Source organism: Pseudomonas sp. PDM13, from assembly GCF_025685765.1.
Lineage (GTDB): Bacteria > Pseudomonadota > Gammaproteobacteria > Pseudomonadales > Pseudomonadaceae > Metapseudomonas > Metapseudomonas solani.
In genome coordinates, this window is record NZ_JAOTQU010000013.1 from 53445 (window position 1) to 108201 (window position 54757).

53 protein-coding genes and 2 pseudogenes (1 of these 55 running past the window's edge) are annotated in these 54757 nt (G+C 67.9%); 22 read left to right on the forward strand and 33 right to left on the reverse strand.

Translation table 11 applies throughout. The features are described from left to right. Positions 1-195: 195 nt before the first annotated feature. Both OEJ36_RS15075 and OEJ36_RS15080 read right to left on the reverse strand, forming a co-directional pair. A complete protein-coding gene (locus OEJ36_RS15075) occupies positions 196-1080 on the reverse strand; it encodes a bile acid:sodium symporter family protein (protein ID WP_263402175.1) in 885 nt (294 codons plus the stop codon). Positions 1081-1221: 141 nt separating this feature from the next. Beyond that, positions 1222-1986, reverse strand: coding sequence for an SDR family oxidoreductase (locus OEJ36_RS15080; RefSeq protein WP_021220670.1), 765 nt, complete (start codon positions 1984-1986; stop codon positions 1222-1224). A 228-nt stretch (positions 1987-2214) separates the two neighbouring features. Here OEJ36_RS15080 and OEJ36_RS15085 point away from each other — a divergent pair, with 228 nt between their 5' ends. Then, positions 2215-3219, forward strand: coding sequence for an NADP-dependent oxidoreductase (locus OEJ36_RS15085; protein WP_021220671.1), 1005 nt, complete (start codon positions 2215-2217; stop codon positions 3217-3219). Between the two features lie 129 nt (positions 3220-3348). Here the strand turns inward: OEJ36_RS15085 and pyrF are convergent, their stop codons facing one another. Both pyrF and OEJ36_RS15095 read right to left on the reverse strand, forming a co-directional pair. Then, entirely contained in the window at positions 3349-4047 is a 699-nt protein-coding gene (gene pyrF / locus OEJ36_RS15090) for an orotidine-5'-phosphate decarboxylase (protein WP_263402176.1), read from the reverse strand. A gap of 82 nt (positions 4048-4129) precedes the next feature. Further along, complete coding sequence (locus tag OEJ36_RS15095; RefSeq protein ID WP_263402177.1) at positions 4130-4870, reverse strand: ZIP family metal transporter; 741 nt, start codon at positions 4868-4870, stop codon at positions 4130-4132. A 307-nt stretch (positions 4871-5177) separates the two neighbouring features. Between OEJ36_RS15095 and OEJ36_RS15100 the strand changes: the two genes are divergently transcribed. From OEJ36_RS15100 to OEJ36_RS15110, 3 genes are all read left to right on the forward strand, one after another. Continuing rightward, positions 5178-5942 carry a response regulator gene (locus OEJ36_RS15100; RefSeq protein ID WP_374981558.1) on the forward strand — a complete coding sequence of 255 codons (765 nt, stop codon included), beginning with the start codon at positions 5178-5180 and terminating at the stop codon, positions 5940-5942. After that, a complete protein-coding gene (locus tag OEJ36_RS15105; RefSeq protein ID WP_263402260.1) occupies positions 5939-6973 on the forward strand; it encodes an ATP-binding protein in 1035 nt (344 codons plus the stop codon). Before OEJ36_RS15100 ends, OEJ36_RS15105 begins: the two co-directional genes overlap by 4 nt. A 112-nt stretch (positions 6974-7085) precedes the next feature. After that, positions 7086-7892 carry an EF-hand domain-containing protein gene (locus tag OEJ36_RS15110; RefSeq protein WP_263402179.1) on the forward strand — a complete coding sequence of 269 codons (807 nt, stop codon included), beginning with the start codon at positions 7086-7088 and terminating at the stop codon, positions 7890-7892. A 202-nt stretch (positions 7893-8094) separates the two neighbouring features. On the opposite strand, the gene OEJ36_RS15115 is transcribed toward OEJ36_RS15110, so the two are convergent. Both OEJ36_RS15115 and OEJ36_RS15120 read right to left on the reverse strand, forming a co-directional pair. After that, complete coding sequence (locus tag OEJ36_RS15115) at positions 8095-8439, reverse strand: cupin domain-containing protein (protein WP_021222797.1); 345 nt, start codon at positions 8437-8439, stop codon at positions 8095-8097. A 214-nt stretch (positions 8440-8653) separates the two neighbouring features. Then, positions 8654-9412, reverse strand: coding sequence for an SDR family NAD(P)-dependent oxidoreductase (locus OEJ36_RS15120; protein WP_263402180.1), 759 nt, complete (start codon positions 9410-9412; stop codon positions 8654-8656). Between the two features lie 114 nt (positions 9413-9526). On the opposite strand from OEJ36_RS15120, the gene OEJ36_RS15125 reads away from it, so the two are divergent. Next, on the forward strand, positions 9527-10426 hold the full coding sequence (locus OEJ36_RS15125) for a LysR family transcriptional regulator (protein WP_263402181.1): 900 nt from the start codon (positions 9527-9529) through the stop codon (positions 10424-10426). Between the two features lie 163 nt (positions 10427-10589). Then, positions 10590-10751 (forward strand): PSPA7_2676 family Cys-rich small protein, encoded by a 162-nt coding sequence (locus OEJ36_RS30460; protein WP_305888072.1) that lies wholly within the window; start codon positions 10590-10592, stop codon positions 10749-10751. Between the two features lie 129 nt (positions 10752-10880). On the opposite strand, the gene OEJ36_RS15130 is transcribed toward OEJ36_RS30460, so the two are convergent. From OEJ36_RS15130 to OEJ36_RS15175, 10 genes and pseudogenes are all read right to left on the reverse strand, one after another. Next, positions 10881-11531 carry a methionine ABC transporter permease gene (locus OEJ36_RS15130; protein ID WP_021222800.1) on the reverse strand — a complete coding sequence of 217 codons (651 nt, stop codon included), beginning with the start codon at positions 11529-11531 and terminating at the stop codon, positions 10881-10883. Then, positions 11515-12591 (reverse strand): methionine ABC transporter ATP-binding protein, encoded by a 1077-nt coding sequence (locus tag OEJ36_RS15135; protein ID WP_263402182.1) that lies wholly within the window; start codon positions 12589-12591, stop codon positions 11515-11517. Before OEJ36_RS15135 ends, OEJ36_RS15130 begins: the two co-directional genes overlap by 17 nt. 209 nt (positions 12592-12800) lie before the next feature. Next, positions 12801-13595 (reverse strand): MetQ/NlpA family ABC transporter substrate-binding protein, encoded by a 795-nt coding sequence (locus tag OEJ36_RS15140; protein WP_263402183.1) that lies wholly within the window; start codon positions 13593-13595, stop codon positions 12801-12803. A gap of 26 nt (positions 13596-13621) precedes the next feature. Next, positions 13622-15064, reverse strand: a complete 1443-nt coding sequence (locus tag OEJ36_RS15145; protein ID WP_263402184.1) for an LLM class flavin-dependent oxidoreductase — start codon at positions 15062-15064, stop codon at positions 13622-13624. After that, the gene (locus OEJ36_RS15150; RefSeq protein ID WP_263402185.1) at positions 15064-16272 is read right to left on the reverse strand and encodes an SfnB family sulfur acquisition oxidoreductase; all 1209 of its coding nucleotides are present in this window, start codon (positions 16270-16272) and stop codon (positions 15064-15066) included. Before OEJ36_RS15150 ends, OEJ36_RS15145 begins: the two co-directional genes overlap by 1 nt. A gap of 10 nt (positions 16273-16282) precedes the next feature. Further along, the gene (locus tag OEJ36_RS15155; protein WP_263402186.1) at positions 16283-17518 is read right to left on the reverse strand and encodes an SfnB family sulfur acquisition oxidoreductase; all 1236 of its coding nucleotides are present in this window, start codon (positions 17516-17518) and stop codon (positions 16283-16285) included. A gap of 73 nt (positions 17519-17591) precedes the next feature. Then, on the reverse strand, positions 17592-18362 hold the full coding sequence (locus OEJ36_RS15160) for a MetQ/NlpA family ABC transporter substrate-binding protein (RefSeq protein ID WP_263402187.1): 771 nt from the start codon (positions 18360-18362) through the stop codon (positions 17592-17594). 95 nt (positions 18363-18457) lie between these two features. Then, entirely contained in the window at positions 18458-19123 is a 666-nt protein-coding gene (locus tag OEJ36_RS15165) for a methionine ABC transporter permease (RefSeq protein ID WP_111264397.1), read from the reverse strand. Next, a pseudogene (locus OEJ36_RS15170) lies at positions 19120-20492 on the reverse strand (LLM class flavin-dependent oxidoreductase). The gene OEJ36_RS15165 and the pseudogene OEJ36_RS15170 overlap by 4 nt, the downstream one beginning before the upstream one ends. Positions 20493-20502: 10 nt before the next feature. After that, on the reverse strand, positions 20503-21726 hold the full coding sequence (locus OEJ36_RS15175) for an SfnB family sulfur acquisition oxidoreductase (protein WP_263402188.1): 1224 nt from the start codon (positions 21724-21726) through the stop codon (positions 20503-20505). 768 nt (positions 21727-22494) lie between these two features. On the opposite strand from OEJ36_RS15175, the gene OEJ36_RS15180 reads away from it, so the two are divergent. The 6 genes from OEJ36_RS15180 (at position 22495) to OEJ36_RS15205 (ending at position 27658) form a co-directional block, all read left to right on the forward strand. After that, the gene (locus tag OEJ36_RS15180; RefSeq protein WP_263402189.1) at positions 22495-23838 is read left to right on the forward strand and encodes an MFS transporter; all 1344 of its coding nucleotides are present in this window, start codon (positions 22495-22497) and stop codon (positions 23836-23838) included. Between the two features lies 1 nt (position 23839). Next, positions 23840-24607 (forward strand): ABC transporter permease, encoded by a 768-nt coding sequence (locus tag OEJ36_RS15185; RefSeq protein ID WP_263402190.1) that lies wholly within the window; start codon positions 23840-23842, stop codon positions 24605-24607. Positions 24608-24616: 9 nt separating this feature from the next. Then, positions 24617-25387, forward strand: coding sequence for an ABC transporter permease (locus OEJ36_RS15190; protein WP_263402191.1), 771 nt, complete (start codon positions 24617-24619; stop codon positions 25385-25387). A gap of 16 nt (positions 25388-25403) precedes the next feature. Then, positions 25404-26225, forward strand: coding sequence for an ABC transporter ATP-binding protein (locus tag OEJ36_RS15195; protein ID WP_263402192.1), 822 nt, complete (start codon positions 25404-25406; stop codon positions 26223-26225). Between the two features lie 10 nt (positions 26226-26235). Continuing rightward, entirely contained in the window at positions 26236-26823 is a 588-nt protein-coding gene (ssuE, locus tag OEJ36_RS15200) for an NADPH-dependent FMN reductase (protein WP_263402193.1), read from the forward strand. Between the two features lie 310 nt (positions 26824-27133). Further along, complete coding sequence (locus tag OEJ36_RS15205; protein WP_263402194.1) at positions 27134-27658, forward strand: hypothetical protein; 525 nt, start codon at positions 27134-27136, stop codon at positions 27656-27658. 273 nt (positions 27659-27931) lie between these two features. Here the strand turns inward: OEJ36_RS15205 and OEJ36_RS15210 are convergent, their stop codons facing one another. The 3 genes from OEJ36_RS15210 to OEJ36_RS15220 all read right to left on the reverse strand — a co-directional run bounded on the left by OEJ36_RS15210 (position 27932) and on the right by OEJ36_RS15220 (position 29746). Further along, the gene (locus OEJ36_RS15210) at positions 27932-28576 is read right to left on the reverse strand and encodes a helix-turn-helix domain-containing protein (RefSeq protein WP_263402195.1); all 645 of its coding nucleotides are present in this window, start codon (positions 28574-28576) and stop codon (positions 27932-27934) included. 3 nt (positions 28577-28579) lie between these two features. Beyond that, positions 28580-28741 (reverse strand): hypothetical protein, encoded by a 162-nt coding sequence (locus OEJ36_RS15215; RefSeq protein ID WP_263402196.1) that lies wholly within the window; start codon positions 28739-28741, stop codon positions 28580-28582. A gap of 123 nt (positions 28742-28864) precedes the next feature. Next, on the reverse strand, positions 28865-29746 hold the full coding sequence (locus OEJ36_RS15220) for a LysR substrate-binding domain-containing protein (RefSeq protein WP_263402197.1): 882 nt from the start codon (positions 29744-29746) through the stop codon (positions 28865-28867). An 87-nt stretch (positions 29747-29833) separates the two neighbouring features. On the opposite strand from OEJ36_RS15220, the gene OEJ36_RS15225 reads away from it, so the two are divergent. Beyond that, positions 29834-30538 carry a CTP synthase gene (locus OEJ36_RS15225; RefSeq protein WP_263402198.1) on the forward strand — a complete coding sequence of 235 codons (705 nt, stop codon included), beginning with the start codon at positions 29834-29836 and terminating at the stop codon, positions 30536-30538. Continuing rightward, positions 30535-30894 (forward strand): antibiotic biosynthesis monooxygenase family protein, encoded by a 360-nt coding sequence (locus OEJ36_RS15230; RefSeq protein ID WP_263402199.1) that lies wholly within the window; start codon positions 30535-30537, stop codon positions 30892-30894. The genes OEJ36_RS15225 and OEJ36_RS15230 overlap by 4 nt, the downstream gene beginning before the upstream one ends. On the opposite strand, the gene OEJ36_RS15235 is transcribed toward OEJ36_RS15230, so the two are convergent. The 4 genes and pseudogenes from OEJ36_RS15235 to OEJ36_RS15245 all read right to left on the reverse strand — a co-directional run bounded on the left by OEJ36_RS15235 (position 30861) and on the right by OEJ36_RS15245 (position 34327). Beyond that, positions 30861-31490 (reverse strand): tRNA-uridine aminocarboxypropyltransferase, encoded by a 630-nt coding sequence (locus OEJ36_RS15235; RefSeq protein ID WP_263402200.1) that lies wholly within the window; start codon positions 31488-31490, stop codon positions 30861-30863. The genes OEJ36_RS15230 and OEJ36_RS15235 overlap by 34 nt on opposite strands. 220 nt (positions 31491-31710) lie before the next feature. Then, a complete protein-coding gene (locus OEJ36_RS15240; RefSeq protein WP_411861015.1) occupies positions 31711-32742 on the reverse strand; it encodes a methyl-accepting chemotaxis protein in 1032 nt (343 codons plus the stop codon). A gap of 240 nt (positions 32743-32982) precedes the next feature. Further along, positions 32983-33276 (reverse strand): annotated as a pseudogene (locus OEJ36_RS30665) (PAS domain-containing protein); the annotation flags it as partial. A gap of 157 nt (positions 33277-33433) precedes the next feature. Further along, positions 33434-34327: a LysR family transcriptional regulator gene (locus tag OEJ36_RS15245; protein WP_263402202.1), complete on the reverse strand. Its 894-nt coding sequence runs from the start codon at positions 34325-34327 to the stop codon at positions 33434-33436. 288 nt (positions 34328-34615) lie between these two features. Here OEJ36_RS15245 and speB point away from each other — a divergent pair, with 288 nt between their 5' ends. From speB to OEJ36_RS15275, 6 genes are all read left to right on the forward strand, one after another. Beyond that, positions 34616-35575 carry an agmatinase gene (gene speB / locus OEJ36_RS15250; protein WP_021222817.1) on the forward strand — a complete coding sequence of 320 codons (960 nt, stop codon included), beginning with the start codon at positions 34616-34618 and terminating at the stop codon, positions 35573-35575. A 2-nt stretch (positions 35576-35577) separates the two neighbouring features. After that, positions 35578-35985, forward strand: a complete 408-nt coding sequence (locus tag OEJ36_RS15255; protein WP_111263542.1) for a YybH family protein — start codon at positions 35578-35580, stop codon at positions 35983-35985. Between the two features lie 24 nt (positions 35986-36009). Then, positions 36010-37524, forward strand: coding sequence for a purine-cytosine permease family protein (locus tag OEJ36_RS15260; protein WP_263402203.1), 1515 nt, complete (start codon positions 36010-36012; stop codon positions 37522-37524). Positions 37525-37668: 144 nt separating this feature from the next. After that, positions 37669-39048 carry a sodium:solute symporter gene (locus tag OEJ36_RS15265; RefSeq protein WP_263402204.1) on the forward strand — a complete coding sequence of 460 codons (1380 nt, stop codon included), beginning with the start codon at positions 37669-37671 and terminating at the stop codon, positions 39046-39048. 105 nt (positions 39049-39153) lie between these two features. Further along, a complete protein-coding gene (locus OEJ36_RS15270; protein ID WP_263402205.1) occupies positions 39154-40755 on the forward strand; it encodes a 5-guanidino-2-oxopentanoate decarboxylase in 1602 nt (533 codons plus the stop codon). A gap of 501 nt (positions 40756-41256) precedes the next feature. Next, positions 41257-41982 carry an MBL fold metallo-hydrolase gene (locus OEJ36_RS15275; RefSeq protein ID WP_263402206.1) on the forward strand — a complete coding sequence of 242 codons (726 nt, stop codon included), beginning with the start codon at positions 41257-41259 and terminating at the stop codon, positions 41980-41982. 28 nt (positions 41983-42010) lie between these two features. Here OEJ36_RS15275 and OEJ36_RS15280 read toward each other — a convergent pair whose 3' ends face one another. The 3 genes from OEJ36_RS15280 to OEJ36_RS15290 all read right to left on the reverse strand — a co-directional run bounded on the left by OEJ36_RS15280 (position 42011) and on the right by OEJ36_RS15290 (position 44328). After that, a complete protein-coding gene (locus OEJ36_RS15280; protein WP_021222823.1) occupies positions 42011-42145 on the reverse strand; it encodes a PA1414 family protein in 135 nt (44 codons plus the stop codon). 139 nt (positions 42146-42284) lie between these two features. After that, positions 42285-43577: a PQQ-dependent sugar dehydrogenase gene (locus OEJ36_RS15285; RefSeq protein ID WP_263402207.1), complete on the reverse strand. Its 1293-nt coding sequence runs from the start codon at positions 43575-43577 to the stop codon at positions 42285-42287. Between the two features lie 124 nt (positions 43578-43701). Further along, the gene (locus OEJ36_RS15290; RefSeq protein ID WP_263402208.1) at positions 43702-44328 is read right to left on the reverse strand and encodes a cysteine hydrolase family protein; all 627 of its coding nucleotides are present in this window, start codon (positions 44326-44328) and stop codon (positions 43702-43704) included. A 120-nt stretch (positions 44329-44448) separates the two neighbouring features. Here OEJ36_RS15290 and OEJ36_RS15295 point away from each other — a divergent pair, with 120 nt between their 5' ends. Beyond that, the gene (locus OEJ36_RS15295; RefSeq protein WP_263402209.1) at positions 44449-45405 is read left to right on the forward strand and encodes a helix-turn-helix domain-containing protein; all 957 of its coding nucleotides are present in this window, start codon (positions 44449-44451) and stop codon (positions 45403-45405) included. Positions 45406-46006: 601 nt separating this feature from the next. Here OEJ36_RS15295 and ptrR read toward each other — a convergent pair. Next, on the reverse strand, positions 46007-46879 hold the full coding sequence (gene ptrR, locus OEJ36_RS15300; protein WP_263402210.1) for a putrescine utilization regulator PtrR: 873 nt from the start codon (positions 46877-46879) through the stop codon (positions 46007-46009). Between the two features lie 102 nt (positions 46880-46981). On the opposite strand from ptrR, the gene OEJ36_RS15305 reads away from it, so the two are divergent. Then, positions 46982-48151 carry an MFS transporter gene (locus tag OEJ36_RS15305; RefSeq protein WP_263402211.1) on the forward strand — a complete coding sequence of 390 codons (1170 nt, stop codon included), beginning with the start codon at positions 46982-46984 and terminating at the stop codon, positions 48149-48151. Positions 48152-48307: 156 nt separating this feature from the next. On the opposite strand, the gene map is transcribed toward OEJ36_RS15305, so the two are convergent. The 6 genes from map to aceK form a co-directional block, all read right to left on the reverse strand. Further along, entirely contained in the window at positions 48308-49099 is a 792-nt protein-coding gene (map, locus tag OEJ36_RS15310) for a type I methionyl aminopeptidase (protein ID WP_263402212.1), read from the reverse strand. Continuing rightward, positions 49096-49317, reverse strand: coding sequence for a ParD-like family protein (locus OEJ36_RS15315; protein WP_021221539.1), 222 nt, complete (start codon positions 49315-49317; stop codon positions 49096-49098). Before OEJ36_RS15315 ends, map begins: the two co-directional genes overlap by 4 nt. A 162-nt stretch (positions 49318-49479) precedes the next feature. Continuing rightward, positions 49480-50565 (reverse strand): extracellular solute-binding protein, encoded by a 1086-nt coding sequence (locus OEJ36_RS15320; RefSeq protein ID WP_184488987.1) that lies wholly within the window; start codon positions 50563-50565, stop codon positions 49480-49482. Continuing rightward, the gene (locus OEJ36_RS15325; protein WP_263402213.1) at positions 50562-51602 is read right to left on the reverse strand and encodes a histone deacetylase family protein; all 1041 of its coding nucleotides are present in this window, start codon (positions 51600-51602) and stop codon (positions 50562-50564) included. Before OEJ36_RS15325 ends, OEJ36_RS15320 begins: the two co-directional genes overlap by 4 nt. Before the next feature lie 483 nt (positions 51603-52085). Continuing rightward, positions 52086-53105: an AraC family transcriptional regulator gene (locus OEJ36_RS15330; RefSeq protein ID WP_263402214.1), complete on the reverse strand. Its 1020-nt coding sequence runs from the start codon at positions 53103-53105 to the stop codon at positions 52086-52088. Positions 53106-53118: 13 nt separating this feature from the next. Further along, positions 53119-54757 carry the 3' portion of a bifunctional isocitrate dehydrogenase kinase/phosphatase gene (aceK, locus tag OEJ36_RS15335; RefSeq protein ID WP_263402215.1) on the reverse strand. 92 nt of this gene lie beyond the right edge of the window, so 1639 of the gene's 1731 nt are visible here — the last part of the coding sequence; its start codon lies beyond the right edge, outside the window — the gene reads right to left on this strand; the stop codon is at positions 53119-53121.

Here is a 54757-nt window from a genome sequence, read left to right on the forward strand (position 1 = left end):
CGCAGCGAGGCCCAACGGTGCGATGTCCGGCCTCGCGACGTTGGGCTTCGTACCTCAGCCCAACCTACGGTGTCTCCTGTGCCCCGGCCGGCACCGCTTGGGAATGTGGGTGGACCACGCTTCACCGGTCCACCGCAGCGGAGCCCGGACCCGCACCGTAGCCCGGGCTTCAGCCCGGGACGCTGGCACGCACCCTCAGGCCTCCGACGCCAACTCGCGCCCGTGCACACGGTTGACCCACCAGCCGAAGGCGGCGGCGGTGAAGAACATGATGATGCTGTAGATGGCCGCCGGGATGGCCATGGTCGGGTTGTTCAGCAGCATCGGGCTCAGCGCCAGGGCGATGGCCAGGGTGCCGTTGTGAATGCCGATCTCCATGCCGATGGCCACTGCCTGGCGCTGGCTGAGGCGGCACAGGCGCGGCACGAAGTAGCCCACCGCCAGGCTGATGAGGTTGAACGCCAGCGCCGCCAGGCCCACCACCGGGGCGTAGTCGACGAAGGTGCGCCAGTCCTTGGCCACCGCCAGCACGATGATCAGCAGCAGGAACAGCGCCGAGATGATCTTCACCGGTGTTTCCATGCGCGCGGCGAAGCCGGGGAAGCGGCTGCGCAGGAACATGCCGATGGCCACCGGGCCGAGGACGATGGCGAACACCTGCACCACCTTGGCGAATTGCAGCGGGATGGCCTGGTCGCCGGTCATGAAGTGGGCCAGGGACAGGTTGACGATGAAGGGCATGGTGAGGATGGCGATCACCGAATTCACCGCCGTCAGGGTGATGTTCAGCGCCACGTCGCCGTGGGCCAGGTGGCTATAGAGGTTGGCCGAGGTGCCGCCGGGGGATGCCGCCAGCAGCATCATGCCCACCGCCAGCGCCGCTTCCAGCTGGAAGCCCTTGGCGAGCAGGAAGCAGGCCAGCGGCAGCAGGAGGATCTGGCAGCCGAGGCCGATCAGTACCGGTTTGGGGAATTTCACCACCCGGGCGAAGTCCGCCAGGGTCAGGGACAGCCCGAGGCCGAGCATGATGATGCCCAGTGCCAGGGGCAGGAAGAGGGTTACCAGGGGGCTTGCGGTCATGTTGTTCTCCTTGTCGGACCTTGGCGGATTCTGCGCACGCGACGCGTGGCTGGATAGTGGCCCCGCAGGCCAGCCCCGGCCCGACCTGTAACAGAATGCAAAAAGGCGCCCGAAGGCGCCTCTGCATGACCGCATGGAGGGTCAGATGGCGGTGGCGCCACCGTCCACGGCCAGGGAATGGCCGGTGGTGAAGCCCGCAGCGTCGCTGCACAGGTAGAGCACCGCGCCGGCGATCTCCTCGACCTTGCCGATGCGACCCACCGGGTGCATGGCGGCGGCGAACTCGCCCTTCTTCGGGTCGGCCTCGTAGGCGCGACGGAACATGTCGGTGTCGATCACCGCCGGGCACACCGCGTTGACGCGGATCTTCTTCTTCGCGTACTCGACGGCCGCCGATTTGGTCAGGCCGATCACCGCGTGCTTGGAGGCGGCGTAGATGCTCATCTTCGGCGCCGCGCCGAGGCCGGCGACGGAGGCGGTGTTGACGATGGCACCGGCGCTGCCCTGGGCCAGCATCTGCGGGATCTGGTACTTCATGCACAGCCAGACGCCCTTGACGTTGACGCCCATGATGGCGTCGAACTCGGCCTCGGAGCCCTCGGCCAGCTTGCCCTTCTCGATCTCGATGCCGGCATTGTTGAAAGCGTAGTCGAGGCGGCCATAGGCGGCGACGGTGCCTTCAACCAGGGCCTTCACCTCGGCATCGACGGTGACGTTGCAGCGGATGAAGGTGGCGTCGCCACCGGCATCGCGGATCAGTTGCACAGTGCCTTCGCCACCGGCGGCGTCGACATCGGACACCACCACCTTCAGGCCCTCGGCGGCGAATGCCTGCGCGGTCGCGCGGCCGATACCATTGGCGGCGCCAGTCACCAGGGCGACCTGGCCGGAGAAAGTCATGCTCATCTATGCAACCTCGGTTGGAATGGGGGAACCGGGCTGGAGTCTAGTCACTGGAGGGGGCTCGGCGTCAGCATCATCAGGTGCGTGGTGGGTGCTGCATCCAATCTGCTGATGAAGCACCCCGGCAATGATCATTGCGATTCATGGCCGGACATTCCTTGCCGCGACTAAGCTTGCCCTCCACCGCCGTGCAGACTAAACCGGTGGTTTCCCTATTCGGAGTGCCCTGCCATGTCCCAGCTCAACCGCCAGTTCCTGCTCGCCAAGCGTCCGGTCGGCGCGGCCACCCGCGACACCTTCTCCTATGTCGAGAAGCCGGTGGCCGAGCCGGGCCCGAACCAGATTGTCGTGGAGAACCTCTACCTGTCCCTCGACCCGGCCATGCGCGGCTGGATGAACGACGCCAAGTCCTACATCCCGCCGGTGGGCCTGGGCGAAGTGATGCGCGCCCTGGGCGTGGGCAAGGTGATCGCCTCCAACCACCCGGACTTCGCGGTGGGCGACCACGTCAACGGCGCCCTGGGCGTGCAGGACTACTTCGTCGGCGAGCCCCGTGGCTTCTACAAGGTCGACCCGAGCCGCGCACCGCTGCCGCTCTACCTCTCCGCCCTGGGCATGACCGGCATGACCGCCTACTTCGCCCTGCTCGATGTCGGTGCGCCCAAGGCCGGTGACACCGTGGTGCTCTCCGGCGCCGCCGGCGCGGTCGGCAGCATCGCCGGGCAGATCGCCAAGATCAAAGGCTGCCGCGTGGTCGGCATCGCCGGTGGCGCCGACAAGTGCCGCTTCCTGATCGACGAACTCGGCTTCGACGCCGCCATCGACTACAAGAACGAAGACGTCGCCGCCGGCCTCAAGCGCGAGTGCCCGAAAGGCGTGGACGTGTACTTCGACAACGTCGGCGGTGACATCCTCGACGCCGTGCTCACTCGCCTGGCCCCGCGCGCGCGCATCGTCATCTGCGGCGCCATCAGCCAGTACAACAACAAGGAAGCGGTGAAGGGCCCGGCCAACTACCTGTCGCTGCTGGTCAACCGTGCGCGCATGGAAGGCTTCGTGGTCATGGACCACGCCGCCAACTTCGCCAGCGCTGCCCAGGAAATGGGCGGCTGGATGGCCGCCGGCAAGCTGAAGAGCAAGGAAGACATCGTCGAAGGCCTGGAAACCTTCCCGGAAACCCTCGGCAAGCTGTTCAGCGGCGAAAACTTCGGCAAGCTGGTGCTGAAGGTCAAGTAACCCTTCCGCGCCAATAAAAATGGCCCGGGCTGCAGTGCAGTCCGGGCCATTTTCATTTGGGGCTCATGTAGGTCGGGTGCAACCCGACCAACCATCGCGCGACTCCACACGGGGCGCGCCGATCGAGCCTCAGGCGAGTTCGGCGACCACGGCAGCCAGGGCCTTGGCCGGGTCGGCGGCCTGGCTGATGGGGCGGCCGATCACCAGGTAGTCGGAGCCGGCGTCCAGGGCCTGGCGCGGGGTGAGGATGCGGCGCTGGTCGTCCTGGGCGCTGCCCGCCGGGCGGATGCCGGGAGTGACCAGTTGCAGGGCCGGGTGCGCCGCCTTCAGCGCGGTCGCTTCCTGGGCCGAGCACACCAGGCCGTCCATGCCGGCCTTCTGCGCCAGGGCAGCGAGGCGCAGCACCTGCTCCTGGGGCTCGATGTCCAGGCCGATGCCGGCCAGGTCCTCGCGCTCCATGCTGGTGAGCACGGTCACGCCGATCAGCAGCGGCTTGGGCCCGTTGAACTGCTCCAGGGTCTCGCGGCAGGCCGCCATCATGCGCAGGCCGCCGGAGCAGTGCACGTTGACCATCCACACGCCCATCTCCGCCGCCGCCTTCACCGCCATCGCGGTGGTGTTGGGGATGTCGTGGAATTTCAGGTCGAGAAACACCTCGAAGCCGCGGTCACGCAGGGTGGTGACGATGTCCGATGCGCAGCTGGTGAACAGCTCCTTGCCCACTTTCACCCGGCACAGCGTGGGGTCCAGCTGGTCGGCCAGCTTCAGCGCGGCTTCGCGGGTGGGGAAATCGAGGGCGACGATGATGGGCGTCTGGCAGGCGGACATGGGCGGGCTCTCTGGCAAGTCGAAAACGGCGCGCATTGTAGCGGAAGCCCGCGCCCGCCGCTGCCCCGGTGATCGCCCGCGCTCACGCCAGGTGATCGAGGGCGAAGGCGGTCATGAAGCCGGCCAGGGTAATCAGCCCGGTCCAGGCGTGGGTGCATTCGAAGGCCTCGGGGATCAGCGTGTCCACCAGCATGCACAGCACCGCACCGGCGGAGAACGCCAGGGCGAAGCCCAGCCAGGCCGGCGGCAGGTCGCTCATCAGCCCCGGGCCGGCCATGGCCGCCAGGCCCGAGAGCAGCACGATGACACCCCACAGGCCGAACACGAACAGGCCGCTGCGCTTCTCCTCGCGCAGCCCGGCGGCGCTGGCCAGGCCCTCCGGCAGGTTGGACAGGAAGATCGCCACCAGCATCAGCAGGCTCACCTGGCCGCCATCCAGCAGGCCCAGGCCGAGCCCCAGGGACTCGGGAATGCCATCGAGGAAGGCGCCCACCGCGATCAGCAGCGCCACCATGGAGCCTGTGCCGCCGCTGCGCTGGCGATGGCGCACCTCCCAGCGGTCCAGCAGTTGGCTGGCGAGGACGAACAGCGCGCCGCCGGCGAGCATGCCCGCCAGGGTCGGCCCCATCCCGCCGAGGCGCTCGGCCTCGGGGATCTGGCCGAAGCACAGCGCGGCGATCAGCACCCCGCTGCCATAGGCCATCACCGAGGCGGTGACCGCCTTGGGCAGGGACACCCAGAAGCCGATGGCGGCACCGAGCAACAGGCTGCTGGCGGCCAGCCAGCCCCAGAAACCGGCGAGCAGGGTGGTGGAAATCTGCATGACAACTCCTGTGGGGGAAGCGCATCCGAGCGCGGCGCGACATAAGTAACCCATCCAGCCCGGGAAAGCAGCCATGGCCCTTCCCCGGGTCGCGAGCGCCCTTTCCGAGATGAACGCCGCGCCTTTGTATCGAGCCCGATACAAAGCCGACACGCTGGCGACACCGCCATGGGCGAGCCTCTCGCCGCGATGGCCGGCAGCAGGACGGCGGAGTAGCATGCGCCCGATGGATGCCGACGGCCCGCCGCTCGACGCCCCGCCGCCAGACGCGAAGCACAGTGGTCCACCGGCCCGGTGAACCCGCCAGATGGCAAGAACACCCATGCACAACCAAACCCCCGCCCCCGCCGACAACCGCCGCTGGAACACCCGCGCCCTGCTGGTGGACGACGACGTGCCGATCCGCGACCTGCTCTGCGACTACCTCGCCCGCTTCAATATCGAGGCCGTGGGCGTCGACGATGGCGAGGCGATGCGCGAGGCACTGGCCAATGCCCCCTTCGACGTGGTGGTGCTGGACCTGATGCTGCCCGGCGAAGACGGCCTCTCCCTGTGCCGCTGGCTGCGCGGCGAGTCCGATATCCCGATCCTCATGCTCACCGCCCGTTGCGAGCCCACCGACCGCATCATCGGCCTGGAACTGGGCGCCGACGACTACATGGCCAAGCCCTTCGAGCCCCGTGAGCTGGTGGCGCGCATCCAGACCATCCTGCGCCGCGTGCGCGACGACCGCGAAGGCCTGCGGGCCGACCAGCGCGCGAGCATCCGCTTCGACGCCTGGCGCCTGAACGGCGTGCTGCGCCAGCTGCAATCCCCCGAAGGCCTGGTGGTGCCGCTGTCCAACGCCGAGTTCCGCCTGCTCTGGGTGTTCCTCGAACGCCCGCGCCGGGTGCTCAGCCGCGAACAGCTGCTCGACGCCGCCCGGGGCCGCTCCATCGAAGCCTTCGACCGCAGCATCGACCTGCTCGTCTCGCGCCTGCGGCAGAAGCTCGGCGATGACCCCAAATCCCCACGCCTGATCAAGACCGTACGCGGCGAGGGCTACCTGTTCGACGCGAGGGAGATTGGCTGATGCGCCAGGCCGACACGCTGTTCGCACGCCTGTTCGGCATCTTCCTGGCCGCCATCGTCCTCGCCCACCTGCTGGCCTTCCTCTGGTTCCAGCAATACGGCAGCCCGCCGCCGCAGCCCCAGCCCGGCCCGCCCCTTGCCGCCGATGGCCCGCGCCCCGGCCAGCCGCCGCCACCGCGCCCGCTTTTCGGTGGCCCCCTGGTGCCGCTGACCTTCCAGCTGCTGACCCTGATCGTCGCCGCCTGGTACGGCGCCCGCGTGCTGTCGCGGCCCATCCAGCGCCTGGCCAGCGCCGCCGACCGCCTCAGCGAAAACCTCCAGGCCCCGCCCCTGGATGAACGCGGCCCGCGCGAGGTGCGCCAGGCTGCCCACGCCTTCAACCTGATGCAGCAGCGCATCCGCGAACAGGTGGCCCAGCGCAGCCGCATGCTCGCCGCCGTCTCCCACGACCTGCGCACCCCCATCGCCCGGGTCAAGCTGCGCGTGGAGCAGGTGCCGGATGCCCAGCTGCGCAGCCGCATGGACCAGGACCTGGGGGAAATGGTCGCCATGCTCGACGCCACCCTCAGCTACCTGCACCAGCAGCGCGCCGACGAGGCGCTGCAGCTGTTCGACCTCCAGGCCCTGGTGGAATCCATGGCCGAGGACGCCCAGGACCGTGGCGCCGATGTGCGTGCCGAAGGCCAGTGCGCGCCGCTGCGGGCCCAACCCATGGCGCTGCGCTCCTGCGTCAGCAACCTGGTGGAGAACGCCCTGCGCTACGCCGGCCATGCGCTGGTTCGCCTCGAAGACGGCCCCACCGAGGTGCGCATCCACGTCAGCGACCGTGGCCCCGGCATCGCCCTCGAGCAACGCGAAGCGGTGTTCGAGCCGTTCTTCCGCCTCGAAGGCTCGCGCAACCGCAGCTCCGGCGGCGTCGGCCTGGGCCTGACCATCGCCCGCGAGGCCGCCCGACGCCAGGGCGGCGACCTGGTGCTGGGGGACAACCCCGGCGGCGGCCTGCTGGCCACCCTCACCATCCCCCGCGCCTGACCCCGTCTCCACGCTGATACAAAGCGCATAAACCCCCGACACGCTTGCGCCTGAACCTGCGAGAACCGGAGAACCCACTCCGGCCTTGCCATCACGCACAGGAGTGACTCCCATGATCAGTGGCGTCAGTGGTTACTCGGGCTATAGCAGCTACAGCAGCTACAGCTCGGCGCTCTCCTCGAAAAGCACCGCCAGCAGCAGTAGCAGCAGTAGCAGCAGTGGCGGCTGCGCTTCGGGGCAATCGAAACTGCAGGAAAAGCTGTTCAGCCTGCTGGACAGCAACGGCGACGGCAGCGTAGCCAAGGACGAGCTGAGCACCGCGCTGGCCAACGCCAAGGAAAGCGACAGCGGCATCACCATCGATATCGATGAGCTGTTCGCCCAGCTGGATGCCAACAGCGACGGCTCCATCGACCTCGACGAGACCGCCGCCCTCACCCCGCCCCCACCGCCCCCGCACGGCGGCCCCAACCCCGAGGACCTGTTCGCCGAACTGGATGCCGACGGCAATGGCGCCATCGACCAGAGCGAGCTGACCAGCGCCCTGGGCGACGACAGCGGCATCGACAGCAGCGAGCTGTTCGCCAGCCTCGATGCCAACGGTGACGGCAGCCTCAGCATCGATGAAACCGCCGCCCTCGCCCCGCCGCCTCCCCCGCCGCCAGTCGCCGGCTTCGGTGGCGACAGCGAAGAACTGTTCAGCTCCCTGGATGCCGATGGCAACGGCAGCATCAGCCAGGACGAGCTGAGCAGCCTGTTCGGCCAGAGCGGCAGCCGAAGCGACAGCGACACCAGCAGCACCAGCGCCGGCAGCGATGACGTCTACGCGCGCCTGGCCGCCGCCCTGCTCAAGCAGTACGAAAGCAGCGCCGGCACTTACGAGGCCCGCGTCGGTAGCCAGCTCAGCATCGCCGCCTGAGCCGCCCCGCGAAAAGAAAACCGGCCGCTGCGTGAGTACACAGCGGCCGGTTTTTGTTGGGGTACGTGGCCCGTTTGGTTGAACGGAGAACTGTGGGTTGAAGCCCACCCGCCCCTTGTACGAGCCACCCCGAAGCGCTTCGCGAGCAGAGCTCGCTCCTACGGGTGCTCCGGGGAAGTACGGGGCGAGGCCGGTTTGACGATCAGGCGAAGACGAAGTACTTGCGCACCGTCTCCACCACTTCCCAGGTGCCCTTCATGCCGGGCTCGATGACGAAGACGTCGCCGCCGCGCAGGTGCACCGGCGCTTCGCCTTCCGGGGTGATGATGCAGTAGCCCTCGAGGAAGTGGCAGAACTCCCACTTCTCGTAGTTCACCTCGAATTTGCCGGGGGTGCAGATCCAGGTGCCCATGATCTTGCTGCCGTCGGCCGAGAGGTAGGCGTTGAGGTTGACCGTGTGCGGGTCGCCGCCGATGCGCTTCCACTTGGTGGCGTCGACCACGGGGACGGGGCAGGTTTCGCGCAGGACGGTGATGAAATCGGACATGTGAGCTCCATGCTTGGCGGAATCGAGCGGCCACCATAGGCAGGATGCCCGGCGCGGACTTGCCTGTGACCGCCGCCCGGGTGTCCAGAAACGCAGCCGTTGATCTTCGATCGCGAATGAATTCGCTCCCACCAAGCCTCCCTCCGGGCCTGCAGGTCGGGCCCGACGCTGCCGTGCATCGGGCCACGCGGGTTTCACCCGCCCGGCGGGGCGATCAGAGGAACATGCCGCCCGAGGCTTCGATGCGCTGGCCGGTGACCCAGCGGCCGCCGTCGGAGAGGAGCATGGCGATAGCGCCGCCGATGTCGTCCGGCAGGCCGACGCGGCCCAGGGCGGTGTTGCCGGCGATGAAGTCGTTGACCTGGCTGTTGTCGCGCACCACGCCGCCGCCGAAGTCGGTCTCGATGGCGCCGGGGGCCAGCACGTTGACGGTGATGCCGCGCGGGCCCAGCTCCTTGGCCAGGTAGCGGGTCCACACCTCGATGCCGCCCTTCATCGCCGCGTAGGCGCCGTAGCCCGGCAGGGAGAAGCGCGCCAGCCCGGTGGAGATGTTGATGATGCGGCCGCCGTCGGCCAGCACCGGCAGCAGTTTCTGGGTGAGGAAGAACGGCCCCTTGAGCTGGATGTTCACCAGGGTGTCGAACTGCTCCTCGGTGGTTTCGGCGCAGCTGGCGTGGATGCCGATGCCGGCGTTGTTCACCAGGAAGTCGAAGGTCTCGCGGCCGAACTCCTGCAGCAGGGTCTCGCTCACCTGGGCGGCGAAGGCGCCGAAGCCCGTGCTGTCGCTCACGTCCAGGCGCAGCATGCGGGCGCGGCCACCGAGGCGTTCCACTTCGCGGGCCACGGCCTGGGCTTCGTCGGCCTTGCTGTGGTAGGTGCCGATGATGTCGACGCCCTGGGCCGCCAGGTGCAGGGCGGCGTTCTTGCCGAGGCCACGGCTGGCGCCGGTGATGAGTGCGATCTTGCGGGTCATGGTGGAGCTCCTCATGGGTTGGAAGTGGAGCCAGCTTATTGTCCGGCCGGATGCTGATAAACGCCGCGAAATCGGAAATACTGATCGCCTCAACCGAACAAACGGGAACGGGCCATGAACAAGCTCGAGCTGTTGCGTACCTTCGCCCGGGTCACCGAGCTGTCCAGCTTCACCCAGGCCGGGGAAAGCCTCGGCCTGCCCCGCTCCAGCGTCTCCGAGCAGGTGCAGGCGCTGGAGCAGTTGCTGGGCGCGCGCCTGCTGCAACGCACCACACGCAAGGTGCAGGCGACCCAGGATGGCCTGGCGCTGTATGAGCGTAGCAAGGCGCTGCTGGCGCAGATGGACGAGCTGGAAGGCATGTTCCGCCAGGACGGCGAAGTGCTCGCCGGGCGCCTGCGGGTGGACATGCCCAGCCGCATCGCCCGCCAGTTGGTGATGCCGCACCTGGGGGAATTCCTCGACGCCCACCCGGGCCTGGAGCTGGAGCTGAGCGGCACCGACCGCCGCGTCGACCTGGTGCGCGAGGGCTTCGACTGCGTGCTGCGCGCCGGCAACCTGGTGGACGAGACCCTGGTGGCGCGCTCCCTCGGCGCCATGCCCATGGTCAACTGCGCGAGCCCCGAGTACCTGGCCCGCCACGGCACGCCGCACAGCCTCGACGACCTCGCCCGGCACCGCCTGGTGCACTACCTGCCGGTGCTCGGCGCGCGGCCCGACGGTTTCGAGTACCTGATGGGCGGCAAGGTCCACCAGGTGCCCATGGCCGGCAACCTCACGGTGAACAACGCCGATGCCTACGAGGGCGCCTGCCTCGGCGGCCTGGGGCTGATCCAGGCGCCGCGCATGGGCCTGCGCGAGCACCTGGCCAGCGGCGCCCTGGTGGAGCTGCTGCCCGGCTACCCGGCGCCGCCCCTGGCGCTCAACCTGCTCTACGCCCACCGCCACCTGCCCCGCCGCGTGCGGGCCTTCATCGACTGGCTGGAAGGCCTGCTGGACCGCGAGAGGAAGCGCTGATGCGCAACACCCTGAAATGGCGGATCGCCCGCCGCCGGCAATTTAGGTTGTCCGTTCTAGACCGCAGCGCGGATGCTCCCCTGGCCGACACGCACAACAACAAGGCGCATGCACTGCACCCCAACCCCTGCCTGGTTGATCGGGGCGAGCCCCGGGAGGTTACATGCGACTCCATTGCTTTCTGTTCGGATGCAGCTGGACCGAAGGACACGAAACCGACGTGGGCGCCGAGCCCATGCTCTGTCAACGCTGCACACGCTGCGGCGCCCATCGCTACGTGAAGCGCGAGGTCCCCGACACGCCCGAGGAGCCTTCGCCCACTTAACAAGGCATTGAAAAACGTAGACGAGGCAGCCGATGCAAGGCGAAAACGGCCGAAAAAGCGCAGTTTACGCGGGTAAATGAGCATTTTGAGGCCGTTTTCAACGCCGCAGCGGCAACGCAGTTAGTTTTTCTAGCGCTTGTTGAGCAGCCGCGCCAGGCGATCACCGCCAAACTGGATCAGGGTCACCAGCACCACCAGCAGGATGATCACCGTGAGCATGATCTGCGTGTCGAAGCGCTGGTAGCCGTAGCGATACGCCAGGTCGCCCAGCCCGCCCGCGCCAATGGCGCCGGCCATGGCCGAGGAGTTGATCATGGTCACCAGGGTGATGGTGAAGCCGCCGACGATGCCCGGGCGCGCCTCGGGCAGCAGCACGTTCCAGATGATGTGGCGGCGCTGGCAACCCATCGCCTGGGCCGCTTCCACCAGGCCGAAATCCACCTCGCGCAGGCTCACCTCGGCGATGCGCGCGAAGAAGGGCGTGGCGGCGATGGTCAGCGGCACCACCGCGGCCCAGACGCCGTAGCTGGTGCCGACGATCAGTCGGGTGAAGGGGATCAGCGCCACCATCAGGATCAGGAAGGGGATCGAGCGCAGCACGTTGACCACGCTGCCCAGCGAGCGGTTGAGCGCACGCGCCTCGAAGATCCCGCCCGGGCCCGTGGTGACCAGCACCAACGCCAGGGGGATGCCCACCAGGAACACGATCAGCGACGAGGCGCCGATCATCAGCAGCGTGTCGAGGATGCCCTGCAGCAGGCGGTCAAGCATGGGCGACATAGCCGAGCACCTCCGCCTTGTCCGCCAGGCCGTGGGCCTGCTCCAGCACCCAGGCACCGCCCTGCCCCACATCGCTGATGCGCACCAGCAGGTGCCCCTGGGCGCGGCCCTGGATGCGGTCGATGCCGCCGTGCAGCAGGCTCACCCGCGTGCCCAGGGCCTGGGTGATGGCCAGCAGGTCCGGCTCGCGGCCGCTGGCGCCGGTGAAGTGCAGGTCCAGCAGCAGGTCGCCGCCGGGCACCGGCTCGCTGGCCAGGCGGCCTTGCAGGTCGTCCGGCAGCTCGTGGCGCAGGGTGCCCAGCAGGGTGCGGGTGACTTCGTGCTGCGGGTCACCGAACACCCGCCACACCTCGCCCTGCTCCACCACCCGGCCGCGTTCCAGCACCACCACACGGTCGCAGATTTCGCGGATCACGCCCATCTCGTGGGTGATCAGCACGATGGTCAGGCCCAGGCGTTTGTTGATGTCGCGCAGCAGCGCCAGGATCGACTGAGTGCTCTCCGGGTCCAGCGCCGAGGTGGCCTCGTCGCAGAGCAGGATCTCCGGCTGGTGCACCAGCGCCCGGGCGATGCCGACGCGCTGCTTCTGCCCGCCGGAAAGCTGCGCCGGGTAGGCATCACGCTTTTCCGACAGGCCGACCAGGGCCAGCAGCTCGCCGACCTTGCGCTCGATATCGGCCTTGGCCACGCCCGCCACCTTCAGCGGCAGGGCGACGTTGTGCCAGACGGTCTTGGCCGACATCAGGTTGAAGTGCTGGAAGATCATGCCGACGCGCCGGCGCAGCAGCACCAGCTGCTTCTCGTCAAAGACGCCGATGTCTTCCTCGTCTATCACCACCTGGCCCACCGAGGGCTTCTCCAGGCGGTTGAGGGTGCGGATCAGCGACGACTTGCCGGCGCCGCTGCGGCCGATGATGCCGAACACCTCGCCCCGGCGGATCTCCAGGTCGATGCCCTGCAACGCCTGCACCGGCCCCTGGTTGCCCTGGTAGGCCTTGCCCAGCCCCTGCAGGCGGATGTGCGGCAGGTCCAGGCTGATAGTGCGGTTGAAACTGACCATAAGGGCCTCTCGAAAATATGTTTAAAGCCCGAAAACAGGAGCCCGCTGTAGGGGCGAATGAATTCGCCCCTACAAAAATCAACAACACCGATCCAGGGATGGTCCAGGTGGTGTCAGGCAAGGCGCGGGTTCGTGAAATTCATGAGCATGGGTGCTCCATGTGATTGGATTTCGCGGTTCCCGCAACGCCGCATGGCGCCTCCGGGGCGTCACTGCCAGCCGGGCTGGTACAAGCTTCCGTGCGCCTTATCCAAGGCGGCGCGCACCTGCGGCGAGTGCTGGTACACATCCACGAACTTGGCCAGGCGGCCGTCGTCCTGGTAATCGCCACGGGTGACGAACTGGATGATGTATTCCTTGTTCTCGATGCCGTCGAAGAGCAGCGCGCTGTTGGGGTCGAGGGTGCCGGCCAGGCGGATGTAGTGCGGGTAGCCCTGGGCCAGGTCGACGTCGTCCAGGGCGCGCACCAGTTGCACGGCTTCCAGCTCGATGATGTCGATGTGCTTGGGGTTGTCGATGATGTCGTCCAGGGTCGCCTTGTAGCCCACGCCGTCCTTGAGCTTGAGCAGGCCGGCCTTCTGCAGCAGTTGCAGGCCGCGACCGCCGTTGATGGGGTCGTTGGCGATGGCCACCTTGGCGCCTTCGGGCAGGTCGGCGATGGCCTTGTACTTGGTCGAGTAGAGGCCGACGTTGTTGATCACCCCGGGCGCGAAGGCCTTGAGGGCGAAGCCGCTTTCCTTGTTGGCGTTCTCCAGGAAGGGCGTGTGCTGGAAGTAGTTCACGTCGATGTCGCCGTGGGCCAGGGTGATGTTCGGCGTGTTCCAGTCGGTGAACTCCACCAGCTCCACCTTGAGGCCCTGCTTGGCGGCTTCTTCCACCGCCACTTCCAGGGGAGGGGCGAAGGCGGCGGTAGTGCCCACCTTCAGGGTCTGCTCGGCGGCCTGGGCGATGCCGGTGGCCAGGAGCAGGCCGAGGGTGAGGGTCTTGAGGCTGTGTCTGGGCATGGTTTCTATCCTTGGGTAATGGGGAATCACTGTGTAGGGGCGACTTCAGTCGCCAAGGAGCGCGTAGCGCTCCCGGGGGCACCGTGGGGCAGGCCTGCGGCCTGCTGGGCGAATGAATTCGCCCCAACATGGGTGCCCCGATGGTCAGCGGGCAGGTGGTTACCCGCGCCGAACAGCTTGTGGCGCAGGGTGCCTTCGGCATACGCGGTCTTGTAGGCGCCGCGGGCCTGCAGCGCGGGGATCACCAGGTCGATGAAGTCGGCGTAGCTCTCGGGGGTGACGATGCGGGTGAGGTTGAAGCCGTCGAGCCCGGTCTCGTCGATCCAGGCCAGCAGTTCGTCGGCCACCTGGGTCGGCGAGCCCACCAGGAGGATGTAGCGGCCGCCCAGGGCGTGCTGCTCCAGGAGCTGGCGGCGGGTCAGGCTGTTCTCGCGCAGCTTGTTGGTGGCCGATTCGATGGCATTGGTCTTCACCGGGCGGATGGGCTCGTCCAGGCCGTACTCGGCGAAGTCGATGCCGGTGGAACTGGCGAAGTGGGCGACGCCCGCCTCGGCGCTGGCATAGGCCAGGTACTCGGCGTGCTTGGCGCGGGCCTCGGCCTCGGTGGGCGCGACGATCACGCTGATGCCCATGAACACCTTCACCGCCTGCGGATCACGACCGGCGGCCTGGGCGGCAGCGCGCACCTTGTCCACCTGGGCGCGGGTGGCCTCGCGGTTGTTGCCGCTGATGAACACGCACTCGGCATGCTCGCCGGCGAAGCGCAGGCCGCGCGCCGAGGAGCCGGCCTGGAACAGCACCGGCGTGCGCTGCGGCGAGGGCTCGCAGAGGTGGTAGCCCTCGACGTCGTAGAACTCGCCGTGGTGGTGGACCTTGTGCACCTTCTCCGGCTGCGCATAGACGCGCCGCTGGCGGTCGCCGAGCACCGCGCCCTCCTCCCAGCTGCCCTGCCAGAGCTTGTAGAGCACCTCCAGGTACTCGTCGGCCTGGTCGTAGCGGCGGTCGTGCTCCACCTGCTGGGTCAGGCCCATGGCCCGCGCCGCGCTTTCGAGGTAGCCGGTGACGATGTTCCAGCCCACGCGGCCGTCGCTGAGGTGGTCCAGCGTGCTCATGCGCCGGGCGAACAGGTAGGGCGCGTCGTAGCTGAGGTTGGCGGTGAGGCCGAAGCCCAGGTGGCGGGTCACCCCGGCCATGGCGGAGACCAGCAGCAGCGGGTCGTTGACCGGCAGCTGGATGCTCTCCTTGAGGGTCAGGTCGACGTTGCCCTGGTAGACGTCGTAGACGCCGACGATGTCCGCCAGGAACAGCCCGTCGAACAGGCCGCGCTCCAGCAGCTGCGCCAGCTCCGTCCAGTAGGCCAGCTTGCGGTAGTCGCTGGAGCGGTCGCGCGGGTGGGTCCAGAGGCCGTGGTTGATGTGCCCCACGCAGTTCATGTTGAAGGCGTTGAGGAGGATCTGCTTGCGCGCCATCAGATCGTCCCCCGCCGCGGTGGCAGCACCTCGTTGAGGTAGTAGTTGCCCACCGCGTGGTACTTCCAGCGCACCGGGTCGTGCAGGGTGTGCACCCGGGCATTGCGCCAGTGGCGGTCGAGGTTGTGCTCGGCCAGGGTGGCGCGGGTGCCGGCCAGTTCCAGCAGCTTGCTGCCGGCGCTGAGCGACACCTCGGTGGTCAGCGCGCGGGCCTCGGCGACGGCGATGGAGGCGGCGGCGACGCTCTCCACCGTGGGCTCCGCCGTGGCGGCGTCGAGGATGCGCCCGGCGCGGTCGAGGATGGCCTCGGCGGCATGCAGGCGGATGGCCAGGCGGCCGAATTCGTGGATCGCCAGCGGGTCGTCGCTGGCCTTGTCCACCCCGGCGTCGATCCACGGCCGCGAGCGGGTGCGTACGAACGCCAGGGCGTCTTCATAGGCTTCGCGGGCGATGCCGGCGTCGATGGCGGCGTGGAGGATCTGGGCGAAGGGGCCGACCGTGGTCGGGCGCTCGAAGGCGGCCTGGAACGACACCACGTCCTCCGCCGCCACCGGCACGTCGTCGAAGATCGCGGTGCCGCTGCCGGTGGTGCGCTGGCCGAAACCGGACCAGTCGTCGACGATCTCCAGCCCCGGTGCATCGCGCTCGACGAAGGCGAAGTGCTGGTGGCCGTCCTCGCCTATGGCCAGGGTCGGCACGCGCTGGGCATAGAGCGCACCGGTGCAGTAGAACTTGCGGCCCTGGATGCGGAAATCATCGCCGTCGCCAACCAGCCTGGTGGTGCGGTCGTTGGAGGTGCGCGTGCCGATTTCCGCCAGGGCGTTGCCGAAGCGCTCGCCGGCCAGGGCGGCGGCGAACAGGCGCCGTTGCTGGGCCTCGCTGCCGTTCACCCGCAGCACTTCGAGGGCGTAGAAATGGTTCTGCGGAATCTGCCCGATGGAGCTGTCGGCGGCGCAGATGATCGCCACCACCCGGGCCAGGGTGACGCGGGACACCCCGGCGCCACCGAACTCGCGGGGCACGGTGATGCCCCACAGGCCGGAGCGGCTGAAGGTGTCGAGTTCGGCATGGGGCAGGCGCCGCTCGCGGTCGCGCTCGGCAGCGCCGCTGCGGAATACCTCGGCCAGTTGCCGGGCCACGGCCAGCGCCTCGGCGTCGTCGCGGATGATGGCCACCGCCGGGCCCTGTTGCGGTTGCAGGAGGGTCATGGGCGCTGCCTCATATCCAGGAATGACGCGCCGGGAAGGCGCCATTGAGGTGGTAGTTGCCGACGGCGTGGACCTTCCAGCGCACCGGGTCGTGCAGGGTGTGCACCCGGGCGTTGCGCCAGTGGCGGTCGAGGTTGAACTCGGCGAGGGTGGCGCGGCTGCCGGCCAGCTCGAACAGCTTCTCGCTGGCCAGCAGGCTGATCTCGGTGGTCAGCACCTTGGCCTCGGCGACGGCGATGGAGGCGCGGGCGGCGGCCGCGGCGTCGATGGGCGCGGCGGCGATCTCGTCGAGTACCTGCCCGGCGCGTTCCAGCAGCGCGTTGGCGGCGTTCAGCTCGACCTTCAGGCGGCCGATCTCGGCAATGGTGTAGAGCTCTTCGCTGGCGCGCTCGACGCCGGCGTCGACCCAGGGCCGCGAGCGCTCGCGGATGAAGGCGATGGCGTCGTCGATGGCGGCCTCGGCGATGCCGGCATCGATGGCCGCCTGGATCAGCTGCGACAGCGCGCCCTGGATGCTCGGCACCTCGGCCAGGCGGCCGTTGTGGAACACCAGGTCGTCGGCCACGGGGGCGCGGTCCAGCAGCACGGTGCCGCTGGCGGTGGTGCGCTGGCCGAAGCCGGACCAGTCGTCGACTATCGCCAGCCCCGGCACCCCGCGCTCCACCAGGGAGAGCACGCCGACACCGCTGTCGTCGATGGCCTTGACCGCCACCCAGTGGGCGAACAGCGCGCCGGTGGAATAGAACTTCTCGCCGCTCACCTCAAGGCCGGCGTCGCCCCGGGTGATGCGCGCCTTGATCTCCAGGGTGTGCTTGGTGTTGCGCTCGGGCCCGGCGTTGGCCAGGCGGCGCCCTTCGAGGATGCCGGCGAAGACCTTGCGCTTCTGTTCCTCGCTGCCGACGTACTCGATGACGCTGAGCAGGCCGAACTGATTCTGCGGGATCTGCCCCAGCGCCGGGTCGGCCGCGCAGATGATGCGGAACACCTCGGCAAGGGTGACATGGGACACCTCGGCGCCGCCATAGGCGCGCGGGATGCGGATGCCGCCCAGGCCGAGCCGGGTGAAGCGTTCCAGCTCGCGCCAGGGCAGCAGGCGTTCGCGGTCACGGTGTGCAGCCCCTTCCTTGGCCAGTTTCGCCACTTCGTGGGCGGCGAGCAGGGCCTGGGCATCGTTCTCGATCAGCGCCGCCGGGAGTAGCGGCGGCGCTTCATCACGAAGAACCTTGGGTTCGGTTTCGTTAGTCATGCATGTGGCCTTAGGTTGCGGATTGCGCCCCGCGCCGCTGGCCCCGAAGGGCCGGCTTCACGGGGCCGGTGAGTCAGAACGCCGGGGCGATCTGGCCCTTGTAGCGGGAGAGGATGAACTGGCGGACCTCCGGCGAGTTCAGCGCCTTGGCCAGCTTCTGCACGCCCGGGTCCTCGCGGTTGTCGGGACGGGCGACGAGGAATTCGGCGTAGAGGTCCTTGCCCTTCTCGACGATCAGCGCGCTGTTGGTGTCGATGCCGGCTTCCAGGGCGTAGTTGGCGAAGACGAAGGCGAGGTCCACCTGGCTCACCGAGCGGGCCAGCAGCGCGCCCTCGAGCTCGCGGATCTTCAGCTTCTTCGGGTTCTCGGCGATGTCGCGCTGGGTGGCCAGGGTGTTGCTCGGGTCCTTGAGCGTGATCAGCCCCGCCTCGTGCAGCAGCACCAGGGCGCGGCCGGTGTTGACCGGGTCGTTGGGGATGGCCACCGAGGCGCCGTCCTTCAGCTCGCCGAGCGTCTTGATCTTGGTGGAGTAGGCGCCGAAGGGTTCGATGTGGATGCCCACCACCGGCACCAGGTCGGTGTGGCGGCTCTTGTTGAATTCATCGAGGAACGGGCGGTACTGGTAGTAGTTGGCGTCGAGGTTCTTCTCCGCCAGCTGCACATTGGGCTGGATGAAGTCGGTGAACACCTTGATGTCCAGGTCGACCCCTTCCTTGGCCAGGGTGGGTTTGACGAATTCGAGGATTTCCGCGTGGGGCACGGGGGTGGCGCCCACCACCAGTTTTTCGCCCGCCTGGGCGGAGAAAGCGACGACGGCGGCCAGTACGGCGATAGCCTTTTTCATGGGTGTTGCTCCTGGGGCAATGTGGGGTTGGCCGTCGTGGGGCGGACGTGGGGCCGTGTTCGGCAGCGGTGCCCGGCTGCCGGCGGGATAGGGATTCAACGGCGGCTGTAGCGCACCACCAGGCGGTCGCCGCTCATCTGCAGGGCCTGCACCAGCACCACCAGCAGGGCCACGGTGACCACCATCACGTCGGTCTGGAAACGCTGGTAGCCGAAGCGGATGGCCAGGTCGCCGAGGCCACCGCCACCGATCACCCCGGCCATGGCGGTGTAATCCACCAGCACGATGGCGGTGACGGTGACGGCGGCGATCAGCCCGGTGCGGGCCTCGGGCAGCAGGGTGTGCCAGATGATCTGCCAGGTGCTGGCGCCCATGGACTGGGTGGCCTCCACCAGGCCGCGGTCGACTTCGCGCAGGGCGGTTTCCACCAGGCGCCCGAAGAACGGCGTGCAACCGGCCACCAGCGGCGGAATGGCCCCGGCGACGCCGAGGGAGGTGCCGGTGAGCAGCGTGGTCAGCGGGATCATCACGATCAGCAGGATGATGAAGGGCAGCGAACGCAGCATGTTCACCAGGGCCGAGGCGAGGCGGTAGAAGCCGGGCTTCTCGTGCAGCTGCTTCTTGCCGGTGAGGTACAGCAGCACGCCCAGGGGCAGGCCCAGCAGCACGGTGAAGCCGAGGGCCAGGGCGAGCATGGTCAGGGTGTCGATGCAGGCCTGGCCGATCTCCACCCAGTCGAGGTTGGCGAGCAGTTCGTTCATGCCCCGCCCCTTCTGCGCAGGCGCGCCGCCGGGTGCGGTTCGGCGAGGCGGTCACCCTGGCCGAACAGCTTGTGGCGCAGGCTGCCGGTTTCGTACTCGCGCTTGACAGGCCGCGCGCCTGCAGCTCGGGCACCAGCAGGTCGACGATGTCGACGAAGGTTTCCGGCGCCACGATGCTGGAGAGGTTGAAGCCGTCGACGTCGGTTTCCTCGACCCAGGCCTGGAGCTCGTCGGCGACCCGTTGCGGCGAGCCCACCAGCAGCGGGCCGTCGCCGCCCAGGGCGCAGTAGTCGGCGATCTCGGCGGTGGTCCAGGTGCGGCTCGGGTCGGCGGCGGTGAAGGCGTCCACCGCCGACTGGATGGCGTTGCTCTCGACCTGGCGTAGCACCTGGTCCGGCGCGTACTGGCCGAAGTCGATGCCGGTCCAGCCGGACATCAGGGTCAGCGCGCCGTCGTGGCTGGCGTACTCGCGGTATTCGCGCAGCTTGGCCTGGGCCTCGGCGTCGGTGGGCGCGACGATCACCGTGAGCTGGTTGAACACCAGCAGGTCGCTGCCCTTGCGGCCGTTGGCCTCGGCCTGGCGGCGCAGGTCGGCGACCTGGTTGCGGAGGATGTGGCGGGTGGGCGCGGCGACGAACACGCACTCGGCGTTGCCGGCGGCGAAGGCCTTGCCACGGCTGGAGGCGCCGGCCTGGTAGAGCACCGGGGTGCGCTGCGGCGAGGGTTCGCTGAGGTGGAAACCGGGCACCTCGAAGTGCTCGCCCTTGTGGGCGATGGGGTGCACCTTGGCCGGGTCGGCATAGACGCCGCGCTCGGCATCGGCGACCACCGCGTCATCTTCCCAGCTGGCTTCCCAGAGCTTGTAGCAGACCTCCAGGTACTCGGCGGCCAGGGCGTAGCGCTGCGCGTGGTCGAGCTGCTGCTTGAGGCCGATGTTGCGTGCGCCGCTCTCCAGGTAGGAGGTGACGATGTTCCAGCCGGCGCGGCCGCGGGTCAGGTGATCCAGGGTGCTCATGCGCCGGGCGAAGGGGTACGGGTGCTCGAAGGACACCGAGGCGGTGACGCCGAAACCCAGGTGCTCGGTGGCTGCGGCCATGGCCGGCACCAGTTGCAGCGGGTCGTTGGCCGGCACCTGGGCGGCGTGCGTCAGGGCGTGCTCGGGGCCACCGTGGTAGACGTCGTAGACGCCCAGCACGTCGGCGATGAACAGGCCGTCGATCTTGCCGCGCTCCAGGGTGCGCGCCAGCTCGATCCAGTAGTGGATGTCGGTGTAGCGCCGCGCCTGGTCGCGCGGGTGGCGCCAGAGCCCCGGGGACAGGTGGCCGACGGTGTTCATGGCGAAGGCGTTGAGGCGGATCTGCTTGCTCATGGCGCGCGCCTCAGGACCAGTCGTGACGCGGCGGCTTGACGCCGTTGAGCAGCCAGTTGCCGACGATGTGGTACTTCCAGCGCACTGGGTCGTGCAGGGTGTGCACCCGGGCGTTGCGCCAGTGGCGGTCGTGGTTGTGCTGCTGCAGGGTGGAACGGGTGCCACCCAGCTCGAACAGGCGGTTGGCGGCCTCGATGGCGATCTCGGTGGTCAGCACCTTGGCCTTGGCCACGGCGATGGAGGCCAGGGCGACGTTGTCTTCGTCCGGCGCCGGGCGCGCGGCGTCCATCACCTTGCCGGCGCGTTCCAGCAGGGCTTCGGCGGCCTCCAGGCGGATGCCCAGGTTGCCGATCTGGATGAGGGTGAGCGGGTCTTCGCTGGCCTTGTCCACCCCGGCGTCGATCCAGGGGCGCGCGTGCTCGCGGACGAAGCTCAGGGTGTCGCGCAGGGCGGCGCGGGCGATGCCGGCGTCGATGGCAGCGGTGGTGATCTGGGCGAAGGGCCCGGCCAGGGTCGGGCTCTCGTAGGAGCGGTAGGTGGGGAACAGGTGTTCGGCCGGCACCCGCAGGTTCTGCGCCAGCACCGTGCCGCTGGAGGTGTTGCGCTGGCCGATGCTGGACCAGTCGTCCACCACCACCAGCCCCTCGCTGCCGCGCTGGACGAAGGCCAGCTGGCCCTTTTCCTCTTCGTCCACGGCCAGCACCGCCAGCCAGTGGGCGTAGAGCGAGCCGGTGCAGTAGCCCTTGCGGCCGTTGATCACATGGGCGTCGCCGTCGCGGCGGATGCGCGTCTGGATGTCCTGCACGTTCTTGCCGCCGGTTTCCGACAGGGCATTGGCGAAGCGGTTGCCCTTCAGCACCAGGCCGAAGAACACGCGCTTCTGCTCATAGGTGCCCTGCAGGCGGATGTCTTCCAGCAGGCAGTAGTGGTTCTGCGGAATCTGCCCGAGGGAGGCGTCGGCGGCGGAGATGATGGCGATCACCTCGGCCAGGGTCGCGTAGCTCACCTCGGCGCCACCGAACACCTTGGGCACGGTGATACCCCAGAGGCCGCTGTTGGAGAACACATCCACCACCTCCGGCGGCACCTCGCGGGTGCGGTCGCGCTCGGCATCGCCCTCCAGCAGGAAGGCCGCCACGCGATGGGCGACCTCGATGGCCTCGGCATCGCTGCGGATGATGTGGGCGTCCGGAATGCCCAGGGCATAGGGGGCGGAAATGACGTCTTGGGACATGGCTCTCTGCTCGTGCTGTTGGATCGCGAACACCCGCGACCTTGCTTGCAAAGAGACAAAGCACAAGCCGTGCCTGATTTTTATTTCCTTTAAATTCAATCAGATAGAGTTTTTGTCCAACACTTCATGGCTGCTGGAGCAGGCAATCTGTTGGTCAGGTGTTGCTGGAGCAACAGTTGATGAGCGAGGGCCTCACCGTAGGATCGAGCGTTGCTTGCGAAGCTTTTGTGCGGGGGGTTGGTGGGCTGAAGCCCACCCTACATAAAAAGCCCTCCCATCCCGAGGCCTTGCGGTTGCCCCTGTAGGGTGGATGACGCTTTTTTCATCCACCAACGGAGCCCGGCATGACCCCGATTGGTGGACCGGTGAAGCGGGGTCCACCCTACACCGCCTGATGCATCGTGCCCGCACGGGCTACCCCGCCGGGTAGGGTGGATAACGCTCTTTTATCCACCAAGCGGACTCGCCCCGAGCACCAAGGCGTCGCCCATCGCTGTAGGAGCGAATTCATTCGCGATGGAGTGTCCAGCCAATCGGAGCCGAGAGCCGGCGGTAAGCCTTTCGCGAATGAATTCGCTCCCACACAGTTCCCCCCCATAAACCGCGCCGCGCACCGGAAAAAACACCCTGTCGCTGCACTGCTGCCCCAGCAACACCGCGCAAGCACCGGGCTGCTGGCCTTGCAGCACGGCATCCGCAATCGCGCCACCCATCAAAATAAATTCCTTTAAATTCAATAGGTTGAATTGAAATCAAAAAGCGGCACGCATGCTGCTATGTCACCTGGCCCATGCGGTCGATGCGCCTTGCGCTACCGACTGCCAGCTGTTCGCCCAGGATCCAACCCATGCTGCCGATACCCGTTCCACCCTCGCCCGTCACGGCGCCGTTCCCGCAATGCTGGGCGCGACCATGAGCCAGCGCCCGTCCGCCTTCCTGTTCAATTTCCTGCTGCTGGCCGCCTTCAGCGGCGCCACCATCGGCATGGCGAAGATCGTCACCACCCTCTATGCGCTGGAGCTGGGCGCCAACTCCATGCAGATCGGCGTGATCGCCGCCATGGAGTCCCTGGGGATGATCTTCGTCACCCTGCCCGCCGGCTTCGTCATCGCCCGCTTCGGCGCGCGGCGGGTGTACTTCCTCGCCAGCCTCGGGCCGATGCTGCTGAACCTGCTGATCCCGGTGTTCGCCAGTTGGTGGTGGCTGGCGCTGGCGCGGCTGCTGATCGGCCTGTGCATCCCCTTCCGCATCGTTTCGATGAACAGCGCCTTCCTCCGCCAGTTGCGCCATATCGGCCACGCCAAGGCCGGCTGGTACCGCGGCGCGCTGACCCTGGGCATGGGGCTGATCGGCCCGCTGCTGGGCAATGCCCTGAGCGGCACCGGCAGCTTCACCCTGGGCTTCGTGGTGATCGGCCTGTGCTTCGGCGCCATGGCCGCCTACAGCCTGGGCTTCTGGAACGAGGACGGCGGCGACGAGAGCGCCGCCAGCGCACCCGGTGGCGGGCTGCTGGACGAGGTGCGCGGCATGCTGGCCAACCCGGCGATCAGCGAAAGCTGCCTGATCGAGGCGGTCAGCGCCTCCACCGGTTCCCTCTACGGCACCTTCATCCTGTTGCTGGCCATGCAGGTGGCCGGGCTGACCCAAGGCCAGGCCGTGAGCCTGGTGATGATCCAGGGGCTGGCCTCGGTGCTCGCCCTGTTCGGCCTCGGCCGCCTGGTGCAGCTCGGCGGCCGCGCCTTCGCCTATGGCTCCAGCCTGCTGGCGGCGGTGGCGGCGCTGGTCCTGCTGGGGCTGGCCCACCACTACTGGCTACTGGCCCTGGGCGCGGTGCTGCTGAGCATCGCGGCGGCCCAGGTGCACCTGGTGAACATGGCACAGCTGGCCAGCCACGCCATGGACAAGAGCAAGATCTCCGGCCTGTTCAACCTCGCCACCATGCTCGGCGGCTTCGGCGGCGCCATGCTCGGCGGGCTGGTCAGCCACCTGGTGGGGCTCGGCAACCTGTTCCTCTGCTGGATTCCCCTGGTGCTGGCCACCGCCCTCGCCTGCTGGTTGCGCGCCCGGCGCCGCACGCCGGCCAACTCCCCCTCGCTGTTGAATGAGGCCTGACATGACCGCGACCCTGAAACGCCTGCCGGGTGCGCTCACCTGGCTGATCTCGCCCCTGGCGCTGCTCGCGCTCTGGGCCCTGGTGGCCAACGCCGGCCTGTTCCCGCGCCAGCTGCTGATCCCGCCGCTGCACGTGCTGCAGGCCTTCGAAGAACTGCTGCAGAGCGGCGAGCTGCAGGAGCACCTGGGCGGCAGCCTGTCGCGCCTGGGCCTGGGTTTCTGCTTCGGCGCCGTCGGCGGCCTGGCCTTCGGCGTGCTGATGGCGCTGTCGAAGCAGGTGGAGGCCTATTGCGGCCCGCTGTTCCACTGCCTGCGGCAGATCCCCAGCATCGCCCTGATCCCGATGTTCGTGCTGTTCTTCGGCATCGAGGAGACCTTCAAGATCGTCATCGTCGCCAAGGCGGCGTTCTTCCCCGTGGCCCTGGCCGCCAGCGAGGGGGTGAAGGCCATCCCACGCAGCTATTTCGAGGTGGCGGACGTGTACCGCCTGAGCTGGCCGACCCTGGTGCGCGAGGTGGCCTTCCCTGCCGCCGCGCCGCCGATCATCACCGGCCTGCGCATCAGCCTGACCCGCGCCTGGGTGGTGCTGGTGGCCGCCGAGCTGCTGGCGGCCGACAGCGGCCTGGGGCAGATGATCGAGATGGGCCGGCAGATGCTGCGCATCGACGTGGTGATGGTGGGCGTGCTGGTCACCGGGGTGATCGGCTTCAGCCTCGATTTCGTTTTCCGCCTGCTGGAACGCCGCCTGTTCCGCTGGCAGTCGCGCTAGGAGCCCGTCATGTCCCGAATCCTTTCATTGCTGCCGCGCCTGCGTGGCCTGGTGCTGCCGCTGCTGCTGGTGGCCGGCTGGGAAGCCCTGTCGCGCCAGGACGCCGCCAACGCCTACGCCTTCGTCCCGCTGAGCCGCATCGGCCAGGCGCTGGTCGAACTGCTGGGCAACGGCGAGCTGCTGGTCAACCTCTTCGCCAGCCTGGCGCGCACCAGCGGCGGGCTGCTGTTCGGCGTACTGTTCGGCCTGGGCCTGGGCGTGCTGATGGCGCTGTCGAAGGTGGCCGACCGGGTCATCGGCCCGCTGTTCCACTCCATCCGCCAGGTGCCGATGCTGGGCTGGATTCCGCTGATCGCCATGTGGTTCGGCAACGGCGAATTCTCCAAGGTGTTGATCGTCTCCCTGGCCGCCTTCTACCCGATGGTGCTGAACACCTATGAAGGCTTCACCCAGGTGGAGAAGCGCTACCGCGAGGTGGGCCGGGTCTTCGAGCTGGGCCCGTTGCAGCAGTTCCGCCATGTGCTGCTGCCGGCCGCCCTGCCGAGCATCGCCACCGGCCTGCTGCACGCCCTGGCCTTCGCCTGGGTGACGGCGGTGGGCAGCGAGCTGTTCCTCTCCTCCGGGGCCGGCCTGGGCAACCTGATGATGAGCGCCGAGGCTGGCTCGCGCATGGAAGTGATCGTCCTCGCGGTGCTCTGCATCGGCCTGCTCGGCTACCTGATGAACCTTACCTTTTCCCGCCTGGCGCGCTATCTGCTGCGCTGGCGCAACACCCGTTGAACGCAGGTTGATGACCATGACAGCAATCGCACAGCACGCCCCCACGGGGCAGCAACAGACCCTGCCCGGCGCCCTGGAGATCCGCGGCCTGAGCAAGCAGTACCGCATCGAGGGCCGCGACCTGCCGGTGCTCGAAGGCATCGACCTGAAGGTCGCCCCCGGCGAGTTCGTCAGCATCGTCGGCGCCAGCGGCTGCGGCAAATCCACCCTGCTGCGGCTGATCGTCGGCCTGGAGAACGATTACCAGGGCGAGATCCTCCTCGACGGCCAGCGCATCGCCGCCACCAGCCTGGAGCGCGGCATCGTGTTCCAGGACCACCGCCTGTTCCCCTGGATGACGGTGCGCGAGAACATCGCCCTGGCCCTGAAGAACCACCGCCTCAGCGCCGCCGAGAAGGAGCGCCTGGTGGCCGAGCACATCGCCCTGGTCAACCTGCAGGGCTTCGAGAACGCCTGGCCGCACCAGCTTTCCGGCGGCATGGCACAACGCGCGGCCATCGCCCGGGCGCTGGTGAACAAGCCGAAGATCCTGCTGCTGGACGAGCCCCTGGGCGCCCTCGACGCGCTGACCCGCGTGCACCTGCAGCGCGAGCTGCAGCGCATCTGGATCCAGCAGCGCAGCACCATGATCATGGTCACCCACGACGTGGAGGAAGCGCTTTACCTGGGCGACCGGGTGATCGTCCTCGACTCCCACCCGGGGCGCATCAAGCACGAGATCCGGGTCGACCTGCCGCACCCGCGCGACCGTGCTTCGCCGCTGCTGCAGAAGCTCAAGGAGGAGCTGCTCACCGAGCTGACCGGCCACGACACCCCCACCGCCGGCCAGGCGGCCTGAGGAGCGCAGCATGCGGATCGTCACCCTCGCCGGCAGCCCCGGCCTGCGCTCGCGCTCCGGCGTGATCCTCGCCCACGGCCAGCGCTGGCTGGTGGAGCATGGCGCCAGCGTGCGCCATTTCGGCATCCATGACTTCAAGGCCGAGGACCTGCTCCACGCGCGCTTCGACAGCCCGGACGTGCAGGCGCTGATCGAGGCGGTAGCGGCGGCAGACGCCCTGGTGATCGCCACGCCGGTGTACAAGGCGTCCTTCTCCGGCGCCCTGAAGACCCTGCTCGACCTGCTGCCGGAACGCGCCCTGTGCGACAAGCCGGTGCTGCCCATCGCCAGCGGCGGCAGCCTGGCCCATATGCTCGCGGTGGACTATGCGCTGAAGCCGGTGCTCTCCGCGCTCAAGGCGCAGCAGGTGCTGCACGGCATCTTCGCCATCGACGCCCAGGTCAGCTACGACGACCAGGGCGGCACCCTCGCCGACGACCTGCGCCAGCGCCTGGGGGACGGCCTGCAGCAGTTGCTGGAAATCCTCCAGCGTCGCCCCGCACGGCTGCAGCCGCACCAGCTGGGGGAGAGCCTGAAGGCGGCGCGCTGGGGCATCTGAAGCGCCCGGCGCCGCTTCGGCGCAAAAAAACCATGGCTGGTTAGATCGATTATTCACTTCAGTTCTTTGCATAGCACTGGAGTGAATATCCATAACGGCGATCCGGCCTTCCCCGCACCCCATCCATTCGCTGCAACAGACGGATGGACGCCCCTGCGTCGAAATTCCCTGCCATACCGTCATCGGCGCTGCCGGGACGGGCTCGATCGCTGCTCCGTGCACATCTTGTTGGCCCCGCCGCGCTGCCTAGAATCGGCCCCACGAAACCTTTCGACCCATCCGAACAATTCTGGCTTCAGGGAGTTTGAACATGATGAACGCGATGCAGATGCAGATGCCGATGAACGCCGGCATGAACATGAACGGCATGATGATGCCCATGGGCATGCCGATGATGATGGCCACCATGACGTGCAAGATGATGGACGATTGCATGGAATGCACCATGATGCCGGCCGCCGGCATGGACATGGCCATGTTCCGCAACAGCTGCGAAATGATGGCGATGATGATGGATTGCGGCATGCCGATGATGATGCACAGCGGCAACCTGTCGATGATGTGCATGTCCCCCGCCGGCATGGCGATGATGCCCATGATGGGCATGCCGCAAATGACCATGATGCCGATGATGGGCATGCCCATGCCGTCGATGAAATGCATGATGGAATGCACCATGCAGGGCAACGGCATGATGTGCAAGATGATGCCGATGCAGGGCATGAGCATGGACATGTTCAAGAACTGCTGCGCCCTGATGATGAAGATGATGGAGTGCGGCATGCCGATGATGATGAGCTGCAACGGCATGCCGATGATGTGCTGCACCTGCTGACACAGCGCCCATGAAAAAGCCCGGCCAGGGAAACCTGGGCCGGGCTTTTTTTCATCTCGCGCATGATGCCGGGGCGCTGCCATGAGCGGATCGTAGGATGGCGTAGAGCGCAGCGAAACCCATCACCGGCTTGCACCCGGCTCACAGGCTCACACACCCTGTAGGAGCGGCTTCAGCCGCGAAAGACCCGTCGCAGGCACAGGGCTGCGAATGGCCGGATATTCCATCGCGAATGAATTCGCTCCCACCAAGGCGACGCATGGCAGCGCCGATCTAATCCAGGCTTTCCGGGTAGGTCATCACCAGGTAGATCACCGCTTCGCTGTTGGCGGGGTTGCGGTAGCTGTGGGGCTGGTCGGCGTAGAAGAGGATGGAGTCGCCGGTGGAGAGCAGGTAGCGCTCGTCGTTGACGCTGACTTCCAGCACGCCCTGGGCGACCACCAGGTTTTCCTGGGTGCCGGGGGCATGGGGTTCGGCGTGCTCGGTGGTGAGGCCGGCCAGGCGCACTTCGTAGAATTCGGCCTGGCGCTTCACCTCGAAGGGAAACAGCGCGCGGCTGACGAAGCCTTCGCCGGCGCTGACCAGGCACTTGCTCTGCGCCGCCGGCAACACCGCGACGCCGGAGAAGGCGCGGTCGTCGAGGAAGGCGGCGACCGAGACCTTGAGCCCCTGGGCCACCTTGCACAGCACCTTGATGGAGGGAACGCTGCGCCCGGATTCGATCTGCGCCAGCATCGCCCGGCTCACGCCGGAGAGCCGCGCCAGGGCATCGAGGGAAAGCTGCCGCTTGCTGCGCAGGCGCAGCAGGTTATGGCCGACCCGCTGGCTAATCAGGTCGTCGTCACGGTTGCTGGCGTTGGCTTGGGCGAGTTCGAGGGCGGGGCTGTCGGTGGCGAGGAATGAGCTGGGTACGCTCATCGATCAGGCCTCCCGCGAGCGATCCAGCGAGCCGCTCTGCACGAGCTGGTAGGCCGCGTAGCCGGAACGCAGGGCGTACATGCTCCACATCAGCTCGGCCATCCGGCGCGCCTGGCGACGGGTGCGGTAGCTGGTGAGGTCGATGACGTCTGCGGTGCGGCTCATGGATGTCTCCTCGGGAGCGCTGGATTGACTCGATGGAGAGGAGACTATCACCGGGCTTTTTATACCTATAAATACTCAATTTTCATTTATTAATTACTTTCAGCGCTAAGTGACTTAGCCGCTTCAAACGCCGAGGCGGATGGCGCCGCCCAGCTCGTCGAACAGCGTCACCACCGAGCGCAGGGCGCGGCAGTCCGGGCGGGTCAGCAGCCACAGGGCGGTGTCGCAATCGGGCAGCTCGCCCTCCAGCGCCTGCAGCCCGTCGCCGATGAGGAAACGCGGCAGGGCCGCCACGCCGAGCCCGGCACGGGCCATTTCGGCGACCGAGAGCATGCTGTTGCAGCGGTAGGCCGGCACCAGCGCCGGGTAGCGCTGGCGGCGCCAGACCACGCTGGGGTGGTTGGGCAGGAATTCGTCCGGGGCGATCCAGGCCATGGCGGCCAGGTCGCTGGTGTCGCGCCCTTGCAGGTAGGCCGGGCTGGCGCACAGGCCGTAGGCGACCTGGCCCAGGCAGCGGCCGACCAGGTGCTGCGGCGGCGCGTTGGTCAGGCGCAGGGCGATGTCGGCGTCGCGGCGGCTGAGGTTGGCGAAGTCGTTGGAGGTGGCCAGCTCCAGGCGCAGCGCCGGGTAGTTGGGCATGAAGCGCGCCAGGGCCGGCAGCAGCAGGCCGTGCAACACCGAGTCGGTGCAGGTCAGGCGCACCGTGCCGTTGAGCACCTCGCGGCCTTGCTCCAGGGCCACCCTCGCCACCTCCAGGGCCTGCTCGGCCTGCTCCGCCTGCTGGGCCAGGAGCAGCGCGGTGCTGCCGGGCAGGTAGCCGGCGCGGCTCTTCTCGAACAGTTCCTCGCCCAGGGCCTTCTCCAGCTTGCGCACCGCGCGGAATACCGTGGAGACATCCACCTTGAGCAGTTCGGCGGCGCGCGCCAGGCTGCCGCCCCGGACCAGGGCGAGCACCAGGGCCAGGTCGCCGTGCTCCAGGCGATAGTGCGCAGCTGCAATGATCAATTGTGTTTTCGCCAATATTGAGTGCCGAAGCGCAACTATATAGTCCGCCTGCCACCGCGCATATCGCGCCGCAGACAAGGAACGGACATGGCCCGCCCTCGCACTTCCCGCATCCGCCTCGCCCTGATCGGCGACCAGGACCTTTCGATCACCGCCCACCAGGCCATTCCCGAAGCGCTGTCGCTGGCCGCATCGGCGCTGGATATCGGCCTGGCCCACCAGTGGCTGGCCACCGACCGCATCGACGCGGGCGCCCTCGCCCGCTTCGACGGCATCTGGTGCGTGCCGGGCAGCCCTTACCGCGACACCGAAGCAGCGCTGCGCGCCATCGGCCATGCGCGGATCAATGGCGTGCCCTTCCTCGGCACCTGCGGCGGCTTCCAGCATGCGTTGCTGGAGTACGCGCGCAACGTGCTGGGCTGGGCCGATGCCGAGCACGGCGAGAGCGCACCCGACGCCGCCCGCCAGGTGATCGCGCCGCTGGCCTGCTCGCTGGTGGAGGCCATCGATTCGGTGCGCCTGGAACCCGGCTCGCGCATCGCCCGGGCCTATGGTGCGGAGCTGGCCTTCGAGGGCTACCACTGCCGCTACGGGCTCAACCCGCAGTTCGCCACGGCGCTGCTGGGCGGACCGCTGAAAGCCAGCGCGCGGGATGCCAGCGGCGAGGTGCGTGCCGTAGAGCTGGAGGGCCATCCCTTCTTCGTCGCCACGCTGTTCCAGCCGGAACGTGCCGCCCTCGCCGGTCGCCTGCCCGCGCTGGTGGCGGCCTTCGTCGCGGCCTGCGCCCAATGAGCGGCGGCGACGGGCAGGCGTTCGCCCAGACGCCGGCGGCACCCTACTACGCGGTGATCTTCACCTCGCTGCGCACCGCCACGGACGACGGCTACGGCGACACGGCCGAGCGCATGGTGGAACTGGCGCGCGAGCAGCCGGGCTTCCTCGGCGTGGAGTCGGCGCGCGGGGCGGACGGGCTAGGCATCACGGTGTCCTACTGGGAGAGCGAGGCGGCGATCCACGCCTGGAAGCGCCAGGGCGAGCACAGCCTGGCGCGTGCCCGGGGCCGGGCGGATTGGTACAGCGCCTTCGAGGTGCGCATCGCCCGGGTGGAGCGCGCCTACGGCTTCTCCCGCACGGGGGAAGCGGCCTGAGGCTGGCCGTGGTTGCGCTGGAAGGTCTCCTCGCCCATGGCGGCGATCTGGCCTTCGATCAGTGCGTCGAAGGGCTTGAGCAAGGCATCGAAGCTGGCCGGTGCTTCCAGCAGGTCCAGCGCCTGGGCGATGGCCTCGAGGGTGGACAGCGCCCCCGGCGCCGGGGCCTTGCGCAGGCGGTAGCGGGAGACGCCGCCGGCCGGCAGCGTGACCCGGGGCAAGGCCGCCAGCGCAGGGTTGAGGTGCAACAGCTTGCGCGCCTTGCGCCAGGTGCCGTCCGGCACCACCAGCAGCACGGGGCGCCCAGCGGTGCCGTCCACTTCCGCCAGCGACACGGCCTCGTCCCCCGGGAACAGCAGCCGCGCGTCATGGCGCGGGTCGGCCAGCTCGGCCGCAAGCTCAGGGAAGTGCTCGCCCACTCGCAGCTCGGCATTCTCCAGACCCAGCGCCGCCAGCCGTGCGGTGTTCAGCGCATGCCCCACCTCGCTCGGGTGCTGCAGGACGAGCACGCGGGTACGGCTGGGCAGGCTGGGGATCAGCGGGCACAGGCAATGGCTGGCGGGGCGTTGGCAGCGGGGGCATTGAGGGCGGGACATGGGCGGGGATTTTGCCATGGAACCTGGGCGCGGCGCGGGGCATTTTCGCGAATGAATTCGCGCCCACGAGGGCGGCGGATGGGCTCGACCTTCGCGAGCAGAGCTCGCTCCTACGAGGTGACAACGCTGCGGAAGCGCCTGGGAGCGTAGCGGGAAAGTGGGGCATCCCTGCCCCTGGAGCCGCACCCTCCCGCGAGGCTCCGCCGCCCATGCTCGGTCGCTAGCGGTTGAAGCGTTCCGCCAGGCTGTGCAGGTACTCGGCCATGTGCTCGAGGTCCTGGCTGATCTGCGCGCCTTCCTGGGCCTGGCCGGCGCTGTGGTCGGAGAGCTGGGCGATGCGGGTGATCTGCCGGCTGATGTCTTCGGCCACGTGGCTTTGCTGTTCGGAGGCGGCAGCCATCTGCTGGCTCATGCCGGTGATGCGGGTCACCGCCTGGCTGATGCCGTCCAGGGCCTTGCCCACGGCTTCGACACTGCCGACGCTGTCGCGGGAAATCTCTTCGCCCCGGCTGGCGGTGGCCACCGCGCGGTCGGCGCCGGAGCGCAGGGAGGCGATGATCTGGTGGATCTGCTCGGTGGACTGGCGGGTGCGCGAGGCCAGCGAGCGCACCTCGTCGGCCACCACCGCGAAGCCCCGGCCCTGCTCACCGGCCCGGGCCGCCTCGATGGCGGCGTTGAGCGCCAGCAGGTTGGTCTGCTCGGCGATGGAGGTGATGACGTCGGCGACGCTGCCGATGGATTGGGTGGAGTTGGCCAGCTCGTTCACCGCCTGGCCGATCTCGCTCACCGCGCTGGCCATGTGCTGCATGGCGCTCAGGCTTTCCCCGGCCAGGCCGCGCCCCTGCTGCGCCAGGCGGTCGGCTTCCTCGGCCGCATGGGCGGTGTTCTGCACATTGTGCGAGACCTCCTGGATGGTCGCCGTCATCTGGTTGATGGCGGTGGCGGACTGGTCCGTCTCGCTGCGCTGCTGCTCCAGCAGCTCGGCGCTGGAGCGCGACAGCCGGGAGGAATCCGAGGCACGCAGCTTGACGTTGACGCCGGCGTCTTCCAGCCGCGTGAGCGCCGTCTGCAGGCGCGCCTCCTCGCTGATCATGGCCATGTCGAGCAGCGCCTGGGCGCCCTTGCTGCTGGAATAGGTGAGCGACACCAGCCCGCTGGTGAAGGCCTTGGGGTGCTCGGCCAGGGTGCGGCGGATGGTCTGCCGCTTGCTGTAGAGCTGGTAGGAGCCGAGGGCGAACATGGTCACCAGCATCAGCCCGATAAGCGCTGGGCCGCTGATGAGGAAGTGGCCGCAGAGGATGATCAGGGTGGCGAGGATCACCGGCCAGGAACGGACGATGTCGTAGGTCCAGGACTCGACCCAGGGCACCGGTGACTTGCCGGCCCGCAGGCGCGCATAGAGGGCGTCGGCGCGCTGCACCTGTTCGCGGGTGGGCAGCGAGCGTACGGATTCGTAGCCGGCCATCTGGCCGTTCTCGTAGATGGGCGTGACGTAGGCGCTGACCCAGTAGAAATCACCGTTCTTCGAGCGGTTCTTCACCAGGCCCATCCAGGGTTTGCCCTGCTTGAGGGTGTCCCACATGTGGCCGAAGACCACGGGCGGCATGTCGGGGTGGCGCACCAGGTTGTGGGGCTGGCCGATCAGCTCCTCGCGGGAGAAGCCGCTGATCTCGACGAAGGCGTCGTTGCAGTAGGTGATCTTGCTACTGAGATCGGTGGTGGAGATCAGGCGTTCGTTGGCCGGGAAGGTTCTTTCACGCTGGGTGACGGGTAGATTCTGGCGCATACGCAAATCCCTGGTGATTGGTACGTGTGTACTTCCTGACCCACAGAAATTAGGTCTAGCACAGGGTTGCGAGGCCGCCAGAGGCGTCAGCCATTATTTTGGCATCAAGGGCTGGAACACCTCCCATGCGTCAGGGAAACGCCAGCGAAGCGGCAGCTCAGTGCAGGTTCAACTGGGCCCGCAGGAGGTCGCGGAAGGTGACGATCAGCGGCTCGCGGGCGCGGCCCCGGCGCAGGATCATGGAGAACGGCGCCTGGTAGCCGAAGGTGGCGGGCAGCAACGCACGCAGGCGCTGCTGGTCGGCCCAGGGCTGGGCGTAGTGTTCGGGCAGGTAGCCGATGTAGGCGCCGGAGAGCACCAGGATCAGCTGCGCCTCCATGGACTCCACCGTCGCCGCGCTGTGCTTGAAGCCGTGGCGCGCCAGCTCCGCCTGGCTCCAGTAGCCGCGCCCGACCATGCGCTGCTGGGTGATCACCTCGGCGGGGATGCGCCGCTCGGTGAACAGCGGGTGGCGGTCGCTGCAGTAGAGCCAGTGCTGCTCGCGGTACAGCGGCTGGTAGACCAGGCCGTTCATCCGCGTGGAGAAGGCGCCGATGGCCAGGTCCAGGCGGTTGTCGAGCACGCCCAGTTGCAGGTCGTAGGGGCTCATCACCGAGAGGTGCAGGTGCACGGCGGCGTGTTCCTGGCTGTAGGCACCGATGACTTCGGCCAGGGGCAGGGCCGGGTCGCTGACGGTGGAGTCGAGCACACCCAGGTTGAGGGTGCCGCGCAGCTCGCCCTTGAGGGAGGCGGAATAGCGCTCGAAGCCCTCCAGCTCGCCCAGCAGGCGCAGGGTCTCCTGGTAGAACAGCTCGCCCTTGCTGGTCAGGCTGAAGCCGCCCCGGCCGCGGTGGCAGAGGGTCAGCCCCAGGTGCCCTTCCAGCTGGCTCATGTAGGTGCTGATGGCCGAGGTGGAGAGGTTCAGCTCCTGCTGCGCAGCGGCGAAGCCCTGGTTGCGCACCACGGTGGCGAAGATGCGCAGGAGCTTGATATCGGGGAGGGCGTTGGACATGGAAACTCCATGGGATTCGAAAGGCAGCACAAATCTGTAGGGGCGAATTCATTCGCCATGCAGGCCACCGGCCTGCCCTCCACAAGCCCCGACTGGGGCCGCTTCGCGACCCTTGGCGAATGAATTCGCCCCTACAGGGAGCTTCCAGCTGCGACAGATCGGCGCAGTCTACCCGCTGCGGATAGTTTAGAAATACCTGAAGTGATTATTTGCCCGTGGGGATTCTTCCCGCGTCGCCAGGTCACCAGAATCGGCCCACGACAACCACAACAAACGTGAGGCCACCCCGTGGACAAGAAACTCCACCAGCCCCTGGGCGGCAATGAAATGCCCCGTTTCGGCGGCATCGCCACCATGCTTCGCCTGCCCCATATCCAGACCCCTGCCGAGCTCGACGCCCTGGACGCCGCCTTCGTCGGCGTGCCCCTGGACATCGGCACCTCCCTGCGCTCCGGCACCCGCTTCGGCCCCCGCGAGATCCGCGCCGAATCGGTGATGATCCGCCCCTACAACATGGCCACCGGCGCCGCGCCCTTCGATTCGCTGAACGTGGCCGACATCGGCGACGTCGCCATCAACACCTTCAACCTGCTCGACGCCGTGCGCATCATCGAGGAGGAGTACGACCGCATCCTCGGCCACGGCATCCTGCCGCTGACCCTGGGCGGCGACCACACCATCACCCTACCCATCCTCCGTGCCATCAAGAAGAAGCACGGCAAGGTAGGCCTGGTGCACATCGATGCCCACGCCGACGTCAACGACCACATGTTCGGCGAGAAGATCGCCCACGGCACCACCTTCCGCCGCGCGGTGGAAGAGGACCTGCTGGATTGCGACCGCGTGGTGCAGATCGGCCTGCGCGCCCAGGGCTACACCGCCGAGGACTTCAACTGGAGCCGCAAGCAGGGCTTCCGCGTGGTCCAGGCCGAGGAGTGCTGGCACAAGTCGCTGGCCCCGCTGATGGCCGAAGTACGCGAGAAGGTCGGCGGCGGCCCGGTGTACCTGTCGTTCGACATCGACGGCATCGACCCGGCCTGGGCGCCCGGCACCGGCACCCCGGAAATCGGCGGCCTGACCACCATCCAGGCGATCGAGATCATCCGTGGCTGCCAGGGCCTGGACATCATCGGCTGCGACCTGGTCGAGGTCTCCCCGCCCTACGACACCACCGGCAACACCTCGCTGCTGGGCGCCAACCTGCTGTACGAGATGCTCTGCATCCTCCCCGGCGTGGAGCACCGTTGAGCATGGACCGCCACGCCCAGGTCATGGAGGCCGCCAGGGAACTGGTGGCCGCCTTCGCCCGCAACGACACCGAGGCCTATTTCGCTGCCTTCAGCGAAGACGCCAGCTTCCTGTTCCACACCACCCCCGGTGTGCTGCAGGGCCGCGCGGCCTACCGCGAACTCTGGGACGCCTGGCAGCGCGAGGGTTTTCGCGTGCTGGGCTGCGAATCGCGCAATCCGCTGCTGAGCCTGCAGGGCGAGGTGGCGATCTTCATGCACGACGTGGTCACCCGCCTGCGTGTGGGCGGTGAAGCGATCACGAGCCTGGAACGGGAGACCATCGTCTTCCGCCAACAACAAGAACAGGGCCGTTGGCTGGCCTGTCACGAGCACTTGTCGGCAATGCCGGAGCACCTGCCCCAAACCTGATGAGGCTCCCCCGGGAGAACAACGATGCATAACAACAATAATGAGCAAAGCCTGACCCGAATCGAGACATTCGGTGTCGAGCAGATCCCCGATCACGAACGCAACGCCAAGCCAGTCGACCTGTTCCGCATGATCTTCGGCGGCGCCAACACCTTCGCCACCGCCGTGCTGGGCAGCTTCCCGGTGCTGTTCGGCCTGTCTTTCGAGGCGGGCGTGTGGGCCATCCTCCTGGGCGTGGTGGTGGGCTCGCTGATCCTCGCGCCGATGGGCCTGTTCGGCCCGCTCAACGGCACCAACAACGCGGTCTCCTCGGGCGCCCACTTCGGCGTGCACGGGCGGATCGTCGGTTCCTTCCTCTCGCTGCTTACCGCCATCGCCTTCTTCTCCCTCTCGGTGTGGAGCTCGGGCGACGCGCTGATCGGCGGTGCCAAGCGCCTGATGGGTCTGCCGGAAACCGACCTGACCCTGGGCCTGGCCTACGGCCTGTTCGCGGTGCTGGTGCTGACGGTGTGCATCTACGGCTTCCGCTTCCTGCTGTGGGTCAACAAGGTGGCGGTGTGGAGCGCCAGCGCGCTGTTCCTGCTGGGCATCTTCGCCTTCGCCGGCCCCTTCGACGCCAGCTACGCGGGCTCGGTGCAGGTGGGCAGCGAGGGCTTCTTGGCCGCCTTCATCGGCGCCGCCCTGCTGGCCATGAGCAACCCGGTGTCCTTCGGCGCCTTCCTCGGTGACTGGGCGCGCTACATCCCCCGCGAGGCGAGCAAGGGCCGCATCATGCTGGCGGTGATCGGTGCGCAGCTGGCGACCCTGATCCCCTTCTTCTTCGGCCTGGTGACCGCCACCATCGTCGCCGTGCAGGCGCCGGACTACATCGCGCAGAACAACTACGTCGGTGGCCTGCTGGCCGTCTCGCCGGCCTGGTTCTTCCTGCCGGTGTGCCTGATCGCAGTGATCGGCGGCATGTCCACCGGCACCACTTCGCTCTATGGCACCGGCCTGGACATGTCCTCGGTGTTCCCGCGCCTGCTCAACCGCGTGCAGGCCACGGTGATGATCGGGCTGATGTCCATCGCCTTCATCTTCATCGGCCGCTTCGCCTTCAACCTGGTGCAGAGCGTGTCCACCTTCGCCGTGCTGATCATCACCTGCACCAGCCCCTGGATGGTGATCATGATCCTCGGCCTGGTGATCCGCCGTGGCTTCTACTGCCCGGACGACCTGCAGGTGTTCACCCGCGGCGAGACCGGCGGCCGCTACTGGTTCCACAACGGCTGGAACTGGCGCGGCATGGGGGCCTGGGTTCCCAGCGCGCTGGTGGGCCTGTGCTTCGTCAACCTGCCGGGGCAGTTCGTCGGCCCGCTGGGCGAGCTGGCCGGCGGCATCGACATCAGCCTGCCGGTGACCCTGGGCATGGCCGCCCTGCTCTACCTGGCGCTGCTCAACCTGTTCCCCGAGCCCGCCGAGGTGTACGGCCCAAAGGGCCCGCGCTGGGTACGCGTAAAGCACGCACCCAGCGGCCTGGGCAACGCTGAAATCGCCTGATCCGCATCCCGTGCAGCGGTGGCCGGAGCCCGGCCGCCGGTGACCCGTCCAACCCGGGGCTACCGCCCCGGTGCTGCACCCGCCACATGCTACGCCAGGCCTGACCCGCCTGAACTACAACAATGAGAAAGAGAGAGCTGAACAATGGCCTTGGATATCTTCGTCGTACTCATCTACGCCGCCGGCATGCTCCTGCTGGGCTGGTTCGGCATGCGCCGCGCCAAGAACCATGAGGAGTTCCTGGTGGCCGGGCGCAACCTCGGCCCGGCCTTCTACATGGGCACCATGGCCGCCACCGTGCTCGGCGGTGCCTCCACCGTCGGCACCGTGCGCCTGGGCTACGTCCATGGCATCTCCGGCTTCTGGCTCTGCGCCGCACTGGGCGCGGGCATCATCGTGCTCAACCTGTTCCTCGCAAAGCCGCTGCTGAAGCTGCGCATCTTTACCGTCACGCAGATCCTCGAGCGCCGCTACACGCCCATGGCGCGCCAGGCCAGCGCGGTGATCATGTTCGCCTACGCGCTGATGATCGGCGTGGTCTCCACCCTGGCCATCGGCACGGTGATGGAAGTGCTGTTCGGCCTGCCGTTCTGGGTCTCGGTGCTGCTCGGCGGCGGCGTGGTGGTGGTGTACTCCACCGTGGGCGGCATGTGGTCGCTGACCCTGACCGACATCGTGCAGTTCATCATCAAGACCGTGGGCCTGATGTTCGTGCTGCTGCCGATCTGCCTGTACCGCGTGGGCGGCTGGGACGAGCTGGTGGCCAAGCTGCCGGCCACCGCGTTCAACTTCACCACCATCGGCTACGACACGATCATCACCTACTTCCTGATCTACTTCTTCGGCATCCTCATCGGCCAGGACATCTGGCAGCGCGTGTTCACCGCGCGCAGCGAGGGCGTGGCCAAGTACGCCGGCAGCGTCGCCGGTATCTACTGCGTGCTCTACGGCCTGGTGGGTGCGCTCATCGGCATGTGCGCCAAGGTGCTGCTGCCGGACCTGGAAAACGCCAACAACGCCTTCGCCGCCATCGTCCAGTCGGCCCTGCCGGACGGCATCCGTGGCCTGGTGATCGCCGCCGCCCTGGCGGCGATGATGTCCACCGCCAGCGCCGGCCTGCTCGCCGCCTCCACCACCATCACCGAAGACCTGCTGCCGCGCCTGCGCAACGGCAAGCCGTCGAGCCTGCCCCTGACCCGCCTGCTGACCCTGCTCACCGGCGTGGCCGTGCTGGTCATCGCGCTGATCGTCAACGACGTGCTCGGCGCCCTGACCCTGGCCTACAACCTGCTGGTGGGCGGCATGCTCATCCCGCTGCTGGGGGCCATCTACTGGAAGCGCGCCACCACCGCCGGCGCCATCGCCAGCATGAGCCTGGGCTGCATCACCGCCCTGGCCTTCATGTTCAAGGATGGCCTGGAAGCCAACACCCCGATCTACTACAGCCTGAGCGTCGGCCTGGTCAGCTTCGTGCTGGTCAGCCTGCTGTCCCGTCGCCCGGCGGCCAGCACCAGCCTGGCCTGAGTTTGCGTGAACGGCCGCCCATCCCGACGGCCACCCTTGAATTCCGGCCTGCGCCCGCAGGCCGGGATTCGTTTTATTCGAGACCGGAAGAGCAAGGAACCTGCCATGACCACCTGCGGTGAATTCCTCGTCAAACAACTGCAAGCCTGGGGCGTCGACACCGTGTTCGGCATCCCCGGCGTGCACACCGTCGAGCTGTATCGCGGCCTGCCCGGCAGCGGCATCCGCCACATCACCCCGCGCCACGAACAGGGCGCCGGCTTCATGGCCGATGGCTACGCACGCGTCTCCGGCAAGCCGGGCGTGTGCTTCATCATCACCGGCCCGGGCATGACCAACATCACCACCGCCATGGGCCAGGCCTACGCCGACTCCATCCCCATGCTGGTGATTTCCAGCGTCAACGAACGCTCGCGCCTGGGGCTGGGCAACGGCTACCTGCACGAGCTGCCCAACCAGTGCGCCCTGGTGGCCGGTGTCGCCGCCTTCAGCCACACCCTGATGAACGTCGAGGAGCTGCCGGCCGTGCTGGCCCGCGCCTTCGCCGTGTTCGACAGCCAGCGCCCGCGCCCGGTGCACATCGAGCTACCGCTGGACATCATCACCGCGCCCGCCGAGCACCTGCAGGTGCAGCCCCGCCCTGCCCTTTCGCGCCCGGCCCCGGCCATGGCCCAGTTGCGCGAGGCCGCCAGCCGCCTGCGCAACGCCAAACGCCCGTTGCTGCTGCTCGGTGGCGGCTGCGTCGAGGCTCAGGCGGAAGCCCGCGCCCTGGCCACCGCGCTGGACGCTCCCACCGCGCTGACCATCAATGCCAAGGGCCTGCTGCAGCCCGACCACCCGCTGCTGGTGGGCAGCAACCAGTCGCTGATCCCGGTGCGCCAGCTGGCCCTGGAGGCCGACGTGGTGCTGGCCATCGGCACCGAGCTGGGCGAGACCGACTATGACGTGGTGTTCGACGGCAATTTCCGCATCGGCGGCGAGCTGATCCGCATCGACATCGACCCGCAGCAACTGGTGCGCAACCACGCCCCGGCTCTGGCCATCCACAGCGATGCGCGCCTGGCCATGCGCGTGCTGCTCGCCGAACTGCCGGCGCGCGAGGCCAGCACCAGCAGCCCGGGCGCCCAGCGCGCCGCCGGGGTGCGCGCGCAACTGGCCGAGGACTTCTCCGGCTGGGCCCATTACCGCCAGCTGTTCGATTGCATCCTCGAGACCCTGCCGGACGCCCGCTTCGTCGGCGACTCGACCCAGACCGTGTACAGCGGCAACCACCTGGTGGAGCTGGACGGCCCGCGTCGCTGGTTCAACGCCTCCACCGGCTACGGCACCCTGGGCTACGGCCTGCCGGCGGCCATCGGCGCCAAGCTGGCCGAACCGGGCCGCCCGGTGATCAGCCTGATGGGCGACGGCGGCATCCAGTTCACCCTGCCGGAACTGGCCAGCGCGGTGGAAGCGCGGGTCGGCGTGATCGTGCTGCTGTGGAACAACCAGGGCTACGGCGAGATCAAGCGCTACATGGAGCGCCGCGACATCACCCCGCTGGGCGTGGACATCTACACCCCGGACTTCATCGCCATCGCCCGCGGCTTCGGCTGCCTGGCGGAGAAGGCCCGCGACCATGCGCACCTGCAGGAACTGCTGCGCAATGCACCAGGCGACCGGCCGCTGATCATCGAGGTGGCCGAGGCCGCGCCCTTTGCGCCGTGAAGCCGAGCGGCTGCCGTAGAGCCCCGGGCTGAAGCCCGGGCTACGTTCTGCCACCTCCACCGCATGGGTTTCGCTCCGCTCTACCCATCCTACGAAAGTCCGTGCGCACCACGTGGTGATGTCTGGGCGAAGAAAGTTGGAGCAGCCGCCAACGCCCCTTCCCAGCAGGCCGAGCGAATCGTCGTGGAAGGGGTTGAGCGACATGGATGTCGCGAGAGCCGCGATGGGCCAGGGATGGCCCTTCGCGGCGTGCCCCTGGAACGATGATGGAGCGAGGGAAGTCTGGCTTCAGCCAGACCCGTATGGAGGGGCAAGCCCTTTTGGTTCCTTTTAAGGCGATTGTTAAAAGGGACTCGCCCGGGTGGGCGAAACCAAAAGCCTCAGCAAAACTCGGCAATCAGCTGGGCTCAATCCTCCAGCAGCACTTAACGCAGACACAGCCAAAGACATCGCACCACGGACAGGTATGCTGCCCCCACAACGACAACAAGGGAGCCCCCGATGAAGATCGTCAGCCGAGACCGCTGGTTCGAGGTCGAGCACCTCTATGACGGCGTGAGCCTGATCAGCGAGCCCTATGTGAGGCCCTTCTACCGCTGCAACCTGTGGCACGTGCAGGGCCGCGATCGCGATGTGCTGGTGGATTCGGGCTCCGGCCTGGTAAGCCTGCGCGAGCAGCTGCCCTGGCTCACCGAGCGGCCGCTGCTGGCGGTGGCCAGCCACACCCACTTCGACCATATCGCCGGGCACCACGAGTTCCCCGAGCGCCTGGTGCACCCCGCCGAAGCGGACATCCTCGCCACGCCGGACGGCGACAACACCCTGGCCCGGGCCTTCGTGGGCGACGAGATGTTCGAGGCCCACCCGGACTGCCCGCTGTGCTACGCCGAGTACCGCGTCAAGGCGGCGCCGGCCACGCGGCTGATCGAAGAAGGCGATGTGCTGGACCTGGGGGACAGGACGCTCGAGGTGCTGCACACCCCCGGGCATTCACCCGGCGGCATCAGCCTGTGGGAAGCGCGGACCGGCACCCTGTTCAGCGGCGATATCGTCTATGACGGGCCGCTGATCGAGGACGCCTACCACTCGAATCTGGATGACTACGCGAAGAGCCTCGCACGGCTGCGCGACCTTCCGGTTCGCACCGTGCATGGCGGGCATTTCCCGAGCTTCTCCGGGGAGCGCCTGCGCGAGCTGATCGGCGCCTGGTTCAAGGCGCACCACTGAGCGCGCAAGGCGCTGCGGAACCGGCGCCCTAGCGGCGCCGACGCTGCTCGGCCAGGCGACGTTGCTCGTCGCTGCGAACGGGGATGGGTTGCAGGCGCGGACGCTCGGTCAGCCCAAGGGTCACGGACAACTGCCAGGCGATATGGCTCAGCCAAGCTTTCATGGGCCCCTCCAGTCGATCAAAAGGTTGGTCGGGCGGCCCGAGACAGGTTGGCCGCCCTCGACGAACGGAACGATTCCGCTGCCAAGTACAGAGTAGCCCCGCCTCGCCAAAGCGAAAATGCCCTGGATCAAATTTCACCTCAGGGAATGGCGCGAACCTGCCACAAGCTGTTTCCGGCGTCGTCCGCCACCAGCAGCGCGCCGCTGGGCAGCACCGCGATGCCCACCGGGCGGCCGTAGACCTCGGCCTTCTCCGCGTCCTTGACGAAACCGGTGAGGAAATCCTGCGGCGCGCCATTCGGCTCGCCATCCTTGAAGGGCACGAACACCACCTTGTAGCCGGAGAGCACGCTGCGGTTCCACGAGCCGTGCTGGCCGATGAAGGCGCCTTCGCGGTAGCGCTCGGGGAAGGCCTGCTGGGTGTAGAAGGCCAGGCCAAGGGAGGCGGTATGGGCGCCGAGGCCGAGCTCCGGCTTGCGCGCCTTGGCCACCAGGTCCGGGCGCTTGCCGGCCAGGCGCGGGTCTTCGTTGGCGCCGAAGTAGGCGTAGGGCCAACCGTAGAAGGCGCCCTGCTCCACCTTGGCCAGGTAGTCCGGCACCAGGTCCTCGCCGAGGTTGTCGCGCTCGTTGACCACCGTCCACAGCTGCTGGGTGCCCGGCGCCCAGCCCATGCCCACCGGGTTGCGCAGGCCGCTGGCGAAGATGCGCTCGCCGCTGCCGTCGGGGTTGATCTCGAGGATGTTGGCGCGGCGCTCCTCCTCCTGCATGCCGTGGTCGCCCAGGTTGCTGGCCGAGCCCACCGAGATGTACAGCTTGGAGTTGTCGGCGTTGGCGAGGAGGTTGCGCGTCCAGTGGTTGTTGTAGCCGCCGGCCGGCAGGTCGAGGATCTTCTCGCCCTTGCCGTGGATCTTCAGGTCGCCCGGCTGGTAGGGGTAGCGCCACAGCGCATCGGTGTTGGCCACGTAGAACCAGTCGCCCACCACCTGCATGCCCAGGGGCTGCTTGAGGCCGTCGAGGAAGATCACCCGCTGCTCGGCCACGCCGTCGCCGTCGGTGTCCCGCAGCAGGGTGATGCGGTCGGCGCTCTTGCCGTAGTTCTGCGATTGCAGCTTGCCGTCCTTGCGCGCCTTTTCCTTGGCCTTGTCGTCCTTCAACTCGGTGTTGGCCTCGGCCACCAGCACATCGCCATTGGGCGTCACGTACAGCCAGCGCGGGTTGTTCAGCTCGCCGGCGTAGCGGTTGACGCGAAAGCCCGGCGGCGCCTGGGGCGTGCGCCCTTCGGCCCAGCCCTGGACCTTGCTGTAGTTCTTCACCTTGTGGGTCGGGTCCGGCGTTGGCAGTTCCTCGGCACGGGCGAAGCCCGCCAGGACGATCACCAGGAACAGCCCGGCGGCAAGGCTGAATACGACGTTCAGGGGGTTGGGCTCGCCCATGGCTCGGTCCTTTTCGTATGAGGGGCAACATTGCATCGACCGAGCCCCGCGCCCTTTGTTCAGGGAGAATTTCACCCCGCCAACAGGCCCGCCCCAGAGCGCCCGGGGCGGGCCTGCCGCTGCGTCAGCCGCGCGCCTTCACCGCACGCTGGTTGGAGAGGTAGAGGTTGTCCGGCTGCAGCGCCTCGCGGGTGGCGACGGCGTCGACCCACTGCTCGGTGCTGGCCACGGCGGCAAAACCCGTGTGGGAGACCAGGGTGAACACGCGGTGGATCTCCTCGGCACTGGCCGAGCCGAACGCATTGGCGAAGGGCACCGAGCCCGTGGCGTCGTGCAGCAGCTCGACATTCCAGCCCTCGTGGCGGGCCTGGCGGGCGGTGGATTCGTCGCAGTGCTGGGTCATGTAGCCGACGATGGTCAGGGTGTCGATGCCGCGCTCGCGCAGCCAGGGGCCCAGGTCGGTGCCGGTCAGGGCGCTGGGCAGGGCCTTCTGCACCCGATGGTCGTGGGCACGGTCGGCCACCTGCGCGTGCAGCTCGGCACCGCGGCTGCCCCGGGCGAAGATCGGCGAATCCTCCGGCGCCAGGTGCTGCACCAGCACCACGGGGATGCCGGCGGCAGTGGCGGCGTCCATCGCCCGGCCGATATTGGCCAGGGACTGGTCCACGGGCGGGTATTCGATCAGCAGATCGCCGCTGACGTATTCGTTCTGCACATCGATGACGATCAGCGCACGCTTCGGCTGGGACATGGTGGAGCTCCTTGTTGTGGGTGGGTTGGTGCGCATTCTTTGCCCTGCCGACCCCAGCCGGTGAGTGGCCCGACTGCCAACTTCCGCTAATATCGGGCCAACCCCAAGGAGCCCCCGCCCATGCAGGAACACGTGATAGTCGTGGTCGCGTTCGACCGCATCATCCCTTTCCACCTCTCCGTGCCCTGCCTGGTGTTCGGCGAAACCTGCCCGGAGATGGCGCCCTTCGACCTGCGCGTGTGCGCCGCCGAACCGGGGCCGCTGCGCACCACGGCGGGCTTCTCCATCGCCGTCGACCTCGGCCTGGAGGCCATCGCCAGCGCCGACACGGTGATAGTGCCCAGCTGGCGCCGCCCCGACGAACGCCCGCCGCAGGCCTTGCTGGACGCCCTGGTCGCCGCCCACGGGCGCGGCGCGAAGATGGTCGGCCTGTGCCTGGGCGCCTATGTGCTGGCCGAAGCCGGCCTGCTCGATGGCCGCCGCGCCACCACCCACTGGGCCTGGGCCCGCGACTTCGCCGAGCGCTACCCGCAGGTGCAGCTGGACCCGGACGTGCTCTACCTCGAAGACGGCGAGCTGCTGACCTCGGCCGGCACCGCCGCCGGCATCGACTGCTGCCTGCACCTGCTGCGCCAGCACTGCGGCGCCGAGACTGCCAACCGCGTAGCCCGGCGCCTGGTGGTGCCGCCCCACCGCCAGGGCGGCCAGGCGCAGTTCATCGAGCAACCCCTGCCTACGAGCCCGCGCGACGACCGCCTCACCTGCGTGCTGGATTGGGTGCGCAGCAACCTGGAGCAGGAGCACAGCCTCGACAGCCTGGCCCAGCGCGTGCTGATGAGCCGGCGCACCTTCAGCCGCCACTTCCGCCAGCTCACCGGCAGCACCCTCGGCGACTGGCTGCTGGCCGAGCGCCTGGCCCTGACCCAGCGCCTGCTGGAGAGCACCGACCAGAGCGTGGAGAAGATCGCCACCCTCGCCGGCTTCGGCTCCCCCGTCTCCCTGCGCCACCACTTCGGCCGCGCCTTCGGCGTCTCGCCCTCGGCGTGGCGGCAGAGTTTCCAGGGAAGTGTGGCGTAACGCTCACCGTAGGTTGGCGCCGAGCACAGCGAGGCCCAACGCTGGGTGTCGGGCCTCGTGCAAGGGTCGAGTCTTATCGCGGATGAATCCGCTCCCACGATCTGGCAGCGCTGAGCGAATGAATTGGCTCTGTCTGCGTTAAGTGTTGCTAGAGGATTTGAGTCCAGCTGATTGCCGAGTTTTGTTGACGCTTCTGGTTTCGCCCACCCGGGCGAGTCCCTTTTCCAATCGTTGAAAAGGAACCAAAAAACTTGCCCCTCCATACGGGTCTGGCTGAAGCCAGACTTCCCTCGCTCCATCATCGTTCCAGGGGCACGCCGCGAAGGGCCATCCCTGGCCCATCGCGGCTCTCGCGACATCCATGTCGCTCAACCCCTTCCACGACGATTCGCTCGGCCTCCTGGGAAGGGGCGTTGGCGGCTGCTCCAACTTTCTTCGCCCAGAACATCACCACGTGGTGCGCACGGACTTTCGTAGGATGGGTCGGGCGGCGTTCCGCGAGCGAAGCGAAACCCATGCTGCCGCACGTACCCTTCGCGGATGAATCCGCTCCCACGATCTGGCGCCGCTGGGCGAATGAATTCGCCCCTACAGGCAATGGTTACGCGGGTTGCATGGGCGCCACGCCCATCACCTCGATCCAGGCCTTGAGGTTGGCGCCGAGCATGCCCTTGCGCCACATCAGCCAGGTGGTGGTGTGGTCGAAGGGTTCGGCCAGGTGGTGCACCGCCACCGCTTCGCGGCCGGGCAGGGTCTGCAGCATGGACAGCGGCATCAGCGCCACGCCGCCACCGGCGACCACGCAGGCGAGCATGCTGTGGTAGGACTCGATCTCCATGATCTGCCCCATGGGCACCCGCGCGGCGGCGAACCAGCTTTCGATGCGTTTGCGGTAGGAACAGCGCGGGCGGAAGCTGTACACCGCCTCGCCCAGCACATCCGCCGCCGAGACCACCGGGGCGTGGCCGAGGCTGGTGATGAGCACCAGGGTTTCCTCGAACAGCGGCAGGCCGTCCAGCTCGGCGTAGTCCATGGGGCCGTCCACCAGCGCCGCGTCCAGCTTGCCGCTGACCAGACCCTCGATCAGCTCGCCGCTGGGCAGCGTCTGCACCTGCAGGTTGACCGCCGGCCAGGCCCGGCGGAAGCGCGCCAGCATCCCCGGCAGGTGGATGGCAGCGGTGCTGTACATGGAACCGATGACGAAATCGCCCGCCGGCTCGCCTCCCTTGAGTGCCGCCTCCGCCTCGGCCTGCAGCTTGAACATGCGCTCGGCGTAGCCCAGCAGCACCTTGCCTGCGGCGGACAGCTGCAGGCGCTGGCGTTCGCGGAGGAACAGGTCCACGCCCAGGGCTTCCTCCAGCTGGCGCAGGCGGGTGGACAGGTTCGACGGCACGCGGCTCATGCGCACCGCGGCCTTGGCGATGGAGCCTTCCTCGGCGACCGCCTGGAAGATGCGCAGCTGGCTGAGTTCCATGGCAAGAATTCTCTTTAGTTGAACAAGTTGTTCTTTATTATTCGTTTTAACTGAACAAGTCAAAACCCTAGCATGGCTTCCATCGTCACCCCGGAGGCCGCCATGTCGCCCATCATCCGCATCCTCGCCAGCATCCTCGCCCTGTTCGTCGCCATGGGCGTGGGGCGCTTCTCGCTTACTCCGCAGTTGCCGCACCTGATCGCCGAAGGCCAGGTCGACCTCACCGGCGCCGGGCTGATCGCCGCCGCCAACTACCTCGGCTACCTGGTGGGCGCCCTCGACGCCCTGCGCGCCACCGCCCCCGAGCAGGCACGGCGCCGCCTGTTCGGCGGGCTCTGGACCGGCGTCGCCATCACCCTCGCCTCCGCCTGGGCGTTCGGCTTCTGGCCCCATGTGGCGCTGCGCTTCGCCGCCGGCGTGGCCAGCGCCTGGGTGCTGGTGGTGCTCACCGCCCTGGCCGCCCAGGTGGCGGTGCAGGCCGGTCGACCACGCCTGGCCGGGCTGATCTTCACCGGGCCGAGCCTGGGCGTGCTGGCCACCGGGCTGATGGCCCTGGCGCTCAACCTGCTGGGCCAGGGTTCGTCCAGCGCCTGGCTGCTGTATGGCGTCACCGCGCTGATGCTGACCGCAGCCATCCACCCGCTGCTGCCGCGTCCTCAGGCCCGCGCCGATACCGTGCCGCAGCAGGCGGGCCCGCGCCCGAAGGCCTTCTACCCGCTGCTGGTGGCGTACTCGCTGGTGGGCATCGGCTACATCATCCCCGCCACCTTCCTCTCGCAGATGGCCGCCGCGCAGTTCCACGGCCAGTGGCTGGCCGACCTGTTCTGGCCCGCCTTCGGGCTGGTCGCCACCCTCGGCGTGCTGCTGGTGAGCCTGCGCCGCCCGGGTTCCGGCAACACCGGCCGCTGGCTGGTGGGCGCGTTGTGGTTGCAGGCATTCGGTGTGCTGGCCTGCCTGTTCCCGGGCATGGCCGGGCTGGCCCTGGGGGTGATCTTCTGCGGTGGGCCCTTCCTCGCCAGCATGCTGCTGGTGATGCAACGGGCCCGGGAGATCGACCCGCTGGGCCACGCCCGCAATGTCGGCCTGCTCACCGCCGGCTTCGCCCTGGGCCAGCTCGGCGGCCCGCTGCTGGCAGCCCTGAGCAGCCACATCAGCGGCGGCCTGCGCCCCGCCCTGCTGCTCGCCGCCGGCGCCCTGCTGCTGGCGGGTGGGTTGATGCTGAAGGCGCGGGAAGAGGTGAAAGTGGAAACCGTGGCGGCGTGCCGGGGGTAAGTGACAGGCCGCCGCGCATCGTAGGTTGGGTTGAACCTTGTAGGTCGGGTGCAACCCGACAGGGCCGTGCGCCAAGGCAACGCGGGTTTCACCCGCCCTACGGGGAGCCCCTTGCGCAACGCGCTCCCGGGCTGAAGCCCGGCTACAGGTTGTCTGCTACGGCGTCGCCGGGAAGGCGTCGCGCTCTTCCTCGCGCAGGGTGAGCACGCGGAAGCCGGTTTCGGTGACGAGGATGGTGTGTTCGAACTGAGCCGAGAGGCTGCCGTCGCGGGTGATGACGGTCCAGCCGTCGGCGAGGGTGCGGACGCTGCGGCGGCCCTGGTTGATCATCGGTTCGATGGTGAAGGTCATGCCCGGCTGCAGGCGCAGGCCCGTGCCGGGATGGCCGACGTGGACCACCTGCGGGCTTTCGTGCATCTGCCGGCCGATGCCGTGGCCGCAATACTCGATCACCACCGAGTAGCCCGCCTCCTCGGCACGGCTCTGGATGGCGTGGCCGACGTCGCCCAGCGTGGCGCCGGGGCGAACCAGGCGGATGGCGTCGTAGAGGCACTGCTGGGTCGTGTGCACCAGGCGCCGGGCGTCGTCGCTGATGGCGCCGAGGCAGTACATCTTGCTAGTGTCGCCGTAGAAGCCGTCCTTGATCACCGTGACGTCGACGTTGACGATGTCGCCCTCCTGCAACACCTCCTCCGCCGAGGGCCAGCCGTGGCAGACCACCTGGTTGACCGAGGTGTTGACGGTGAAGGGGTAGCCGTACTGGCCCTTGCTGCCGGGGATGGCCTGCAGGGTTTCGACTATGTAGCGCTCGGCGAAGGCGTCGATCTGCGCGGTGGTGACGCCGGGGACGATGAAATCATCCAGCGCCTCCAGCACCCGTGCCGCCAGGCGGCCGGCGACGACCATGCGCTCGACCTCGGCGGCGTTCTTGATGGTGACCTTGCTCACTCCACGGCCTCCACCGGTGGCGCGGCGGAGAGTTCCAGCTCGCGGGCCTCTTCCATCAGGCGCTTGATGATGTCGGCGTAGGTCAGCTCCGGCTGGGCCTCGGCGAGCATGCCGATGCGCATCCAGTGCTCGGCCTGGGCGTTGATGGAGCGGGACATGGCGCGGCAGGCGATGCGCGCCTCTTCGTGCAGTACATCGGAAATCTTGACGATACCCATGGCAATCGATCCATATACGAAACGCTACATAACATAGCATTTCATTTTGGAATCGCAAATGAGAAAGGGCCGCGGTGCGGCCCTTCCCCGTGCCCCCATCACCTTCGGTGACGATGGGTTTCGCTTCGCTCTACGCCATCCTACGAGGCGAGTGCGGGCGCCTCAGGTACCGGTCTTGATCTTGGTCCAGGTGCGGGTACGGATGCGCTCCAGCTTGGGCGGCAGCATCTCCACCGAGAACAGCTTGGCCTGCACCTCCGCCGGCGGGTAGACGTTGGGGTTGTCACGCAGGGTGGCGGAGATGAGGCCGTCCGCCGCCTGGTTGGGGTTGGCGTAAGCCACGTGGTCGGAGATGGGCGCCACCACTTCCGGGCGCAGCAGGTAGTTGAGGAAGGCATGGGCCTGCTCGACGTTCTGCGCGTCCCTGGGGATGGCCAGCACGTCGAACCAGGCGGCGGTGCCTTCCTTGGGAATACGGTATTCCACCTTCACCCCGTTGCCGGCTTCCTCGGCACGGGCGGCGGCCTGCATGGCGCCGCCGGACCAGGCCAGGGCGACGCAGATTTCGCCGTTGGCCAGGTCGCTGACGAACTTCGAGGAGCTGAAGTAGGTGACGCTCGGGCGCAGGCGGGTGAGCAGTGCCTCGGCCTTGGCGTAGTCGTCGGGGTTGCGGCTGTTGGGCGGCAGGCCCAGGTAGTGCAGCACCTCGGGGATCACCTCGGTGGGCGAGTCGAGGAAGGCCACGCCGCACTGCTTGAGCTTGGCCAGGTTGTCGGGGTTGAAGATCAGCTCCCAGGAGTCCACCGGCGCGTTCTCGCCCAGTACCGCGCGCACCTTGTCGAGGTTGTAGGCGATGCCGTTGGTGCCCCACATGTAGGGCATCACGTACTGGTTGCCCGGGTCCTTGGCGGCCAGCACCTTGAGCAGCGCCGGGTTGAGGTTCTTCCAGTTGGGCAGCTTGCTCTTGTCCAGGGGCTGGAACACGCCGGCCTTCATGTAGTTGGGCAGGAAGCCGTCGCTGGGCACCACCAGGTCGTAGCCGGAGTGGCCGGAGAGCAGCTTGGCCTCCAGCACCTCGTTGCTGTCGTAGACGTCGTACTTGGGGGTGATGCCGCTGTCCTTGCGGAAGTTCTCCAGGGTGTCCGGGGCGATGTAGTCGAACCAGTTGTAGATGCGCACCACCGGCTCGGCGGCGGCGTTGAGGGAGGCGCCCAGCAGCGCCAGGGCGACGAGATGGCGGGCGTTCATCGGGCCACCTCTTCATAGCCTTGCAGCACGTTGACGGCGTTCACCCCGATGGCCTCAACCGCGTAGCCGCCTTCCATGATGAAGAGCGTGGGTAGGCCGAGGGCGGCGATGCGCCGGCCCATGGCCAGGTAGTCGGGCGAGTCCAGCTTGAACTGGGAGATGGGGTCGTCCTTGTAGGTGTCGACGCCGAGGGAGATCACCAGCGCTTCGGGCGCGTAGGCGGCGATCTTGCGGCAGGCGTCTTCCAGGGCGGCGGCCCAGCCGTCCCAGCCGGTGCCGTGGGGCAGCGGGTAGTTGTGGTTGCAGCCGGCGCCAGCGCCTTCGCCGCGTTCGTCGGCGTGGCCCAGGTAGTAGGGGTATTCCACCAGCGGGTCGCCGTGGATGGAGGCGAAGAGCACGTCGTCGCGGCTGTAGAACAGTTCCTGGGTGCCGTTGCCGTGGTGGTAGTCGACATCGAGGATGGCCACGCGGCGCGCGCCCTGATCGATGAAGGCCTGGGTGGCGATGGCGGCGTTGTTGAAGAAGCAGTAGCCACCCATGAAGTCGCTGCCGGCATGGTGGCCCGGCGGGCGGCACAGGGCGAAGACGGTGTTGGCGCCGTTGCGCATGTGGTCCTGGGCGGTGAGCGCGACCTGCGCCGAGCTGTACACGGCCTGCCAGGTGCCGGCGGTGATGGGGGCCTCGGTGTCGAAGCAGTAGTGGCCGAGCTGGCCGTGCAGCGCCGTGGGGATGGGGCCGTCGCGGCGCAGGCGGCGCGCGGGGAAGGTGCTCGGCAGCATGTCGCAGCTGTGGCCTTCGGCGGCCCAGCGCGCCCAGGCGCCCTTGAGGAAGTCCACGTAGGCGGCGTCGTGCACCCGCAGGATGGGTTCCAGGCCGAAGTCACGGGGCTCGATCACCTCCCCCAGCGCCTGGTGGCGCACCCGCGCCAGCACGGTGTCCGCGCGGCTGGGCATCTCGAAGCAGGGCTGGAGCTTGCCATCCACCAGTTCGGACTGGCCGAAATGGAGACGGTGGTCGTCGCTGTACACGGTCAGCATGCCGGGAACCTCATCTTGTTATTGGTGGATGGATTCTGTGGCGGATCGAGGCCCCTTGCGCAGGGGGACGGGTGGCCAATAGGGGATCGAAATGGCCAATCTGACTGGCCATGACGTTACGCATGGACGGGCGCCGACAAAAGACAACGCGGGTTTCACCCGCCCTACCCGGGCTGCGCTCGGCGCCGATCGATGCGTAGGGTGGATGGCGCTCTTTTCATCCACCGGCGGTGTCGACGGGAAACACGGTAACGAGCGACCTGCAACAGAGCGCCTTTGTAGGTCGGGTGCAACCCGACAAGGCAATGTGGGGGGCGGGGCATGGAAGCGGTGGGCTGAAGCCCACCCTACATATTGAAGCGGAGCGCCGCCCGGCCCACCTGCGCGTCACGGGTGGATTCAGCGCGATTGGGGGCTCCGCTTGGTGGATGAGAAAAGCGCCATCCACCCTACGCACCTGGGCCGTAGATGTCGGTGTTGGCGTCAGCCGCGGAACTGGCTGGGGGGTTGGCCGCTCCAGCGCTGGAAGGCGTGGCGCAGGCTGGCGGTTTCGCTGAAGCCGAGTTCCTCGGCGATGCGGTAGATGGGCAGCTCGCCCTGTTGCAGCAGTTCCTTGGCGCGGGCGAAGCGCAGGTCGTCGAGCAGTTGCTGGTAGCTGGTCTGCTGCTGGGCAAGGTGGCGGCGCAGGCTGCGGGCGGAGCAGTTCATGGCGCGGGCCAGCTCCTCCAGCCCCGGCGGCGCAGCCAGGCGCTGGGCGAGCAGGTCGCGCACGCGCTCCAGCCAGGCGCGGCGGGTGGCGAACTCGGCGTTCTGCCGGCGGCACTGTTCGAGCATTTCCCGGTGGGTGACCGGGTCGGCCAGGGGCAGCGGGCGCTCCAGCCATTCGCGGGGGAAGCCGAAGCCGCTGCGCGCACGGCCGAAGCGCGGGGCGCGGTCGAAGGCCTGGCGGTAGAGCGGCGCGGCGCCGGGGGGCTCGGGGTAGTCCAGCTCCAGCGCGGCCACCGGCAGCGGCTGGCCGAGCAGGTCGGCACAGGTCACCCGTAGCGAGCCGAGGCAGAGTTCGGTGTTGAAGGGTTTCAGCGCCTCGCGCTCGCCGTAGCCGCTGGCCAGCAGCCAGGCCAGGTCGCCCTCCTCCACCAGGCGCAGGTGGAAGTAGGTGCCCAGCAGTACCGGGTAGCCCAGGCCGATGCGCAGGGCCTCGCCCAGGGTGGGCGCGGAGAGCAGCGCGTAGCCCAGCAGGCCGTAGGCGGAGATGCGTGTGCGCTGGCCCAGCTCCAGCCCCAGCGCCGGGGTGTCGGCGAGGCGCAGGGCGTTGGCGAACACCTGCTGCTCCTGCCCGGGGTTGATCAGCCGCTGCAGGGCGCGCAGGTCGTCTTCGGTGATGCCGCTGCCTTCCAGCAGGCTGGCGGCGTCGATGCCGCGCTCACCGAGGCAGGCCACGGTGAGCGTCGACATGTGCAGCGAGTTGAGCCAGGTGGCCCGGGAGAACAGCGAGTCGCCCATGGCCTTCAGGCCGTCACTGGATGGAGTCCGGGCGTTCCTTGCGCCGGTAGGGGAAGACGTCGATCACCTTGCCGGCGCGGATGGCGTCCTGGAGGCTCTTCCAGTAGTCGGCGTCGTAGAGGTCGCCGTGCAGCTGGTTGAACAGCTTGCGCTGGCCGAGATCGGCGAACAGGAAGCGCGGGAACTCCTCGGGGAACACGTCGTGCGGGGCCACCGAGTACCAGGGCTCGGAGGACATCTCGTCCTCGGGGTAGCGCGGCGGCGGGATGAAGCGGAAGTTGACCTCGGTGAGGTAGCTGATCTCGTCGTAGTCGTAGAACACCACGCGGCCGTGGCGGGTGACGCCGAAGTTCTTCAGCAGCATGTCGCCGGGGAAGATGTTGGCGGCGGCCAGCTGCTTGATGGCCAGGCCGTAGTCGTCCAGCGCCTCGCGCACCTGGGGTTCGCTGGCGCTTTCCAGGTAGATGTTCAGCGGGGTCATGCGGCGCTCGGTCCAGCAGTGGCGGATGAGCACGGTGTCGCCTTCCAGCTCGACGGTGGAGGGTGCCACCTCCAGCAGCTCGGCCAGGCATTCGGGCTCGAACTTGGCCTTGGGGAAGCGGAAGTCGGCGAACTCCTGGGTATCGGCCATGCGCCCGACGCGGTCGACGCTTTTCACCAGGCGGTACTTCTCGATCACGGTGTTGCGGTCGACGTTCTTCGACGGCGAGAAGCGGTCCTTGATGATCTTGAACACGGTGTTGAAGCCCGGCAGCGTGAACACGCTCATGACCATGCCGCGCACGCCCGGCGCCATGATGAAGCGGTCGTCGGTGTTGGCCAGGTGGTTGATCAGGGCGCGGTAGAACTCCGACTTGCCGTGCTTGTAGAAGCCGATGGAGGTGTACAGCTCGGCGATGTGCTTGCCCGGCAGGATGCGCTTGAGGAAGCTGACGAACTCCGCCGGCACCGGCACGTCCACCATGAAGTAGGAGCGGGTGAAGGAGAAGATGATCGAGACGTCGGCTTCGTCGGTGATCAGCGCGTCCACCTGGATGCCCTTGCCCTCGCGGTGCAGCAGCGGGATGACCAGCGGCCACTGCTCGTCGCGGGTGTAGATGCGGCCCACCAGGTAGGCGCCCTTGTTGCGGTAGAGGGTGGAGGAGAACAGCTCGACGCAGAGCTCCGGGTCCTTGATCACCCAGTCCGGCAGGCTGTCGCGCAGCTGGGCCACCAGGCGTTCGAGGTCGCGGTCCAGGTCATCGAAAGGTACGGCGAAGCGGTAGTCGTCGAGGATCTGCAGCAGCGCCGCCTTGAGGTCGCCGCGCGGGTGGTAGCTGCGGGTCTGCGGGGCACGTTCGTGGGCACGCAGGGACGGCCGCGTGGTGTGGATGAACATGCAGCCGTCGCTGATCTGGTCATGGCTGAACAAGCCGCAGAAGATCGAGTTGAACCAGGTTTCCGAGAGCTCGTCGTCGAAGCGCAGGTCGATCAGCTTGATGTAGGCGCTCTTGACCAGCGGCCAGAGCTGCACGTCCAGCAGCACCTCTTCATCGAAGGCGCTGCGCAGGCGCTCGCTGACTTCGCTGACCTTTTCTTCGTAGAGGGCGATCCGCGCGGCGGCCGCCTGCTGGATTTCCTGCCACTGCGCCTGCTCGAAGCGGGCACGGGCG

What these genes read in the sequence shown, in the direction of transcription:
- OEJ36_RS15075 (WP_263402175.1), bottom strand. Translation starts at nt 1,080, where the DNA reads ATGACCGCAAGCCCCCTGGTAACCCTCTTCCTGCCCCTGGCACTGGGC.
- OEJ36_RS15080 (WP_021220670.1), bottom strand. Translation starts at nt 1,986, where the DNA reads ATGAGCATGACTTTCTCCGGCCAGGTCGCCCTGGTGACTGGCGCCGCC.
- OEJ36_RS15085 (WP_021220671.1), top strand. Translation starts at nt 2,215, where the DNA reads ATGTCCCAGCTCAACCGCCAGTTCCTGCTCGCCAAGCGTCCGGTCGGC.
- pyrF (WP_263402176.1), bottom strand. Translation starts at nt 4,047, where the DNA reads ATGTCCGCCTGCCAGACGCCCATCATCGTCGCCCTCGATTTCCCCACC.
- OEJ36_RS15095 (WP_263402177.1), bottom strand. Translation starts at nt 4,870, where the DNA reads ATGCAGATTTCCACCACCCTGCTCGCCGGTTTCTGGGGCTGGCTGGCC.
- OEJ36_RS15100 (WP_374981558.1), top strand. Translation starts at nt 5,178, where the DNA reads ATGGCAAGAACACCCATGCACAACCAAACCCCCGCCCCCGCCGACAAC.
- OEJ36_RS15110 (WP_263402179.1), top strand. Translation starts at nt 7,086, where the DNA reads ATGATCAGTGGCGTCAGTGGTTACTCGGGCTATAGCAGCTACAGCAGC.
- OEJ36_RS15115 (WP_021222797.1), bottom strand. Translation starts at nt 8,439, where the DNA reads ATGTCCGATTTCATCACCGTCCTGCGCGAAACCTGCCCCGTCCCCGTG.
- OEJ36_RS15120 (WP_263402180.1), bottom strand. Translation starts at nt 9,412, where the DNA reads ATGACCCGCAAGATCGCACTCATCACCGGCGCCAGCCGTGGCCTCGGC.
- OEJ36_RS15125 (WP_263402181.1), top strand. Translation starts at nt 9,527, where the DNA reads ATGAACAAGCTCGAGCTGTTGCGTACCTTCGCCCGGGTCACCGAGCTG.
- OEJ36_RS30460 (WP_305888072.1), top strand. Translation starts at nt 10,590, where the DNA reads ATGCGACTCCATTGCTTTCTGTTCGGATGCAGCTGGACCGAAGGACAC.
- OEJ36_RS15130 (WP_021222800.1), bottom strand. Translation starts at nt 11,531, where the DNA reads ATGTCGCCCATGCTTGACCGCCTGCTGCAGGGCATCCTCGACACGCTG.
- OEJ36_RS15135 (WP_263402182.1), bottom strand. Translation starts at nt 12,591, where the DNA reads ATGGTCAGTTTCAACCGCACTATCAGCCTGGACCTGCCGCACATCCGC.
- OEJ36_RS15140 (WP_263402183.1), bottom strand. Translation starts at nt 13,595, where the DNA reads ATGCCCAGACACAGCCTCAAGACCCTCACCCTCGGCCTGCTCCTGGCC.
- OEJ36_RS15145 (WP_263402184.1), bottom strand. Translation starts at nt 15,064, where the DNA reads ATGGCGCGCAAGCAGATCCTCCTCAACGCCTTCAACATGAACTGCGTG.
- OEJ36_RS15150 (WP_263402185.1), bottom strand. Translation starts at nt 16,272, where the DNA reads ATGACCCTCCTGCAACCGCAACAGGGCCCGGCGGTGGCCATCATCCGC.
- OEJ36_RS15155 (WP_263402186.1), bottom strand. Translation starts at nt 17,518, where the DNA reads ATGACTAACGAAACCGAACCCAAGGTTCTTCGTGATGAAGCGCCGCCG.
- OEJ36_RS15160 (WP_263402187.1), bottom strand. Translation starts at nt 18,362, where the DNA reads ATGAAAAAGGCTATCGCCGTACTGGCCGCCGTCGTCGCTTTCTCCGCC.
- OEJ36_RS15165 (WP_111264397.1), bottom strand. Translation starts at nt 19,123, where the DNA reads ATGAACGAACTGCTCGCCAACCTCGACTGGGTGGAGATCGGCCAGGCC.
- OEJ36_RS15175 (WP_263402188.1), bottom strand. Translation starts at nt 21,726, where the DNA reads ATGTCCCAAGACGTCATTTCCGCCCCCTATGCCCTGGGCATTCCGGAC.
- OEJ36_RS15180 (WP_263402189.1), top strand. Translation starts at nt 22,495, where the DNA reads ATGCTGCTATGTCACCTGGCCCATGCGGTCGATGCGCCTTGCGCTACC.
- OEJ36_RS15185 (WP_263402190.1), top strand. Translation starts at nt 23,840, where the DNA reads ATGACCGCGACCCTGAAACGCCTGCCGGGTGCGCTCACCTGGCTGATC.
- OEJ36_RS15190 (WP_263402191.1), top strand. Translation starts at nt 24,617, where the DNA reads ATGTCCCGAATCCTTTCATTGCTGCCGCGCCTGCGTGGCCTGGTGCTG.
- OEJ36_RS15195 (WP_263402192.1), top strand. Translation starts at nt 25,404, where the DNA reads ATGACAGCAATCGCACAGCACGCCCCCACGGGGCAGCAACAGACCCTG.
- ssuE (WP_263402193.1), top strand. Translation starts at nt 26,236, where the DNA reads ATGCGGATCGTCACCCTCGCCGGCAGCCCCGGCCTGCGCTCGCGCTCC.
- OEJ36_RS15205 (WP_263402194.1), top strand. Translation starts at nt 27,134, where the DNA reads ATGATGAACGCGATGCAGATGCAGATGCCGATGAACGCCGGCATGAAC.
- OEJ36_RS15210 (WP_263402195.1), bottom strand. Translation starts at nt 28,576, where the DNA reads ATGAGCGTACCCAGCTCATTCCTCGCCACCGACAGCCCCGCCCTCGAA.
- OEJ36_RS15215 (WP_263402196.1), bottom strand. Translation starts at nt 28,741, where the DNA reads ATGAGCCGCACCGCAGACGTCATCGACCTCACCAGCTACCGCACCCGT.
- OEJ36_RS15225 (WP_263402198.1), top strand. Translation starts at nt 29,834, where the DNA reads ATGGCCCGCCCTCGCACTTCCCGCATCCGCCTCGCCCTGATCGGCGAC.
- OEJ36_RS15230 (WP_263402199.1), top strand. Translation starts at nt 30,535, where the DNA reads ATGAGCGGCGGCGACGGGCAGGCGTTCGCCCAGACGCCGGCGGCACCC.
- OEJ36_RS15235 (WP_263402200.1), bottom strand. Translation starts at nt 31,490, where the DNA reads ATGTCCCGCCCTCAATGCCCCCGCTGCCAACGCCCCGCCAGCCATTGC.
- OEJ36_RS15240 (WP_411861015.1), bottom strand. Translation starts at nt 32,742, where the DNA reads ATGCTGGTGACCATGTTCGCCCTCGGCTCCTACCAGCTCTACAGCAAG.
- OEJ36_RS15245 (WP_263402202.1), bottom strand. Translation starts at nt 34,327, where the DNA reads ATGTCCAACGCCCTCCCCGATATCAAGCTCCTGCGCATCTTCGCCACC.
- OEJ36_RS15255 (WP_111263542.1), top strand. Translation starts at nt 35,578, where the DNA reads ATGGACCGCCACGCCCAGGTCATGGAGGCCGCCAGGGAACTGGTGGCC.
- OEJ36_RS15260 (WP_263402203.1), top strand. Translation starts at nt 36,010, where the DNA reads ATGCATAACAACAATAATGAGCAAAGCCTGACCCGAATCGAGACATTC.
- OEJ36_RS15265 (WP_263402204.1), top strand. Translation starts at nt 37,669, where the DNA reads ATGGCCTTGGATATCTTCGTCGTACTCATCTACGCCGCCGGCATGCTC.
- OEJ36_RS15270 (WP_263402205.1), top strand. Translation starts at nt 39,154, where the DNA reads ATGACCACCTGCGGTGAATTCCTCGTCAAACAACTGCAAGCCTGGGGC.
- OEJ36_RS15275 (WP_263402206.1), top strand. Translation starts at nt 41,257, where the DNA reads ATGAAGATCGTCAGCCGAGACCGCTGGTTCGAGGTCGAGCACCTCTAT.
- OEJ36_RS15280 (WP_021222823.1), bottom strand. Translation starts at nt 42,145, where the DNA reads ATGAAAGCTTGGCTGAGCCATATCGCCTGGCAGTTGTCCGTGACCCTT.
- OEJ36_RS15285 (WP_263402207.1), bottom strand. Translation starts at nt 43,577, where the DNA reads ATGGGCGAGCCCAACCCCCTGAACGTCGTATTCAGCCTTGCCGCCGGG.
- OEJ36_RS15290 (WP_263402208.1), bottom strand. Translation starts at nt 44,328, where the DNA reads ATGTCCCAGCCGAAGCGTGCGCTGATCGTCATCGATGTGCAGAACGAA.
- OEJ36_RS15295 (WP_263402209.1), top strand. Translation starts at nt 44,449, where the DNA reads ATGCAGGAACACGTGATAGTCGTGGTCGCGTTCGACCGCATCATCCCT.
- ptrR (WP_263402210.1), bottom strand. Translation starts at nt 46,879, where the DNA reads ATGGAACTCAGCCAGCTGCGCATCTTCCAGGCGGTCGCCGAGGAAGGC.
- OEJ36_RS15305 (WP_263402211.1), top strand. Translation starts at nt 46,982, where the DNA reads ATGTCGCCCATCATCCGCATCCTCGCCAGCATCCTCGCCCTGTTCGTC.
- OEJ36_RS15315 (WP_021221539.1), bottom strand. Translation starts at nt 49,317, where the DNA reads ATGGGTATCGTCAAGATTTCCGATGTACTGCACGAAGAGGCGCGCATC.
- OEJ36_RS15320 (WP_184488987.1), bottom strand. Translation starts at nt 50,565, where the DNA reads ATGAACGCCCGCCATCTCGTCGCCCTGGCGCTGCTGGGCGCCTCCCTC.
- OEJ36_RS15325 (WP_263402213.1), bottom strand. Translation starts at nt 51,602, where the DNA reads ATGCTGACCGTGTACAGCGACGACCACCGTCTCCATTTCGGCCAGTCC.
- OEJ36_RS15330 (WP_263402214.1), bottom strand. Translation starts at nt 53,105, where the DNA reads ATGGGCGACTCGCTGTTCTCCCGGGCCACCTGGCTCAACTCGCTGCAC.